Source organism: Blautia sp. TM10-2, from assembly GCF_003480845.1.
GTDB lineage: Bacteria > Bacillota > Clostridia > Lachnospirales > Lachnospiraceae > Fusicatenibacter > Fusicatenibacter saccharivorans.
Genome location: NZ_QUJZ01000004.1, coordinates 1 through 57,671 on the forward strand (window position 1 = coordinate 1; position 57,671 = coordinate 57,671).

Here is a 57,671-nt window from a genome sequence, read left to right on the forward strand (position 1 = left end):
AGTTCTTTATCTCTTCCGATAAAATGACGGCATGGTTTCGGAACCTCACTGTCCATAATATAATCCAGCACAATGGGTGACAGGGCACCTCCGGCAATTAATTTTTGATTTTTAGTATCACGTTTGATAAATTGTCGCTCCATGCCAAAAGAAATCAGCTTTGCAAGAAAAAGCAGACGTGAGCTGGCTGGTTTGTACAGAGAAGCCAGATTTTTCTTTTTGGCATCGGAGATGGTGTCATCTTGTATAAATAATGTGTATATATCCTGCATAGCCATATTGCAGTCAGACATCAATGGAAGCAGATTCTGGTGAATGGTTTCTGCCAGTTTTTTCTGATTACTGGGTTTGGAATAGTAGGCAGATATTTTGGGACTGATCTTTGCTTGACCGGTCAGCCAACGACAAACCAGACCATTATCCATAGAAAAATCCTGATTTGCCGGATCATCCATAAAATCTTCAAATAATTCGTATAAAAAATCAGGCTGACTCATTTGATTACTTTCGCTGATATGATTTTTTAAGCAAGTGCTAATAGAAGAAAAATCGCATCGATTCAATAGAAATTCCCCTTTCGTAGTTAAGATTAAGTATATCTATCATAACACGAACATATATTCGATTCAAGAAAATGCGGATATTTTTAAATTGATTGTGTCAATTTACAATCAATTTCTATTCAATGTGGTTTTCCAGCAGGTTCTGTAAAATAAGCTCAGATCAAAACAATGACGGGAGGAGCTTATGCAACAGAATATTGAATTTGAGCGGTGCATTGATTTTCTGGTACGGATGATTGATAAGTACGGCGAAGAAGTCCTCCGGGAGTTGGAGGAAGAAAAACAGAATAAGGAAGAAAAAGAAACGGCAGTTTCCTGAAATACAAAATGTAAATCAGACTGTCGCTTTTTTCATGTATTTTTAAATCAAATAAATTTTAAAAGCTGATGCAGAGTGTGTGACTCATTATTCTGGGAAGCGGTAATACGAGTATCAAATGGCTTGAAATGATTCTGTGTATAAAAGCTCAGAAGAAATTCATTATCTTCGCATTCAAGAAACTCCATAACGCCGCCTACGGAATATTTGAGACTGGATATGGTTTCCAGTGCAAATCCCAGTAGAATATTTCCAGGGATTCGTTTATTCTTTGGAAGAGAATAGTTCTTTCCCAACTGGGCAATCAGGTAAGCTGCGGTAGTATAGGATTGTGTTTCTTCATCCAAAATACTGACACGGGACAGCTTTTTTGCCATTGTCTTGCTGATATTTGAAGCACGGACAGAGATTGGTTTTACTGTAAGTGAAAAATAACCAACCAGTGAAGCATCTTCAGCATCAAATACCAGATAAGTGATAGATTGATCTTTTTTGGTAAACTCAATCGCATTATGTAATAAAAAGTATTCCACATCGGGATTTTTGGGACAAGAAAAATCGGAGAGTAAGTCGTAAAGACTTTCCTCTCCGATATATGTCGGTTCGTCTTTATCCAAATATGCCCGAATATTAACGGTAAAATATTTATCAGACATGTTTTTTCTTCCTTTTTGACATTAAAGCTAAGATTTCCTGTGGGTTCGTTAACTGACGTCCGGGAAGTGTCTGCTTTGGTGTGCGGTCACGGTCGGCTTCGTCAATTGCTGCGACAAAACGCTTTACGCTATTTGGATTGGATACGACAAAATTATGAGTAATACTTGAAGTAGCCATACTAACACCTCCTCTTTTTTGGCTTTTTTGTGTATTTATAGTATATGCAATGTGTGATAAAAACACAATATCGAAAACAAAAATAATTTCTAAATAATTTTCAAGCCGGACATTTATTAGACGCTTCCGGTAAGCGAACAATATTTTCGAGCCAATCATTTATAAGTCGCCAATGGTGGGCGGGCAATATTTTGATAACAGAAATGCTCTGTATCTAACTTAATTATACGATTGGCGAAGAAATGCGTCAATACGGAGAATAAGTATTGAAAATAGTTGGAACAAGTACTAAAATAAGGTTGGGACAATAAAACAGAGTTATACTGCGAGGAAGATTATGAAGAATAAAAAGATTAAATGCGATATATATACCAGAGTATCCACAACCATGCAGGTAGATGGCTACAGTCTGGATGCTCAGAAAGAAAAACTCAAGAGATATGCGGAATTTCAGAACATGGAAATCGTAAATGAGTATTCCGATGAAGGTAAGTCTGGAAAAAGCGTAGAGGGCAGACCGGAATTTCAGAGAATGTTGGATAATATTGAGAATGGAACAGATGAGGTGCAGTTTGTACTGGTGTTCAAGCTTTCCAGATTTGGTCGTAATGCGGCAGATGTTTTAAATTCTTTGCAGAGGATGCAGGATTTTGGAGTGAATCTGATCTGTGTAGAAGATGGAATTGACAGCTCAAAAGATAGTGGAAAGCTGATGATTTCTGTTCTGTCTGCGGTGGCAGAGATCAAACGAGAGAATATCCTTGTTCAGACAATGGAAGGACGTAAGCAGAAAGCCAGGGAAGGAAAATGGAATGGTGGATTTGCTCCGTATGGTTATGAATTAGTAAATGGAGAATTGCAGATTGCAGAGGACGAAGCAGAGATTATTCGTCTGATCTATGACAAATTTATTCATACCAATATGGGAATCTCTGCGATTGCTGCATGGCTGAACCAGCATGGATACAAAAAGAAAAAACGACAGAATAATACACTGGACGCATTTGCCGCTTCATTTATAAAGGGCGTTCTGGATAATCCGGTATACTGTGGAAAGCTGGCTTATGGACGAAGGAAAAACGAGAAAGTTTCTGGTACAAGAAATGAATACCGCATTGTAAAGCAGGAAAATTATATGCTGCACGATGGTATCCATGAAGGGATTGTTTCAGAAACAGACTGGGAGCTGGCACATCAAAAACGGGAAAAAACAGGTGTGAAATATGAAAAGACACATAGTCTCGATCATGAGCATATTTTATCCGGAATATTGAGATGCCCATTATGTGGAAGTGGTATGTATGGAAACGTGAACCGAAAGAAAAAGAAAGACGGAACTTTATATAAGGATTATTTCTATTATGCCTGCAAACATCGTCGCCTGGTAGATGGTCATAAATGTGGATATCGTAAACAATGGAGTGAGGAGAAGATTAACAATGCAGTGGAAGAAGTTATTCGGAAGCTGGTGAAGAATCCTAAATTTGAAGAAGCAATTCTGAATAAAATCGGTTCAAGAATAGATACAGAAGAAATAGAAAAAGAGATTGAAAGACTGGAAAAACAGCACAGGCAGCTGACCGGAGCAAAAGGAAGACTTGGACAGCAGATGGATAGCCTGGATATCATGGATAAATTTTATGAGAAGAAATATCAGGATATGGAGACAAGGTTATACCATCTGTATGATGAAATTGAAGGCGTGGAGAACAGTATAGAAGAAGTTAAGAATCGCCTGCTGAATATCCGGCAACAGAAAATATCAGAAGAAAACGTCTATCAATTTCTTTTATATTTTGATAAACTATATGATAAGTTCACCGACCTGGAGAAGAAAGAATTTCTTAACAGCTTTGTGGAACAGGTGGACATTTATGAGCAGGAGCAGCCAGATGGCAGATTCCTGAAGCACATAAAGTTCCGTTTTCCGGTGTATTTTGGAGACAGGGAGACACAGGAACTTTGTTGGGACAACGAAAGTACCGTTGAAACTGTGTGCCTCTTGAGCAACCGAAAACCAGATACCACGGTAAAACTCAGCGTGGATATGGACGATTACTACCGTATTAAAGATGGTAAAGAGCCTAAATAAAATCGAATAATACACTGAATTAAAGCAGGATAGAAGCTGTTGATGCGTTAGAAGATAACGTGTCAGCGGCTTTTTCTTTTTATCTGAAAATCTATTAGTCAAATCTGAAAGGAGTCAATTCTATGGCGAAGAAAAATGTAAGGAATATGAAGGTTTGTGGACAGAGCGGTTATAAATATGAGACAGTTCCGGCAATTACATTAAAAGGAAAGTGGCTGGAAGAACTGGGATTTCATCTTGGGGATTATGTGCAGGTGAAATGTGAAAATGGTCAGCTGATTATCACGCCAGATGTGGATAAAGCACAAGAGCAGGAAGCGAAGACCGCATTTATGGATGAGGAGATTAAGAAACTGATAATCAGATACCAGAATGAAAAAGAAGAAATTACTGCAAAATATGTGGCAGAGCAGAGTGCAGGCTGTTATGGAAAGAAAGCATGAGAGGGGGAGAATGTATGGCAAGGATTATAATGTGTGGATCATTTAAAGGGGGAGTTGGCGTATTCACTGGCTGAGATGGGAAAAAGGGTTCTGGCTGTTGATTTTGACAGCCAGGCAAATCTGACAACCTGCTTCGGAGTAGAAGATCCTGCGGCTGTGCCGGTGACGATTGGACATCTGATGATGAATCGGCTGGAAGATGAGGAAATGCCGGATCCGTCAGAGTTTATACAGAGTAGAAATGGCGTGGACTTTATTCCGTCAGCCATGATGCTTTCAGCAGTGGACAGTAAGCTACGGATGGAGATGGTTCAGAGAAGATGCTGACTGGTATTCTGGAGCCGCTGAGAGGGCTGTATGACTATATTATTGTAGACACCTGTCCATCGCTCGGAACATTGACGATTAACGCATTGACGGCGGCTGATGAGGTGATTATTGCCGTCAATCCGCAGCTTTTGGCAATGATGGGATTGCAGGATTTTATCCGGACAGTGAAGAAAGTCAGAAGCAGACTGAATGACCGCCTGCAGATTGCAGGGATCCTGCTGACTATGTGTGATGCCAGAACAAATCTCTGTAAGGTAATCACAGAACAGCTGACGGATACTTTTGATGGACAGATCCGGATTTTTAAGAGTATCATACCAAACACAGTAAAGGTGGGAGAATCAATTTATTACAGTGAGCCGCTTCTGGAGTATGCACCGGAGAATAAGGCTTGTAAAGCATACCGGAATCTGGCAGAGGAGGTGGTTGGGGATGAAAGCTAATGCACCAAAAAGAAAAGTATTTCAGGACGCACTGGATCTTCTTGCTGAGGATCCGGTGAAGAATACGCCAGTGCCTGTGAACGGGATTGTTTCTATTCCGGTTGAGGAAATACATCCGTTTCATGATCATCCGTTCCGGCTGTATGAGGGAGAACGCCTGGAAGATATGGTACAGAGCATCAGGGAGTATGGTGTGCTGAATCCGGTGATTGTGAGGAAAGCTGCAAGGGGCTATGAGATGCTTGCAGGGCATAACAGAACCAATGCGGCAAAGATAGCAGGATTGACAGAGATACCTGCGATTCAGTATTTATCAGGTTTTGCCGAAGCTGATTGAATTGTGGGGGATGAACATCAGGACGGATGTGGAGGCTAAAAAAACTTCATGCAACAGACCGTGAAATGACAACTCCCCTGTTTCTTCTCCGGTGTGTGCAGCTGGGGATTTCCATTCGGGATCTGGATCTGCTGACTATCGGGATGGTGAATGATATGTTTGTGGAAAGCAGGAACGATGAGTATAAGGGATGGAGACAGGTTGCCACGCAGGAGGATTTTGACAGGTTCTGATCTGATGAAATGTGGTGACAGGATGTTTCAGAAAGGGTATAATGGGTTTATCAAAGTCGGGATTTGGAGGAGATTCTTATTTATGAAAAAAGGAATAAATAAATCAATCTTATTTTATATTGCATCAGTTCTGTTTCTCGTAGCCTCAGCTATAGACTTTACGAGTGGAAATGAAAATTCTATGGCTATAGTATGGTTATGTCTTGGTTCTTCGTTTCTTTGCTTGGGTTCGACTCATAAGAAAAAGGAAAACAATACAGATGATAAATAATTTCCTGCTTGTATTGCTGGAAAATCGGGATTCATAGAGTCCTTTTGTGATTTGCAACTGCTGGTTGACAGATTTACAGCCTGAAATGGTGGAATGCAAACAGCAAAACTGTTATATTTAGCTCATAAAATCTGCAAAAGGAGGAAAAAATGATTTTAGCTGATAAGATTACAGAGGAAAGAAAAAAGAATGGATGGTCACAGGAAGAACTAGCCAATCAGTTGGGCGTATCCAGACAGGCAGTATCTAAGTGGGAAAGTGCAGGAGCTGTTCCAGATTTGCAAAGAATTTTACAGATGTCGGAGCTTTTTGGTGTTAGTACAGATTACCTATTAAAAGATGAAATGAAAGCAGAAAATATCACCTATCACGAAAGTACTGAAAGCTATGCAGAACCGTTGAAAAAAGTAACTATGGAGAATGCAAATGAATTTCTTGACATGAAAAGAAATGGATCCAAAGTAGTGGCAAACGCAACAAGTATGTGTATCTTAAGTCCAATATTATTGATTGTTCTTGTGACAATGGCAGAAGATAGCGTATTTCATGTTTCGGAATCTCTGGCAACAGTATTTGGATGTGTTTTTTTGCTTGGAATGGTTGCGGCAGCCGTCTTTTTGTTTATTACATATGGAATGCGTGAATCACATATGGAACATTTTGAAAAAGAATGCTTTGAAACAGAGTATGGTGTATCTGGAATGGTACGAGAAAAAAAAGATTCCTATGAACCAATTTTTATCAGAGGAACAGCTGTTGGGGTAGTGCTTTGTATACTGGCAGTGATTCCGACAATTATTGCCGAATCTATGGAAGCGTCCGACTATTACTGTGGTCTTTCCGTTGGATTACTGCTATTCATACTTGCAATAGGAGTGAATCTGTTGGTTCGTGTTGGGATGGTAAAAAGCAGTTACGATACCCTTCTTCAGGAAGGGGAATATACAAAAGAAGAAAAACTGTTTAAGAAAAAGACTGACACGTTTTCTGGTGTATATTGGTGCTTGACTACAGCGATTTACCTTGCATGGAGCTTCTGGACGATGAGCTGGGATATTACATGGATTGTATGGCCGGTTGCAGGTGTTTTGTTTGCAGCATTGCTTGGTGTGGCGAAAATGGTGTTAAAGAGTGGCAGTGAAACTCAGCACTATATTTAAGATGGAGTTAAGTTTATTTTCCGCATATTATACTCATCCAGAAATTCAAGTTTGGAGAATTGAAAAAAACGGAATTTACCTATTAAGACATATAAACTCTTGACAATAAAGCTCCTATATAGTATGTTTTTAATAAACTACTATATAGGAGCTTTTGTATGGAAATGAATGGAGGATTTCTTGTCACCAAAATAAAACAGCTTGGAGACCGGATTTTTGAGAAGATTCTCAGTGAAAAGAATATTGATGCGTTTAATGGAGCCCAGGGACGTATTCTTTATGTGCTGTGGCAGGAGGATGGTATCTCAATCAGGTCACTCTCGACTAAATGCGGATTAGCGATAACATCTCTTACTACGATGCTGGAAAGAATGGAAAATCAAGGGCTGATAAGCCGTGTTCAGTCTGAAACGGACAAAAGGAAAACACTCCTGTTTCTGACTGAGAAAGCACATGCCTTAAAGGGCGAGTACGATTCTGTATCTGATGAGATGGGCAGTATTTACTACAAAGGTTTTTCAGAGGAAGAAATTATCCGGTTTGAGGAATGTCTCGACCGCATCAGAAAGAATCTTGAGGAGTGGCAGAAGTCATGAGTATTTGTATCAAAGATCAGATTCAGAACATGAATATCGTCATTGGCTGCACAGTGGGGTGTACATATTGCTATGCCCGCAACAACGTGAAACGCTGGCATATGATTGATGACTTCGCTGACCCTGAATTCTTTCCGGGTAAGCTCAAGATGATGGAAAAGAAACGTCCGCAGAACTTTCTTCTTACTGGGATGAGCGATCTCTCCGGATGGAAGCCGGAATGGAGAGACGAGGTATTTGCAAAGATCCGTGAAAATCCACAGCATCAGTTCCTGTTCCTTACCAAGCGACCTGATCTGCTGGATTTTGATACCGATCTGGAAAATGCATGGTTTGGCGTTACGGTGACGAGGAAAGCCGAACTGTGGCGTATCGACGCCCTTCGGAAAAACATCAGAGCAAAGCATTACCATGTTAGCTTTGAACCGTTATTCGACGATCCCGGTACAGTTGACCTTTCCAGAATCAACTGGATCGTTGTCGGCACTATGACCGGGGCTCAGAGCAGGAAGATTCATACGGAGCCGGAATGGGCATGGTCTCTGACGGATCAGGCACACGCACTCGGCATTCCGGTGTTTATGAAGGAAGACCTTGTCCCTATCATAGGGGATGAAAATATGATTCAGGAAATGCCGGAAGAATTTAATAAAGTGTTAGAGGTACAGAAATCATGGAAGAAGTAATAAATGGAATCCTCATTCGTGAGGTGGAAACAAAGAACATCATGACTAAGTCTAGTCTGCCGGTAGGCGGCTACTCGGTCAATCCCTATGTGGGCTGTACACATGCCTGCAAGTATTGCTATGCTTCTTTTATGAAGCGCTTTACCGGGCACAAGGAGGAATGGGGCACTTTCCTTGATGTGAAGCATTGGCCGGAAATTAAAAATCCGAAGAAATATGCCGGACAGCGGGTGGTCATCGGTTCTGTGACAGATGGCTACAATCCACAAGAGGAGCAATTCGGGAATACCAGAAAACTTCTGGAGCAGCTGATCGGCAGTGACGCAGATATTCTGATCTGCACAAAGTCGGATCTTGTGGTACGGGATATTGATCTGCTGAAGAAGCTTGGACATGTAACCGTTTCATGGTCGATCAACACACTAGATGAAAATTTCAAGAACGATATGGATTCTGCTTCGAGCATTGAGCGCCGTATCTCTGCTATGAGGCAGGTATATGAAGCAGGTATCCGTACAGTCTGTTTCGTATCCCCGGTATTCCCCAGTATCACGGATTTTGAAGCAATCTTTGAGCGGGTAAAGGATCAATGCGATCTGTTCTGGCTCGAAAATCTCAATCTTCGAGGCGGTTTCAAAAAGACAATTATGGATTATATCGCCGGAAAATATCCTGATCTTGTACCACTTTACGACGAGATCTATAACAAGCATAACCGCAGCTACTTTGAAGCACTTGAAGTAAAAGCTGAGAAAATGGCTAAGAAGTATGATTGTGCCTTTGTGGATAATGAAATGCCTTATGGCAGAGTCCCGCAGGGACATCCGGTGATCGTAGATTATTTCTATCATGAGGAAATCCGTGGGACAGAGAATACCGGAAAAAGAAATCGCTAACTTCAAGTTTGCAGGGAAGGTGGCTATCATGGAGATGAAGAGAAATGGATGAGAGGAAAGCGTATTGGTTTGAACAGCCATATATGCCGCAGATGAAAAATATTGCGGTGGCTCCTGTTATTCTGGAAGATGGAAGACTGTCCTTCTGTGTTCCAGGGGATGATGGTCCTCCGTGGTCCGGGGTGTGGAACCTGACTGGAAAGGTTGTTTTGGACGGGGATGATTATTTTGAGTTCCAGTGTGATGATGAAGTGATGCACAGACGGGGTGGAACATATAAATTTCATGCTTTGGATGTTGATACATTCCGCAGGGAAACGTGTTAGTGGATATCACAGGGAAAAGAGATTGCAGACTGCTGTAAAACAACAGAAGAACTGCATGAATGGTACCTGAAACATTGGACTTATAACAGATAGAATGATTATATTTACGAAGGCATCGGTCACCTGGTTGGCTGGTGCTTTTTTCGTGGGGAAATGGAGGTGGCGGGATGTATCCGGTATCGGATGGGTTTCTGAGAGCTGTGAAGAGCAATACAAGAAAATATTACTGGACGGGTACGATCGTTACCAGAGGCGGAATGACGTATGAGTTCGGGGCGAAGGAGATTGTGAAGGGTTCCGGGTATATTTCCAGGCAGTGCTGTGGAAGCACGGAAATTGAACTGGGGACGGTGTATGCGGCGGAGATGGGGATCACGCTTCTGAGTGACATTGACAGGTATACGCTGGAGGATGCTCAGGTGACGCTGGTGTTTCATCTGGTGCTGGCGGATGATTCGGTGGAAGATGTGCCGATGGGAGTTTTTGAGGTCAGTGAGGCGAACCGTCTGGCAAAGTGCCTGGAACTGAAAGCCTATGATTTTATGCTGCGGTTTGATAAGAGTTTCAACGGGCTTGAGACTGTGGGGACTGCTTATGATTTTATTGCTTTGTGCTGTAAGCGGTGTAAAGTGGAGTTTGCGAATAAGAGGGCGGAGATTGATGCCATGCCGAATGGCGGGGTGACGCTTTCTGTTTATACTGAAAATGATATTGAGACCTGCCGGGATGTGCTGTTTTATGTGGCACAGGTTCTGGGAGGTTTCTTTATTATTAACAGGGAGGGAAAGCTGGAACTGAGAAAGTACGGGAAGGATCCTGTGATGAAGGTGGAGCAGAGACACCGGTTTTCTTCCAGCTTTTCGGATTTTATTACCAGATACACGGCAGTGAGTTCCACCAACAAGCAGACGCAGATTGCAGAGTATTATGCTCTGGATCCGGGGGATGTGCTGACATTTGCGGGAGGACAGGCGGATGAGGGATGGATCACCTGTATTACTTCTATCAGGCAGAAGATCGGGGGAAAGCAGAGCCTGAAATGTGTGGGAAAGAATCCGAGGCTGGCTCAGGCGAAGTCAAGGAATGACAAGAATATTTCGGGACTGCTGAACCAGATTGAAGACAATGCGAAGACTGGGAAGATCGGGATCCATACGTTTACCAATGTTTGCCGCTGTATTATCCCATTGAGAAGATCGTTGCCAATTATACGAATACATTCAATGTGTATCTCTGGATGGAGTATGGCAGCGGTACGGTTGATGTGGGAGACTGCATTGCTTCTGTCAGCGGACAGGCAATGGCGGCTGGGGAAGCCTGGGACGGAAAGCTTGAGGTGGAGGATTATACCACGAGATTTGCCATTGGCGGAGGACTGGATGTGAATGGTTTCCGGGAATCGCTGTCTATGCAGATGAAGGAGACGGTGAACAGAGGATTTGAAGTGTATTTTGCTGAGAGAGCGGGAATCAGCGGTTTCTGCAGGCCGGTAGAAATGGAGGGTGTGTGATGAAGTTGAAAGGTGAAATGGTCATTGAACTGACCGATACGAATACGGGTGCGGTGGAGACAGTTCAGGAGACGAACATGATCACGGAGGCAGTGAATAATATTCTGGGGCTGAATCCCATGGGGATTTATCTGAAAGCCAGCGGGGAGTATGACAATTCTGTTTTGTGGAACGGGACGCTGCTTCCCATCTGCCCGAACATGATCGGCGGGATCCTGCTGTTTCCGGCAGTGCTGGAAGAAAAGGCGGATCATATTTACGAGCAGGGGAAGAACCTGCTTCCGGCAGTTCTCAGAAATGGGGGCTGCTTTTTTCAGGGGAGGAGGATTCTGGCATGAAGGAATTTTGGAACTTTATTCAGATGGTTTTTATGGCTGTAGGCGGATGGCTGGGCTGGTTTATGGGAGGCTGTGACGGGCTTCTGTATGCCCTGATCGCTTTTGTGGTGATCGATTACCTGACCGGGGTGATGTGTGCTTTTGCGGACCATACGCTTTCCAGTGAGGTGGGATTCCGGGGGATCTGCAGGAAGGTGCTGATCTTTTTGCTGGTGGGAATGGCAAATATTCTGGATGTGGCTGTGATCGGGAACGGATCCGTGCTGAGGACAGCGGTGATCTTTTTCTATATTTCCAATGAGGGTGTGAGTCTGCTGGAGAATGCAGGGCATCTGGGGCTGCCGATTCCGCAGAAGGTGAAAGAGGTGCTGGAACAGCTGCATGACAGAAGTGAAAAGGGGGATGGGGAATGAGCTGGTGAAAAGTAGCAACAAAAAGAGTGTGGAAACTGTAGCAAAGGAAGTCATTACCGGAAAGTGGGGGAACGGCGGGGACAGAAAGAAGAGACTGCAGGCTGCGGGATATGATTATGGGGCAGTGCAGAGAAAAGTGAATGAGTTGATGAGATAGTAGGAAGCCTGCTGTTGTCTGTGGAGAAATCTGCGGATGATGGCAGGCTTATTTTTTTGTTTGAGGTTTCAAACTTTTATGTGACAAACATAACTGTCTGTGCTATTATAAAAACGATATAAGCGAAAATGACTTTTGCGGAAACGAAAGTATCTTTATATTTTTTTATCCGTATACTTCCTATAATGGGAATGAATACTTGCAAAGTTGATTACTAATATTTTTTCATTATTACAGGTACAATAAGAACATGTAATAGCGGAAATGAGGTATAGTTACTTGCAGATAGAGAAGTATATTGCGGATAAAATAACATCTTTGTGTGAAAAGTGTGATATCAGTAAATATAGATTATCGCAGCTGTCGGGAATTTCCCAGTCATCACTGGGAAGAATCATGGCGCAGGAAAACCTGCCGTCGCTGATTACACTTGAAAAAATATGTGCAGCTTTGGGCGTGACATTATCACAGTTTTTTCAGGAAGGTAATTCAGAGAATCTGACAGAAAAACAGAAAGAAGTTTTAAGGATATGGAACAATCTGAGTACAAATGAGCAGGAAACAGTAATGTCAATGCTGCGTGGACTTCGGAAGTAGGAGAACAGTTCGAGTATATGTATCGGCTGTTCTTCTTTTGTTTTTAGGCGTTAAAACGGTAATGTTTTTCTTGTACATAGTCGAGCATTAGAGTATAATAAAACCAGTTTTTTTTCATATGTTTAAAAGCTATAATAAGAAAAACGGCAAAACAGATGAAAGTCTGCGACGCAAAGCTATAGGGCCTGTAAAATGGTAGCCAGTTGCCACGTTAAAGATGCATTGTCTGCAATGACAATGCTTTTTTCATTTTTGGAGATTAAAAAGAAACTAAAACAGGCAATAATTGGTGGCTGCTAAAATATAAAAATGAAGTAGATAAAAACGCAGGTGTAAAGAAAATCGGTTATGTGGAAGAAAATTAAGTCAGCACAGGAACAAAAAAATACATTTAGGATAAAAAAAGAGTTATGGATTCCGGTATTTGTATTGATGATCGGTTTGGTTGTTCTGGTGAATATAGGCATTCGTGCGGATAGCAGTCAAAGGGATTTGATAAGGTCAAGAGCTGAATTAAACGCAGTAACGTATGCAGATCATATGAAGGCTGATATCGTGAGGGGAATTGATATTACAAATACTTTTGAACAGATTGTTATTAGTGAAAACGGAAAAATTTCCATGTTCTCGAAAGTTGCAGAGAATATGATGGCAGATTATATCCAGAGTATTCAGATCGCACCAGACGGCGTAGTGACTGAGATTTATCCGGAAGACGGAAATGAGGCTGGAAAGATAGATCTTATTTATGATAAAGAACGAGGAAAGATATCTTGTTATGCCAGAGACAATGATGTGATAACCATGCAGGGACCATTTTCTTTGAAACAGGGTGGAACGGGGATTGCTGTAAGAAATCCGGTGTATGTGGAGCAGAAAAATGGCGAAAGGACATTTTGGGGATTTACAATTGTAATTATTCGTGTACCGGATATATTCGCTGATTCTATAAAGTCACTTACCGATTTTAGCTATGAATATAAGTTGTCTAAAAGTATTGCACCGTGGGATGAAACATACGAAGAAGTGTATGGCTCAGTTGTGGAAATGATTGATCCTGTCACATATACTTTCGAATTAGGTGACAGTCAATGGGTTCTGGAAGTGATGCCTGAAAACGGATGGAATAGCAATGAAAAGTTATATAGACTATGGGGCTGCGGTTTACTGATTGTTTTGCTTTTAACTGGATTTGTTTTTATGATTATGTTACTGCACAGGACACAGGAATCGGAAAACACAGTAGTGAAATTAAATAAAAAACTGCAGAAAGCATTGGAGCAGGCGAAAACAGCCAGTGTTGAAAAATCTAATTTTCTGTTTAATATGTCACATGATATACGTACTCCTATGAATGCAGTTATTGGTATGACGTCATTAATAAGACATGATGCAGGAAATAAAGATAAAGTAATAGAGTATGCAGATAAAATAGATATTTCATCCCAGCATCTGTTAGGGATTATTAATGATATTCTGGATATGAGCAAAATTGAGGCAGAAAAAACAGTTTTTAAATACGATGATTTCTCTATTCTGAATTTTATACAGAAAATCAATAATTTATTTCATTCACAGATAGATGAAAAGAAACAGACTCTTACAACAAAGAAAAATATCCGACATGAGTGGGTGAACGGGGATCAGCTTCACCTGATGCAGATTTTCAACAACCTGCTTTCTAATGCAGTGAAGTACACGCAGGAAGGTGGAGAAATTCAGTTTCTGGTAGAAGAATGTGAAACAAATTCATCCGTCTATGCAAAGTACCGTTTCTTAGTCAGGGATAATGGAATAGGAATGTCAGCAGATTTCAAAGATAAAATCTTTGATGCTTTTACCCGTGCCGAAAATTCTGTGACGAATAAGATCCAGGGAACCGGTCTTGGAATGGCTATTACCAGAAATCTGGTTGAAGCAATGGGAGGTACCATTGATGTGGAGAGTGAACTGGGACAGGGAAGTTGTTTTGAGGTTCTCATAGAGCTGAGAATTGCAGAGGATAGAACAGTTGCTCTGGCGGCACAAGAAGACACAGATGAGCAGAATGTACCATCTGTGAAAATGGTGAAGAGGTTTTGAAAGCATTTGAACAGTCTGCTCCGGGGGATTATGACATGATCCTGATGGATGTGCAGATGCCTGTTATGAATGGTTATGAGGCAACAAAGGCAATCCGCAAAAGCTCCCATGAACTGGCAAAGACGATTCCGATCATTGCCATGACTGCGAATGCATTTTCCGAGGATATTCAACATTCCCTGGCAGCTAGTATGAATGCACACGTTTCAAAACCAGTTGAGATGAAAGTACTGGAAAAGACAATCAGAAGCATAAAATCCGGCGGGGGGGGCACCGAACCGCAGGGCATTGAACAGTGACAAATGGTTTTGATACAGTAGTGTAATTTTATTAAATCAGAAGGTTGACAAAGAGATGTATAGAGAAATATATTTGACAGACAGACAGACAGACAGACAGACAGACAGACAGACAGACAGACAGACAGACAGACAGGAGATTTAATATGATTTCGAGAGCAAAGAAATATGTGGCAGTATTACTGGCTTTTGTATGCGTGTGTATGATATTTTCTCCCCAGACTGCATATGCAGCCGAGGACAGTTCGCAGCATGAAACTGTCAAAGTCGGTTTCTTTGCCATGGATGGTTATCATGTGATGGATGAAGAAGGCAACCGCAGTGGGTATGGCTATGATTTTCTTCGGCTGATGGCCCGTTATTGGGATGTAGATTACGAATATGTCGGATATGATCAGAGCTGGGATGATATGCAGCAGATGCTTGAAGATGGCGAGATTGACATGGTAACATCTGCCCGCAAAACACCGGACAGAGAAGAAAAGTTTGATTTTTCACGTCCGATCGGAACCAATTATGGGATGCTGACCGTCCGCAGTGACAACAGCACGATTGTGGACGGCGATTACAGCACTTACAACGGTATGCGTGTGGCGCTTTTGAACGGAAACACCCGGAATGAAGAGTTTGCGGATTTTGCAGACAACAAAGAATTTACATATGTTCCATCTTATTTTGATACGACCGCAGAGATGGAGGAAGCCCTTCAGAGCGAAAAAGTTGATGCGATTGTTACCAGTTCTCTGAGAAAAACAAACAATGAGCGAATCGTGGATAAATTTGGCAGCAGCGATTTCTATGTCATTGTTAAAAAGGGCAATACAGAATTGCTGAATGAGATCAATTATGCGATCGATCAGATGAATGCGGTTGAGGGTGACTGGAAAACGACGCTTTACAATAAAAATTATGAAAGCATAGAAACTAAGAATCTGGAATATACGGAGCAAGAAAAAAGTATTATTGCACAATATTCCAAGGACAACCCGCTTCATGTTCTGTGTGATCCGACCCGTTATCCATATTCTTATAATGAAAATGGTGAGATGAAGGGTATTATCCCGGATTACTTCCGGAAAATTGCAGACTATGCCGGGATTTCCTATGAGTTTCTTACACCTGCCACCAGAGATGAGTATATTGCTTATCAGAAAAATACGGAAACCACAGATATGAGTATCGATGCACGCCTGGAAACAGATAACTATGCTGAGACGAAAAAATGGGGGATTACTGCACCTTTCATTACAATGCAGCTGGCAAGGGTGACACGGCGTGACTTTGATGGAGAAATCAATGTTGTTACTACGGTTGACCAGACAGCATCAAATTCAATTGCAGATGCAATGGCACCTGGTGCAGAAAAGCTGATGTGCAGTACCCGGCAGGAAATGATGGAAGCTGTCCGTAAGGGTAAAGCCGATGCTGCCTTCGTCTACTATTACATGGCACAGGCGTTTGTGAATAGTGACACTACGGGCACCATGACATATACGCTGCTGGAACAGCCTACATTCACCTACCGCATGGTAGTTTCGTCAACAGAGAACCATGCGCTGGCTGGTATTCTGACGAAAGCAATGTATGCCATGCCCCAAAATCTTGTCGAAGATCTAGCAGCACGGTATACCACATACAAAGCAGCAGATCTGACATTTGTTGACTGGATCCGTCTGCATCCTGTTGTTACTGTTTGGGTTCTTCTTATTTTCGGATGGCTGCTGACTACTATGGCTGTGATAGCAATGCGTCTCAGTGCAAGAAAAAAAGCTCAGAAGGCAGCCCAGGAGACGGCTGAGGAAATGGCGGAACTGGCAGAGCATGCGCAGGCTGCAAACAAGGCAAAAACAGCATTTCTGTCACATATGTCCCATGATATGAGAACACCGATGAATGCAATCATGGGATTTACCGGTATTGCAATGAAAAATAATCCGTCAGACGAAGTGAAAAATTGTCTGGAAAAGATTGATGAAAGTTCAGAGTATTTACTGTCGCTGATCAATGATGTATTAGATCTGACTCGCGTGGAAAGTGGAAAAGTGAAATACAATCCGGCACCGGCAGATTTGAAAAGTATCACAGATTCTGCACTGGATATTACAAAAGGCTTTCTTACGAACAGGGATATCAGCTTTAAGATCCAGCGTGAAGAAGCAAAGATCCCAAATGTACTTGTGGATCCTGTACGTCTGCGAGATGTGCTGGTTAATATTCTGAGCAATGCCGTGAAGTTCACTCCGGATGGAGGGACGATTACATTTGAAGCCCGGTGTCAGGAAAAGGGCGGGGATGGATATATAAATATGCGTTACCGCATTTCGGATACTGGTATTGGCATGAGTGAGGAATTTACAAAAGAAGTTTTTGAGGAATTTGCACAGGAAGATTCCGATGTGAGAACGCAGTACCATGGAGCTGGACTGGGGATGGCTATCGTAAAGAAGTATGTAGATATGATGGGTGGAACCATTTCCGTGCGGAGTAAAAAGCATGAGGGAACTACTTTTACTGTGGATATTCCTCTGGAAATTACAGATAAGGAATGTAATAAGTCAGACACAGGTTTTTCTGAAAAGGTAAATCTTACAGGTGTGAATGTTCTTATTGCAGAGGATAATGAACTGAATGCAGAGATTGCTGCCGTGCAGTTGGAAGAGTTCGGGATGAATGTAGAAAGAGCTGTGGATGGAAAGAATGCTGTTGAGATTTTCAGAAATCATCCGAAAGGCACATTTGATGTAATCCTGATGGATATCATGATGCCTGAAATGAATGGTTATGAAGCGGCAAAAGCAATCAGGGCGATGAATGACAGACCGGATGGAAAAAACATTCCTATTATAGCAATGACAGCCAATTCATTTGCAGAAGATGTTCAGGCATCACTGGATGCAGGAATGAACGCACATTTGTCAAAGCCGATTGTGATTGAGGAAGTTATAAAAACGATTTTAAGGTATGTTCATAATGATTAGCAGAGGTTCATGAATTAGTGGAATACAATTGACAGGAGGGCTAAAAGATGACAATGCAGGAGTGCTATAAAGCTATCGGAGGAAATTATGAGGCTGTTTTGGGACGCCTTCACAGCGAAGCACTGATTCAGAGATTTACATTAAAGTTCCTTGAAGACCAGAGTTATCTACAGTTAAAACAGGCATTGGAAAATAAAAATTATGAAGATGCTTTCCGCAGTGCGCACACATTGAAAGGGGTGTGTCAGAATCTTTCCTTTGACCGTCTGTTAGTAAATTGACACAAGTTGGCTGTAGAGTATAATTATAGTAAAAGTACAGCAGAAGCTGTCGCAAAGATATTTATAAAAATGTTGTGGGGGTATTGAACATTAATGAATGTAAAATTAAAATCTGGAAGCAAGCAAGCAAGCAAGCAAGCAAGCAAGCAAGCAAGCAAGCAAGCAAGCAACTGTAGCCCGGAGGGTGGGAGAAAGATGAAGAAGTGCAAATTAGTACAGAATATAAGAAATTTCAAATCTTGTTATTTTATATTTTGCACAATGATATGTTTAGTTGTTTTTCCTGTTTCCACATCTGCCCAAGAAAGATCCAGAGCGGATCTTTATCACAGGAAATACAGGAATTGATGCTTTGCACTATACGGTGCGAAGTGATTTTTATCATCCGGAAACAGAATGGGCAAAAGGCAGCAGACTGATTGCTGTAACAGCACACAGAAGGGAGAATCTGGGAGAGCCCATGCGTGATATGTTCCGGGCTATACGCAGGATCGTGGAAGAATTTACAGATGTGAAGGTTATTTATCCTGTACATTTGAATCCGCAGGTCAGGAAGATCGCAGATGAGGAATTTTGTGGATGCGAGAGAATACACCTGATCGAACCACTGGATGTGGTGGAATTCCATAACCTGATGAAAGTCAGTTATCTGATCATGACAGACAGCGGCGGAATTCAGGAAGAAGCTCCTGCACTGGGAAAACCGGTACTGGTCATGCGGGATACAACAGAGCGTCCGGAAGGTGTGGAAGCAGGAACCTTAAAGCTTGTAGGCACGAAGATGGAGGATATTTACAGAGAATGCAGGCGGCTTCTTACAGAGCCGGAGACATACAGAAAAATGAGTGAGGCTAGAAACCCTTATGGTGATGGGACTGCAAGTATCAAAATCAGAAAAATCCTGGAGGATATAGATGCATAAGCATAAGCAGAGCCAATGCAAAAGAAAAGTGAAACATCGAAAGAATGTGATGGGACTTATTATATTTTGCATAACTGTGTGCATTGTGTTTATGTTTGCTTATTATCAGAACCTGAGAAAAGAAATATCTGTCCGGCAGGAATGGCTGGAAACCGTCCTGACCAGAGAAAAAAAGTGGATCCTTGAGAATCAGGGCCCTGAAGGCGAAATCTATATGAATGGAAGTAAAGCCGGAGATGTTAATCCATACTTTGCATGTATGGCTGCACTGGGGCTTCTGGCAGAAACAAAGAATTGCCCCATGACTGAAACAGAGCAAAAAGCTGTTGGCAGGTATCTGGACTGGCATACTGGGGTTTTGCTGGAAACAGATGGAAAAATGGGAATCTACAGGAAAGAGGGTGGGGAACTTATTTATAAAGAAAAGGCTGATTCCGAAGACGGATATCTTGGTATGTACCTTTTTCTTATGGGAAAATATCTGGAAAAGACAGAAAGTACAGACCTGCCGGAATCCTGGAAAAATGGAATCAGCCTTGCATTAAAAAAGATTCAAAGCCTGATGCAGGATGGAATTACACAGGTTTCAGAAGAAAACACAACAGTTTATCTGATGGATAATCTGGAAGTGTGGAAAGGCCTGTACGAATTGGAACTTGCAGGACTGGAAGATACGCAGGCGATCAGTGAAATTCGTAAAAAGATACAGAAACAGATAGAAAAGATATTCTGGGATGATGCGAATCAAAGATGGAGAATTATCGGAAACAGTGATCGGTATCATCAGACAGAATTTTATCCGGATGGTGTTGCTCAGATTTATCCGCTGATTTATGAATTTCCGGTAAAAGAGAAGAAAAAGCAAAAGGTATTATATGATCAGTTTACGGAAAGGTTTCAGTGGCAGAAACTGAATAAAAAAAGAACTGGCTTTTTGTGGGCAATGACAGGAATGGCTGCTGCGCAGATGAGGGATATCAATAACCTTGTGGAATTAGTAGGAAATTATGAAACAGAATATTGTAAGAAACGAAAATATCCGCTATATACAGGCGAAGCAGGATGGATATGCATGGAATGCGAGAAATTGTATGGATTATATGAAAGAAAAATAAAAACAGCATATTTGCAATATGCAGTTTGCGGATGTTGATGAAGCCCAAAGAACCCGAATCTGATTGCAATCAAGTAAAACGCCGGTTGTGTGAATTTCTGAAAAAACGTGAGGAAGAATTAAGCTCCACGCATGAAAACCTCCAGTTTATTGCCGTGAACCAGGAAGGATACTATTATTCCGATGAGGGTCTGCAGGGCGTGTGGTACGGATCTAAAGATCTGCAGGATGCGGATATCAAAAGCTTTCTGACATCGGACTGGATCACCAATGAAAACCAGATGGTATTTGCCAGAAAACTGCAGAGCCAGCTGGTGGTCGACGGCAGTATCATCACACACTTTATTCTGATCCGTTCGATGGAGGAGATGGCACCGTATTTCAGAAGCAGTGCATTCAGCAACCAGAGCACGACGTATGTGGTGGACAGCAACGGAACGAAGATGTTCGAGGATACCGCTGTCGAGGAGCTGAGGATTCTGGCAGTAATTCTGCTTCTGATCCTGGCATCGGTTCTCTTTGTGACGAAATTCCGGAACAGCAGCCACCCGCTGGCAAAGAAAATCCCGATTCTTGCGATGACAGCCAACGCATTTTCAGAAGATGTGCAGAATGCCTTCAATGCGGGCATGAACGCACACATAGTAAAACCGGTGGATATGAAGGTACTGATAAAAACAGTGTGGAATCTTCAGACGGGCGCCGGAGCGGCAGGAACTTTAAATTGAAAAAATCCGGCAGAGTGTTTATAATGGATGGGAAAAACAAAACAGAAAGGCAATGCCGTTATGCGTAAAATTACAGAATTAAAAGAAAAACAGGAGATTGCGCTTGGAATATTACTGTATCTGGATGAAGTCTGCCGGAAACATCACCTGATCTATTTTGCAGCAGATGGAACTCTGCTCGGGCTGATCCGGCATCAGGGGTTCATTCCGTGGGATGATGATGTGGATGTCTGGATGCCGAGAGCGGATTATGAAAAACTGGAACAGATTGTAAACAGCGAAACGGATACACCGTACCGCGTCATGAATTTTCATAATACAAAGGGTTTCACACTGGCATACGGAAAGCTGGTACACACCGGAACGAGTCTTGTGGAGCACGTGGCAGGAGCTGTGGATACCGGTCTTTTCGTCGACATTTTCCCGTTTGACGGACTGCCGGAAAAAGATACACCGGAGTACGACCGTCACTGGAAAAAGCTGCTGTTTCTGGAAAGCCAGCGGATGAATGCATTCCGCACCTACCGCCAGACCTTAAAAGGAAACAAAGGAAGCTTCGCAAAATGGTGCAAATGGGCGATCCGGAAATGCTATGGAAAAGAGCGGATTCTGCGCGAGATGGAAAAAGAGTGCAGAAAGTACCGCGCGGAGGACTCAAAGTGGGTGGCCTGCCAGTGCGGCGGTTACCGCAAGTCGGACGCGATTCCCAAAACAGCGATCGAAGAGATCGTGCGCCTTCCGTTTGAAGGCCATCTGATCAATGCCCCGGCGGGATATGAGACGTATCTTCACACCCTGTACGGCGATTACCATCAGCTTCCGCCGGAGGATCAGCGTCATCCTGCGCATGTGGGAGATGCCTACTGGCGTTAGAACAGAGAAAAAAGCAGATGAGAGGTAAGCAATGAGTAAAATACTGGTGCTGGGACGTACCATGGACATGGGCGGAACGGAAGTTGCCATGGCAGCGCTGCTGCAGAAACTGGTGGAGAAAAAAGAAGATGTAACGCTTCTTCTGGTCGAAAAAAGAGGCGTTCTGCTGGAGCGGATTCCGAAGGAAGTGGAAGTGCGCCAGATGATCTGGAACAAAAAACCGCATCCGGCTTTGGAACGGATTGTGGGAAAACGGGAGACACCGGCAGAACGGTCTTTCTATGCCAGAGGAATGGGCGTATTTCTGATGCGCGTCGTGTATGGAAAGAAACGGTATGGAAAACTGTATGAACGGATTCTGGAGTGTGTGGAGCCGGAAACAAAACAATACGATCTTGTTTTCGACTTTTTCGGATTCGGTGCGTTCACAACCGCATTCGGAGCCAGAAAGACGAATGCGCGGAAAAAAGCGGTCTGGTTCCACGGAGAAAATCTCTGGTGGCTGTTCCGGACCAGGGACTTTATTCCGGAGTATGATAAAATTTACTGTGTTTCCGAGCCTGTCCGAAAACAGGTCATTGCCCGTTTTCCGGAACTCGCGGACCGGACAGAGGTTCTGCTGAATTTCATTGACATCAAACAGGTGCAGAGACGGAGTGAGGAGCCGCTTAGCGATCCGCAGTACACAGGAGAGCTGAAATTTCTGACGGTGGGAAGAGCTTCGGAAGAAAAAGGATATGATATTGCGGTGCAGATTACGGCGGAGCTGAAAAAACGGGGACTTCGCTTCAAATGGTTCATCATCGGTGATGGAAGAGATCTGAACAAGCTGCGGACCATGGCAAAGGAATATCAGGTGGAGCAGGAAATTATTTTTCTCGGAATGCGCGAAAATCCTGCGCCGTACGTAAAATCCTGCGACCTGTATCTCCAGCCGTCCCGTCACGAAGGCTATCCGATTACGATTGTAGAGGCGAGAAGCCTGCAGAAGGTCATCATCGCTTCCGATATTCCGTCCATGCGCGAGCAGATCCGAGATGGGGAAAACGGATATCTCTGTCCGCTGGATGTGATGCAGTTTGCCGATAAAATCCAGAAAGTGCTGGCAGATCAGGAAGGACGCGATGCGGTCAGAAAGAAGCTGCGGGAGGAACCCATTGATTTTTCAGCGGGATATGCGCAGATAGAAGCGTTTGCAAAAAAATAAAAGAGAAACAGCAAGAAAAAACGCCAGAACCGGCGATAAGATATTTCCGGTTCCGGCGTTTCTTTAGTCCTGGCGTCCCTGCTTGTTTTCATACATATACTTATCTGCTTTGTCAAACAGCATGCGGAGCGTACATTCGTTGTAATCGGTGGAAAGTGCCAAGCGGTGGGAATAGCTGATGCGGAACTGGGTTCCGTAGCTGTTGAACTGTTCGACTTCGTTCTGAAGCTCTGTGAGGATTTCTGTGATGCTTTCGCGGGTTGCATCATAGATGACCGCCATAATTCATCGCCGCCGTATCTTCCTACGAAATGCTTCGCGGGAATCGAGTTTCGCAGCAGCCGGGCAAAGTTCAGAATCAGCTGGTCGCCAATGGAGTGGCCGAGGCTGTCGTTGACGCGTTTCAGGTTGTTCATGTCAAAGACGATACAGGCGGTAGGAGTTTTGATGAATTCCACATTGTGGAACAGCTCTTCGCACTTGCTCTTGTTCGGCAGTCCCGTGTGAAGGTCGATGTAGGCTTTCTGTTCCAGCTGGCGGTTGGCACGGGAAACTTTGACTGCGGCAACCGTTTCATCTGCCATCTGGAAATACGTCTCTCTCATGTCTACCAGACCCGCCGTTCCGTTTTCTCCGGATCCGACCTTCTGAATTTCATTTTTCAGTTTATCCCAGCAGGCAATCTGGACATCCAGTTTTTTCTGATAATCCTTGTCGGAAAGACTCACGAGATCGTAGTGGCCATCCTCGTATTTCAGTCCGCTTAAGATATCGTCCAGGTCTATCTCAAATCCGGAAAGATCCCAGACTTCAATACTCTTTTTTTCCTTCCTGAAGCTCCTTTTTCTCCCCTCGTCCCGCTGAAACATGCTTTCCGCATCCTGAAACAGAAGCCTTCTTTCATCTTTCAGACGGATTACCGTTTCTAAACCGCATTCTTTCAAAGTATTGATAAACGGGGCATTCAGGTACAGCGCATCCGCCACAATCACATCTGCGAAATGACCATGCCTTTTCTTTAAATGCCGGATGAGCCTTTTCGCTCCTGTCAGTTCCCCTTCATCTTTTTCTGAACCATCTCTGGGTTTCAGCATTTCCTGCCCAAAGATCACATGCGGCGATTTTCCTACCGTCATACATACCACACTTCGATGAAAGTATTTTGTCTTCCCCGTCCCGTTCTTCCGGCTCAGGCAGTCTGTACAGGACTTTTTTGTACTGCTGAATAATTCCATCCCATCAATACCTGCCGCAACATATCCGCCTATGGTTCCTTCCCGAAATACGCGGTTGCGTTTCAGAACATCAATCGTCTGCGCGTGAATTTCCTCGATTTCTTTTGGATCAATCCGGGAAAGAAGATCCCTGACTGCATCAACTTTTGGGATTTTTCCACGGATACAGTTTTTCAGTTGTTTCTCCATGCTTTCCGGCGCTGAAAAAATGGTGTGAAAACTTTCATACTGAAGCATCAGGAAAATCAGCACTGGCATAACGATATTAAACAACGGGATGGATTTTCTTTTTCTTTCATCGGATAAACCCTTGATTTTTTGTGGAATTTTGTATACACTTTTCATATAAGTTAGCAGTTTCTTCAATGCTAATTTTTCATTAAGGACACCTTCTTTCGTATGTTTGTGGGGTAACATAATTATACAATAAAAGGTGTCCTTTTTGAGTGTTTATCCGGACTGCGGCACAGATGGCCCGGGCATTTGGTGCTAATTTTACAGCACTGTATGTGCAGACCGCGGAACCGGCAGAGAAAACGCCGGAGGATCAGGCAAGGCTGCAGAAGCATATCCGCCTGGCAGAACAGAGCGGGGCGGAGATTGTAACGACGCACAGCGAGGACATTGCCCTGCAGATTGCAGAATATGCGAGAATTTCCGAAGTAACGCGGATTGTCATTGGAAAAAGCATGATGGATCAGGGATTTTTTCGAAAGAGAAGGGGATGGACCGAACGGCTGACCGATCTGGTGCCGGATTTGGAAATCCATATCATTCCGGATTCCAATATCATTACCATATATCTGGTCGGCGTTATGATGACATCCATTCTGACCAGCGGTTATACCTGCAGCGTAATCAGTTCTGTGATCAGTGTAGTGCTGTTTAACTACTTCCTGACAGAACCTTCTTTTCAATACCAGCCAGCTTCTGCAGAAGGCAGAGGATGCGTCGGAGATTTTTGATATTACAGCGACAAAGCTTGTAAAACTGCTGGGAAGGGATCTGACGGCCGCACCGGCAGGGGCACAGGAGAGCAGAATTGTCCGCGGAACACTTTACAGCGCGCAGACAGGAGGAAAGACGGAAAAAATCTTTGACCCAAGGGAACAGGAAATCATTCAGTGGGTTCTCGACAGCCAGAAAAGAGGAGAAAAATATCTGGATCGCGGTGGAGGACAACGGCCCCGGGATTCCAAAAGAGTCCAGAGAGCATGTGTTTGAGATGTTCTATTCCGGGAAAAATAAAGTAAGCGACAGCCGCAGAAGCCTTGGCCTTGGACGGGCACTCTGCCGTTCGATTGTAAATGCGCACGGCGGGGAGATAGCACTTTATGACTGCGATCCACAGGGCTGCTGCTTTTGATTTAACCTGCCGCTCAGCGAGGTGAATTTGAATGAATAAGACATTAATTCTGGTTGTGGAAGATGATACGCCGGTTCACAACCTGATTACTACGACGTTAAAAACACACGATTATAAGTATATTTCTGCAAAGAACGGTGCGGGTGCCATTATGGAGGCATCCACACATAATCCCGACATTGTTCTGCTCGACCTTGGCCTGCCGGATATTGATGGCGTAGAGGTGATTGAAAAGATTCGAAGCTGGTCGAATATGCCGATTATCGTAATCAGTGCAAGAAGTGAGGACAGCGATAAAATCGAGGCATTGGACGCAGGAGCGGATGATTATCTGACGAAACCGTTTTCTGTGGAGGAACTGCTGGCCCGCCTTCGAGTCACACAGCGCCGTCTGTCCCAGATGCAGGCAGAAAATGGAGTCCAGTCGGCTGTCTTTGAAAATGGCGCACTGCGGATCGAGTACGCAGCGGGGTGCGCATATCTTGACGGAGAGGAACTTCATCTGACCCCAATCGAATACAAGCTGCTCTGCCTGCTGTCGCAGAATGCAGGGAAGGTGCTGACGCATACGTTTATCACACAGAAAATCTGGGGAAGCAGCTGGGAGAATGATATCGCTTCCCTCCGTGTTTTCATGGCGACGCTTCGGAAAAAGCTGGAAAAGAACGGAGAGCAGACGCAGTATATTCAGACGCATATCGGGGTTGGCTACCGGATGCTGAAGGTAGAGTAAAAGAAGAAAAAATTTGACTTTACAGGCCTAAAATGATAGCATAAAGGACAGAGAACGCAGTTTTGGGAGGACGAAAAAACGGATGATGAAAAACCTCGAAGTACTGGAGGAAATAAAAAAACAGGGAAAAAACCTGATTGGGACAAAACGGGATGAATTTGTAAAGCAGAATCTTTTATCGGATGAGTTTATTGAGATGATGCAGAAGAACAAAAAGCCGTTCGATCTTCTGATGTCGTATTATCAGTGCGCCATTATGGAAATCGAGACAAAGTTCCGGGTGCTGAATCAGGAATACTCGCTTTCCTATGACCAGAACCCGATCGAAGGAATCAAAACAAGGGTCAAATCGTATGAGAGCATTATGCGGAAAATCCGCGTGAAAGACATCCCGGTCACACTGGAGTCTATCGAGGAAAATATCCGCGATATCGCCGGTGTGCGCGTGATCTGTTCTTTTCCAAGCGATATTTATAAGCTGGCAGACAGTTTTCTGAAACAGGATGACATTACGCTGATTGAGCGGAAGGACTATATTCAGCATCCGAAGGAGAGCGGCTACCGCAGTCTTCATCTGATCGTTCAGGTGCCGATCTTTTTACAGGATACAAAGAAACTGGTTTACGTGGAAGTACAGTTCCGTACGATCGCGATGGATTTCTGGGCGAGTCTGGAGCACAAGATGCGCTACAAGAAAAATATTCCCGAAAATCATGTCAAATATCTGCAGGATGAACTCTACGACTGCGCAAGACAGAGCGCGGAGCTGGATAACCGTATGCAGAATATCCGGAATCTGATTGCAGAGGAAGCAGAAGAGGAAGAGTGCGATACGCTTGCAATGCTGCCGATGAAATAGAGAACGGATTTGGGAGTTGGAGAAAAAGAGCATAAAAATACGCCGCAGGTCTAGTGATCAGATCTGCGGCGTATTTTTGCTCATGCTTCTTTCGAATAATGAATATGCTGCAATTTCCATTTCTCGTCCTCTTTGACGGCGACCTGTGTCTCGAGTCCGCGGATGCCGTACGAAGTGCCATCCTCACGGCGGATGCATTCGGTGTGGTAAGAGAAAAGGATGAGAGCTGTGTTTTCGTTGATCAGACGCGGTTCAATTTTATCTGTGCGGAACAGGATGGAAAAATCAAGCGAAGGTTCATAAGCGGCTTGCGCGGCTCGATTCGGTTAAAAAATCAGCTCCTGTTCCCGAAAGAGCGAATCAACGGCCTCTTCATACTCGGCAAGGCGATTTGCTTTTTTGATCTTTTTCAGATACTTCTGGGGATTCGTAAACGATGTTCCGAGGTAAATCCACAGTGCCTTTAATTTAAACAGCACATTTTTATCCCCGGAAATAACGCGCGCATAGCCGGCACAGAGATCTTCGCAGAATGCGCGCAGCAGCTCCTTATCTGCCGGAGCTAAATTTTCACTGCTGGCAGGATCTGTACTGCGCAGCATCCCGATCAACCAGGGGTTCTGCAGCACCCCGCGGCCGAGCATGACCTTTTCCGTCAAGGGAAAATCATGGCAGAGCTTCTGAAAATCAGCGGTTGAGAAAAGATCCCCATTGTAGCACAGCGAGTGGCGGCTCGTCTCATATGTTGTCCGATAACACTCCATGCGCGGCGTATATTTGTAGAAATCTTTCTGAATCCGCGGATGAATAATCAGCTCTTCCAGCGGATATTTGTCATAAATCGCAAGCAGCGTCTCCCACTCATCGGTGTCGGTTGTGCCAAGTCTTGTCTTGATGGAAATCCGGCAGTCGCAGGACGAAAAGATTTCATCGAGAAATGCATCGAGTGTATGCGGCCACGCAAGCAATCCGGAGCCGCGCCGCTTGGCGACAACCGTGCCGGACGGACAGCCAAGGTTCAGATTGACGGTATCGTAGCCGTACTCCTTCAGTTCTTTTGTCAGAGAAAGAAAGTCCTCCGCCTGGTTTGTGAGAATCTGCGGGATCACCGTCATCCCTTCGTTATGCTCCGGGAGAATGTCATTGCGCTCGCGGGAGCTCATCTTTTTATTTGTAATAAATGGCGTGAAATAACGGTCAGCCGCCGGAAAATATTTGTGGTAGGCGCTCCGGTACACATATCCGGTCAGCCCTTCCATCGGGGCGAGATAAAATTGCATGATGATAAAATCCTTTCAAAAAAATCGGTTTTCCAATACGAAAAGTGTATCATAAAACTGCCGGAAGGGACAGAAAAAAATGAAAGTAAAATAATATCTACTAAACAAGTAAGAGGTTAAAAGAAGAAGCCGGTGCGACGTCTGTTTTACAATGTGTGATGAGATGTAGAAAAAATCCGATACAGAATCTTTTTTTGAGGGGTCCTCAAAGATTTCTGTACCGGATTTTTCTAATTCTGCATATGAATCTGCTCGCCCGTCACCGGCGCAAAGCAGCGAAGCGTTTCGCCATCGAGATTCTCGCGGTGCATATCAACCGCAGAAATCTGATGATTGTCATACGTCGTATAATAGTAAATTCCCTGCGTCGCATTGCAGCAGGAAGTATAGAGCGTGATCTCATACTTTCCGTCCGCCACCTCGCAGCATCCTCTCTGCTGGTCGACAGAATTTAAAATATGGAAAAACTGGCTGACACTCTCCGTTTCGCTGTTTCCCGAGATCGAGTTCTGCTTTACAAACGCCACGCGTGCAAAGCGGGAAGCAGACGAGAGGTCGCCCGGCAGTCCAAGACCGCCCATGCCACGGCTGTACGTAGAAAGATCGAGCTGGTTGGAAAACGTGTTGGCCGGCTGTTTTGGTGACAGATGCAGGTAATTGTTCAGTGAGAACATCTGCATTGGAAACGGCGGATTGTTTGTCAGAACGCCGACCGGATTGTCGTAGACATGCAGACCGTCCGCCGTGGATTCCACGGTGATGGCACCCGATGCATCTGCGATGATCCAGTGAAGCTGTGCGAGCGGAAGATTCTTTTTAAAAGGTGTGCTGATGAGATTGATACGGGAGAGGGATTCTTTTGCTTCCGCAAGCGAAGCACATGTACCGAGAATCCACGGGATCAGCTCGAACTGCGCGATATTGTCTTTCTCCGGTTTCGGATCGAAATAAACGGCATTTCCTACAAAATTAAGGCCGGCGATACCAAGCCCTTTTTCATTGAACGCCTCATAATAGAGCGGGTAATCATCCATCACACACGCCATGCCGATCATTGCATAGTGATGGGAAAGGGACGGCATATGAAGAAAGGAAAACGGGTAATTGCGAGGTGTGACGGTGATCTGGTCGCCATAGGAAAATTCATAATCGAGTGTGCGGCCCATATAAAAGTCGCGTGTTTGATAGGTTGCTGCTGTACACATAGAAAAACTCCTTTCGATGGATGATTTGTCATTGCTGTAAGGTATCATAGCACAGAAGCGGAGGAACGAACAGGAGAAAAATATGAAAAAAGTATAAAAAAGAATCCTGCCAGGCAGGATTCTTCAGATCAGTCATAGATTTTGTGATTTGAAACATTCACCGGGCAGGAAGAGGTGGATTTAAGCATGATATTTCCGGAAGTGTTCTATGACAGCAACGGATTCTGCACTGACAGGTTTCGGAACAGCGGACGGTTTTGCAAGAAAATAGCCCTGCAGGAGATCAACATCCAGTTCCAGTACCTTCAAAAGTTCAGCTGGAGTTTCCAGACCCTCGGCAATGATTTTCATGCCTCTTTGATGTGCATAGGAAACAATATTTTCTACGATCTGCTGCTTGTCCGGATCGGAGTCGATATCGCGGATGATGGAAAGATCCAGCTTGATATACGCCGGTGCAAGCTCCAGAAGCGTTTTTTCATTGCTGTAGCCGCTGCCGTAGTCATCCAGGGCAAATACACCGGAAAATCCCGGCATCTCACGTTTTTTCAACAGAGCTGTAAGATCCGGTGAATCCTCCTCTGTGATCTCGATGACAATCCGATCCTGAAGAAAGCTGTATTGTTCGACGTAAGCCACTGACTCATCGTGATTCATGTATTGGCTTGCAATCGAATTGACAAAGAGAAGCTCATCACCGCGTATCTGATGGGTGGAGAGGAATGTGGCATAGGATTTTGCAGAGAGAAACATAGTCAGACGTTCTATTTCATGCAGGCACTCTTCCTCGTGAGCCAGCTGCAGGATCTGATCCGGACGAGTAAGTGCCGGGAGATTTCCGCGCATCAGCGCCTCGTAGGCGTAGATACTGCCGTCCGCAGCGGAAACAATTGGCTGGAAGTAATACGTAAACAGCTCTTCATTCAACATTTTATGGAACAGGCGGCGCATCTCGGTTTCCTTTGCGTTTTTTGTAAAAAGCTCCGGATCGAATTCGGTAATGTACCCTTTTTCTGCTTTCTTTACCTGGTACATTGCGAAATCCGCATATTTTTTCAGCGTAGACAGATCTGTACTGTTTTCCGGATACCAGGAAACTCCGCCGGAAAGGCGAAGGGGCAGTTTACGACCACTTGGCAGCTCCAGGGCTGTATTTGAAACCGCAAGGGAAAGATTCTGCAGAAGTGCTCGAATTTCTTCCTGCGATTGGTAGCCGTAGAACAGAAGATTAAATTCATCGCCGGAAATACGGGCACAGAGCGTTTTAGCCGGCACAGAGGAGATAAAACACTGTCCTGCCTGCCGGATATAGGCATCGCCCCAGTCGTGGCCGAAGGTGTCGTTGGTGCGTTTTAGATTGTCAAGGTCGATCATCAGAAGGGCAGCGTGACCGAGAACTTCCGAATGCTCAAAAAGAGCTTCACTTTCCCGTTGAAACGCGCGTCGATTGTAGAGACCGGTCAATGCATCGTAATCACGCTCGTGCTCTATGCGCTGCCGTTCCAGCATAACGGAGGTAAAATCTTCGACAAGTCCGATCTGCGCATAGCCCTCGCGGGAGGTCTCCATACGGATGTAGCGGATTGTTCCGTCAGAAAATGAAATTTCATACACCTTAGAATGCCCGACCCATACGGTATGAGAATGTGTCTGGTCAAATTCACGCAGCATCTGCTGGAAATACCGGGTGGAAAGCCCGGAGACATCTTCAGATGGAAGGTTGAGCATGGGAAAAAAGTTCTTTGTGACATAGACCGTGTTGAGATCAAAACGCATCTCATAGCCACCCAGTTCAATACTTGCCATTTCCATGATACGCAGGAATTTTGTGGAGGTTGTCAGAATAATGTGGATACTGCCGTCATCGGAAAAGTCATCTTCTTCCAGGTAATTGGGAAGATAGGCAGCCTTTTCTTTCTCTGTAAGATAAGGGGAAAGATCAACGACCTGTCCCATCTGCTCAAGCGTATAGGCGGTATCGGCGTAGGCGGAAAAAATATTTGGCATGGCAAGGGCACCAATCCTTCCTTTGGCGGCATCGAGAACATTTTTTCCCAGGTCATTGATGCTGCCCTGACTGGAGGCTTCGACCGTAATATGCTCTTTTTTTCCGATCGTTGTATTGAATTCCTCAACAAGACGTTCAAAGGAAGCTAACTGATCTCCGTTGTAATACGTCCATACGGTCAGCGTAACGGGTTTGTCGGAGGCGCGGCATCCGCCAAGAAGCGATACAGCGAGAACAGAACTCAAAAGAAAGGTTGTGACTTGATTTGAAAGAATTATAACATAAAGGAACAGGAGCCGCAATCGAAATTAAGCCGTGGAACAGAAAAGTTGTTACAGTTCACTGGTTCCCAGCGAACTGTAACATTCGCAGCCCTCATTTAAAGTTTTGCTTCGCAAAAGGAGGGCTGCTCACGCCTGAATCACTTTCTTACGCAGCGAAACAGCAAGTGTTTCACTGCTGAGTGAACAGTAACGAAAAGTTACCTGTTGTTTGCCGGGTACCGGTGAAGTGTAATGCAGCAGGAAAGAATCCGGTAAAGGAAAAAAGCTCCGCCGGAAAAAAAGGTGGTATTTCCGGTGGAGCTCTGTGAAAAAAGTGATCAGAATTTTACTGATGATAATAAGAGAGGAAGTCGGTGATCTTTTCAACCGCATCCTTTAAAACTTCAATTCGCGGCAGGTAAACAACGCGGAAGTGATCCGGCTGTCCCCAGTTGAAGCCGCCGCCGTGGACGATCAGAAGTTTTTTGTCGCGCAGCAGATCGAGAGCAAATTTTTCGTCGTTTGTGATATTGAACTTTTTCGTGTCAATTTTCGGGAACATGTAGAACGCAGCTTTTGGTTTGACTGCGGTGATACCCGGAATATCGCAGAATGCCTTGTAAACGTATTCGCGCTGCTCGTAAATCCGTCCGCCCGGAATGATGTAGTCGTTGACACTCTGGTGGCCGCCAAGAGCGGTCTGGACAACGGACTGTGCCGGAACATTGGAGCAGAGACGCATGTTGGAGAGCATTTTGAGCCCTTCAATATAGTCCTTTGCGATAGCTTTATTTCCACTTAAGATCATCCAGCCGATACGGAAGCCTGCGATCATGTGCGATTTGGAAAGACCACTGAAGGTGACACAGAACAGATCCGGTGCGAGGGATGCAATAGAAACATGCTCGAGACCGTCCATGACGAGCCGGTCATAAATTTCATCGGAAAAGATGATCAGCTGATGTTCTCTGGCAAGCTCGACAATCTGCTGCAGTACCTCTTTCGGATAGAGTGCACCGGTCGGGTTATTCGGATTGATGATAACAATCGCTTTTGTGCGGTCGGTGATCTTCTTTCGCATATCATCGATGTCCGGATACCATTCGGACTGTTCGTCGCAGATGTAGTGGACGGCTTTTCCGCCGGCCAGCGTTGCGCAGGCAGTCCAGAGAGGGTAATCCGGGGATGGGATGAGGATTTCATCCCCGTCATCCAGAAGAGCGGACATACAGAGGTTGATCAGCTCACTGACGCCGTTTCCTGTATAAATATCATCAATAGAAACATTTGGCAGTTTCTTTAACTGTGCGTATTGCATGATTGCTTTTCTTGCGGAGAAAAGTCCCTGGGAAGGAGAGTAGCCCTCACAGTCGGTAAGCTGATGACTCATGTCGTAGATGACCTCATCCGGGGTACGGAAACCAAAAGGAGCCGGATTTCCAATGTTCAGCTTCAGAACCTGCGTGCCGCACGCTTCCATGCGGTTGGCTTCTTCTACGACAGGTCCGCGGACATCATATAAGACATTGTCGAGTTTTGATGATTTTTTAAATTCTCGCATAGGGGAACCTCCTGTTTTTTTCTGGGAAAGAGAAGCAGCAGATGGATCAGAACAAGATTCTGTCGAATCAGAAACCGTATCTGCCGTATAGTTTACTGTGGAATCTTTTGCAAGCAGCCAGTCGGGATCGACCTGGAGCACATCGGCCAGAAAGTGAAGAATGTCGGAGCGCGGAACCGTTTTTCCGCTGACATACTGGCTGACATGGCTTTTTCCAAGCTTCACACCGCGCCGCTGGGCCGCTCGGATCAAATCGACCTGCTTGAACTGTTTCGCCTGCATGGCCAGTTTCAGACGGTCGGAAAAGGTTTCATTTGTCATAGAAAATCTCCTTAAGATAGAATACAAAATAAAAAAAAGTTCAAAACTGTGCTTATTGTAGCATGGACAAGAAAAAAGTTCAATAGAAAAACTGAAAATTGTAAAAATGTTGAAAAGTTCAAAATTAAAGCGAAACAAGTTCAATTATAATATTGTCTATTCTGTACAGGTAAAGCGTTAAACCTTGCGCATTTTGCAAATTGACAAACGATGAGATTTCGGTAGAATAAAAAAATAGGATGTTATGCGTTTCTGTTGGGATCCGCCAACAGAAACGAGAGTACATTGGGAGAAAAAGGGAGGAAAATGTATGGGGGAAGGTCATAAAAAATTGAATATTTCCGACTGTATGGGACTTGCGATCGGACAGATCATCGGTTCAGGCATCATGGTATTGACAGGAATCGTCATCGGTCTGACAGGACACGGCATTGCCGCAGCGTTTATTTTAGGTGCCGTGCTTGCCATTATCACCTGTGTACCGTTCATCATCCTGACGTCCGCAATCCCGTCATCAGGCGCCGGCTTTACTTACATCCGACGATTGATGGGTGAAAAAGCCGGCTTTATGTACATTGCGATGTTTGTCTTAAGCCAGGTTCTGATCGCAACGTACGCGAAAGGCTTTGCAAGCTATTTCTGCTCGATTTTTCCGCAGTTTGGCGAGTCGGCTGTCGCAATGGCAGCACTTGTAATCTGTACCGCTGTCAATCTCATCGGACTGAAATCGAGCGCACTGGTGCAAAAGGGCATGGTTGTGCTGCTGCTTTTAAGCCTGTTCTTATTTATTGTATTCGGGTTGCCCAAAGTAAGCTGGGATGCCCTGACACCGACGGTATCCAACCTGATGCCGAACGGTCCGAAGAACTTTTTCACAGGCGTGGCACTTTTGAGTTTTGCGTGCGGAGGCGCAAAATTCGTTGCGGAGAACGGAGACGATATTGTGGAGCCGTCCCGCACGATTCCAAAGGTTATCGTGCTTTCCACGAGTATCGTTGCTGTATTCTATGTGCTGATCGGTATCGTGGCAGGCGGCGTGCTTCCGGTCGAAACGGTTGCATTTCAGAATCTGACGCTTGTCGCACAGGAGATTTTTCCAACCTGGATGTACCTGTTTTTCGTGTTCGGTGGTGCCGTATTTGCGCTGCTTACCACCCTGAACGGAACCTTGAGCTGGGTGACAAGAGGACTGCAGGCTGCCGCAAAACAGGGCTGGCTGCCGGAAAAAACCGCGGAGGAGAATAAAAACGGTGTTCCGGTGATCCTTCTGATGGTCTTTTTCCTGATGGGCGCTATTCCGATTCTTACGGGAATGGATCTGACATTGATTTCAAACATGGGTGTCGGAACCGATATGGTGACGGAATTTATGGTACTCCTGGCCTGCTGGCGTCTGCCGGATATCTTCCCGGAAGAGTATCAGAAATCTGCGTTTTGTATGAAAAAGCGGACACTTCACATTCTGCTGTTTTTCATCGGCATTCTGATGATCGGAACCTCGTATGTCAATCTGTCGGATCTTACGGTTCCCGCGGCGATCGCATGCGGCATCTATATTCTGGTGATGTTTGTTTACACGCAGGTCCGATACCCGTATGTGAAGGCAAAACAGGAAAAGAAAGAAGACAAATAAAGAAGAGAAATGGAGAAGAAACATGAGGGCAACAACAAAAGAGCAGGGCTTTTACAGCCAGATTTTTAAGCTGGTTCTGCCGATTGTGATTCAGAATCTTTTAAGCGCGGCAGTCAACTCTGCCGATGTCGTGATGCTGAACTACGTGGGACAGTCCGCTATTTCCGCGGTATCCCTGGCATCCAACTATGCAAATGTATTATTTATGGTTTATTACGGACTGGGAACAGGAGCAACACTTCTGTGTGCCCAGTACTTTGGAAAAGGCAATATGCGAGCAATTCAGACTGTCGAGGGAATCGCACTTCGATTCTCCGTCATCATCTCCGTCGTTGTGGCAGGAATTGCTTTTACCATGCCACAGATGATGATGCGTCTGTTTACAGATAATGCGGAACTGATCCGGATCGGTGCTTCGTATCTGCGCGTCATGGGTGTGACCTACCTGTGCTGGGGCATTACGGAGATCTATCTTGCGGTGCTTCGAAGCCTCGGCCGTGTGACGATCAGCATGGCGATGAATATGATGGCATTCGCACTGAACGTATTTTTCAACGCATGCTTCATTTTTGGTCTCTTCGGATTTCCGAAGCTTGGAGCAACCGGCGTTGCAATCGCAACGGCGATGTCGCGTGTCATTGAACTGATCGGCTGCGTGATTGTATCAATTATGAGTAAGGATATCAAGCTCGATCTGCGGTACATGTTCATCCGCAACAAGCTGCTGTTTTCCGATTTTGTGAAGCTGTCACTTCCGGCGCTTGGAAATGATCTTTCCTGGGGCGTTGCATTTTCGATGTATTCTGTGATCCTGGGCCATCTGGGAAGCGATGCGGTAGCGGCAAACTCGCTCGTTGTCGTTGTAAGAAATATCGGAACCGTGCTGTGCTTTGGTGTGGCAAGTGCAGGCGGTATTCTGCTTGGAAATGTTATGGGAGAAGGAAATCTGGAAAAGGCGAAGGAATATGCATCGAAACTGCTGAAGCTGACGGTTGTTACCGGAGCTGTGGGCGGACTGGTTGTACTGGGTATCACGCCGTTTGTACTGAAGTTTGCTTCTTTAAATGAGACCGCGATGCATTATCTGAAATATATGCTGCTGATTAACACCTATTATATTATGGGGACTGCCGTCAACACAACGCTGATTGCCGGAGTATTCCGTGCCGGAGGTGACACAAAGTTCGGACTGGTCTGCGATACGATTGATATGTGGTGCTACGCGGTGCCGCTTGGATTTATTGCAGCGTTTGTCTTCAAGCTTCCTGTCCTTGTGGTTTATTTCCTGCTGTGTACAGACGAGTTTGTAAAATGGCCGTGGGTTCTGAAACGGTATAAGAGCGGACTGTGGGCAAAAAACATTACGCGGGATCACCTGTTTGAGGATGAAGAAAAAGAATAGATGATATAGAAAAAAGACATCTGCAGGGATGAAAAATCACTTCGCCAGATGTCTTTTTCAAACACGCTCTAACTGTGCTGCAAGAGTCAAAGAAACAACAGCGGAAAGTCAGAATGGTTATAGCATAACGGATCGGAAACTGGTATGATCAGACCGTAAAAGGATAGTGCAAAAGTTTTAAAGAACGGTATATCCTTTGCTCTTTAAGCTTGCTTCTGTCTCGTACACATCCGGTACATGGAACACCATGATCGGGCAGCCGGACTCACGGTTGAAGGAGAGATAGATATAGTCGATGCTGATATTTGTCTCAAGCAGTGTTTTCAGAAGGGAATTTAAGTTGCCCGGCTGATCGACGACTTCAACACCGAGTACATCCGTCTGGCGTGTCATGTAACCGGCAGCCTGAAGCGCCTGCTCTGCTTTATCCGGATCGGAAACGACCATGCGGACAATGCCGTACTCTGCGCTGTCGTTGTTGACAGAACCTAAAATATTGACGTCGTTTTCAAACAGAATCTGTGTGATCTGCTGCATCGTGCCTTTTTTATTTTCTGCGAAAATAGAAAGTTGTTTTAACATAATGGGGGCCTCCTAAAATTGATCTCTGATTCCATTATACTGCCAAAATCAAACGCGTCAACGAATTTTGTAAAAGAAGACGAAAAAAAGGTAAAAAAGCGTATCGTTTACAGAAAATCAATAGAATAAAAGCATCAATATAAAGAAATAAAAAAAGAAATCAATGAGCGAAAAAAAGACAGAAAAGTCGGATAATAAGAGAAAATGCACAAAATACAAATAAAATATGAGAAAACGGGTGAAAAAACTTTTGCATAATGACGAAAAATGCGCTACAATATAAGCGCTATATGTGAATTTATTATTGGGAGGTATTAGAATTATGGCAACATTTTATGCATCAAAAACAGGAGAAGTATCTGCTAGAGAAAAAGAACATTCCGCGCTGGTACGTGAACTGGCCGGTGAGTGCATGACACTTCTTGAAAACGACGGAACCCTGCCGCTTGCCGGTGCAGGAAAAGTCGCAGTTTATGGTAACGGCGTCCGCCACACGGTAAAAGGGGGTACCGGTTCCGGAGACGTTAACACAAGAACGGTTGTTACGATCGAACAGGGCTTAAAAGAGGCCGGCTTTGAAATTCTGACTGGTAAATGGCTCGATGAATATGACAAAGTGCTTGCAGATGCGCAGGCTGCATATCAGGCAGAGCTGGCAAAAAAAGCAGAGGAGCTTCACGTTCCGATTTTTGCTGTTATGTTCTCGGAAGTATTTGCACAGCCTGATGTGCCGGTAATTACCGAAAAAGAGGACACCGATACCGCTATCTATGTTCTGTCAAGAAACTCCGGTGAAGGTGCAGACCGCTATAACAGAGCATGCGATTATCTGCTCGGCGAAAACGAGCTCGCTGACATTGCCTATCTGGCAGAGCATTATGAGAAAACAGTTTTAATTTTGAATATTGCGAACCTTGTAGACACCACAGAGTTAAAGAAAATCAAAGGACTGAATGCAATTCTTCTTGCAGGACAGGCCGGAAATGCAACCGGAAACATCGTTGCAGACGTTGTTCTCGGAAAGAGCATCCCATCCGGAAAGCTGACTGATACATGGGCTGCTTCCTATGAAGACTATCCGTCCTCAAAAAATTTCAGCCACAACAACGGTGACACCAACGATGAGTATTACAGCGACGGCATTTATGTCGGCTACCGTTATTTTGACACCTTCAACGTAACCCCGAACTACTGCTTCGGCTATGGCAAAGGTTATACTGATTTTGAGACGGAAGTAAGGGACGTGGAGGCAGATGCCAAGAACGTTACCGTTACCGCATCCGTAAAGAATATTGGTGATACATTCGCCGGAAAAGAAGTCGTACAGGTTTACTATTCCGCACCGGATGGCACGATTGAGAAACCGTATCAGGAGCTTGGCGGCTTCGGAAAATCCGATCTGCTCTCGCCGGGTGAGTCCCAGACGATTACCATTTCCTTCCCGACAAAATCTATGGCTTCCTACGATGAGAAAAAAGCAGCATGGGTACTCGAGGCAGGAACGTATTACATCCGTGTCGGCAACAGCTCCAGAACAACGAAAGTAGCAGCAGCCCTGAATCTCAAAGAGACCGTTGTTACGGTTCAGGGAAAGAATCTTTTCCCGGCAGATGACGCTCCACAGGAACTCTCCAAAGCAGGCGTAACACCATACAGCTATGAAGGTGAGGCAGAAGAAAAAGCAGCTGCAAAACAGATTGAGATTTGTAGTAAATGCATCAAGACAGAGACCGTTATCTACAGTGGAACACCGGAAGCATTCCCGGTTTATGAGGGAGAAAAGCTGACTGCGGCAGATGTAAAGAGCGGAAAAGCGACGTTAAAAGATCTCGTATCGCAGCTGACCGTAGAAGAGATGGCTGCCGTTTGCAATGGTACGGCAGACGGCCTCGGACAGGAAGGCTTTATCGGATCTTCTTCCGATATGGCGCCTGGAGCAGCGGGAGATACAACTTCCATTCTTCTGGAGGACAGAGGTATTTACAATACGATTCTTGCAGACGGTCCGGCCGGTCTTCGTCTGATTCCGCACTTTGTCGTTGATGCAGACGGAAAGATGGTATCCTCCGGAAATCCTCTGGAAGATGCGTTTAACAAAAATGAAATCGAAGTTCCGGAAGGCGGCACGGAGTATTTCCAGTACTGCACCGCAATCCCGGTAGCAGCGCTTCTTGCGCAATCGTGGAACATGGATCTGATCCGGAAATGTGGTGATATCGTCGGAAAAGAGATGGAAGAATTCCACATTTCTGTATGGCTGGCACCTGGCATGAACATTCACAGAAATCCGCTTTGCGGAAGAAATTTCGAGTACTACTCGGAAGATCCGCTGGTGGCAGGTATGTGCGCCGCAGCCGATACCAGAGGAATCCAGTCCCATGCCGGAATCGGAACCAGTATCAAGCACTTTGCAGCCAACAACCAGGAAGACAACCGTATGTACGTCAATGAGCACATCAGCGAGCGCGCAATGCGTGAAATCTATCTGAAGGGCTTTGAAATCGCAGTCAAGACAGCACAGCCGATGACGATCATGTCTTCCTACAACCTGGTAAACGGTGTACATACTGCCAACAGCCACGACCTTCTGACCGCAGCAGCAAGAGATGAGTGGGGCTTCGCAGGTTATGTCATGACCGACTGGGGAACCTCAGAGGACATGAGCGGATTGTTCGCTTACAAATATAACCTGAAATACGGACATTCCACTTCAAGAGAGTGTGTTCTTGCAGGAAACGATCTGCAGATGCCTGGCCAGCAAGGAAACCGTCAGGAAATTGTAGCATCTGTTGCAGACGGAACTCTGCCGCTTGGACAGCTTCAGACCTGTGCGTACCGTATTCTGAATGTTGTTCTGCAGTCCCTCGCCTATGATGACTGCAAACCATATGGTGATCAGTTCGATCTCGAAGAGGCAGTTACCGTTACAAAAGCATAAAAAATCAAAAAAACATAGAAGCAGCCCCGCAGACCTTTACCATAAGGCTTTGCGGGGCTGCTTTTTGTACGGTCAAAGGAGCAAGGCTGTGACTGCAAGAGATAAGCGATTTCCGCAATCTGCAAGCCCAGCTTGGTGGCATAAAATGTAAAAAGCTCACGAAAGAACTGTAAAACTGGAGAAAAATACAGAATAAAATCGGTAAAAAAATAAAAAATAGTGAAAAATGCACAAAAAGATTGTCCATAGAGCAAATAGTGTGTTATAATGAATGCATCTATTAAAACAGGGGGATAGATTATGGCAAAAGAAATGATAGCAATGCTTCTTGCCGGAGGTCAGGGATCTCGCCTTTATGCGCTGACCGAGAAGCTTGCAAAACCGGCAGTTCCATTTGGCGGAAAATATAGAATCATCGATTTCCCACTTTCTAACTGCGTAAATTCCGGAATTGATACCGTAGGTATTCTGACACAGTATCAGCCAATGGTGTTAAATGAGTACATAGGAAACGGCCAGCCGTGGGATCTGGACCGCCTCCATGGAGGTGTTCACGTGCTGCCTCCTTATCAGAAAGCCTCAGGTTCTGACTGGTATAAAGGAACTGCAAATGCCATCTACCAGAACATTCCATTCATCGAGAGCTACGATCCGGAGTACGTCATCATCCTTTCCGGAGACCAGATCTGCAAACAGGACTACAGCGATTTCCTCCGCTTCCATAAGGAAAAGGGCGCAGAATTCAGCGTTGCGGTTATGGAAGTGCCGTGGGAGGAGGCATCCCGTTTCGGACTTATGGTAGCAGATGAAAATGACAAAATCACCGAGTTCCAGGAAAAACCAAAACAGCCGAAATCCAATCTGGCATCCATGGGTATCTACATTTTCAACTGGGATATCCTGAAAAAATATCTGATTGAGGACGAGGCAGACCCGAATTCTTCGAACGATTTCGGAAACAACATCATCCCGAATCTTTTAAAAGACGGACGCAATATGTACGCTTATCATTTCAGCGGATACTGGAAAGATGTAGGAACCATCTCCTCTTTGTGGGAGGCAAATATGGAAATCCTCGATCCGGAACACAGCGGAATCAACCTGTTTGACAATAACTGGAAGATTTACAGCCGAAACAGCGGAAAAACAGGCCATAAGATCACCGAAACCGCTGTTGTGGAAAACTGTATGATCACCGATGGCTGCCGTATTGCAGGTCATGTCAAACATTCGATTCTGTTCTCCGGTGTAAAGGTTGCAGAGGGCGCAGAAGTAGAAGATGCCGTTATCATGGGAGGAACCGTGATCGAATCCGGAGCAGTCGTGAAACACTGTATCGTTGCGGAAAACGTTGTGATTGGCCAGAATGCCGTGGTAGGAGAAATGCCGCATGACGGTGAAAAAGGTGTTGCCACCATCGGATCCGGAATCCATATCGGTGAGCGTGCCAAAGTAGGACCAAATGCAATGGTAAATGCAAATGTAAAGGATGGTGAAGAAGAATGGTAAACGCAAATGCAGATGCACTGGGCATCATTTTCCCAAACAGTTATGATGAGCAGGTACCGGATCTGGTAAACGAGCGTCTGATGGCCTCCATTCCTTTTGCCAGCCGTTACCGCATGGTGGACTTTATTTTATCCAGCATGGTAAACTGCGGAATCGGAAATGTATCCATTATCGTCCGCAAAAATTACCATTCGCTGATGGATCATCTCGGCTCCGGACGTGAGTGGGATCTCGCCAGAAAAAAAGGCGGCTTAAACATTGTTCCGCCTTATTCCGAGAAGAAAATTCAGGTGTATTCCGGAAGAGTGGAAGCACTGGCAAATGTTCTCGATTTCCTGAAATGGCAGAAAGAAAAATATGTTGTTATGGCGGACACCAACATTGCCTGCAATTTTGATTTCAAAGAGATGCTGAATCAGCATATCGAAAGCGGCGCAGATGTTACTGCAGCTTATACCAAGCAGCCGATTCCGGAAGGCGTCAGAAGCTCTTACGAGAAAACCAATTATCTGCACTACACCTTCTCCATGGCAGGACAGAAGATCAGCAAGATCTTTGTAAACTCGGAGGAAAACGGAGTACAGAATGTATCGATGAATATCTACGTGATGGAGCGTCAGCTTCTGATCGACGAAATCAAAAAAGGCTTTGTCCTTGGAAATAAATTCTTTGAGCGTGATGTCCTGGCACCCCAAACTGAGAAGCTGAACATTCAGGGATATGAGTTTACCGGCTATCAGGCAAGAATTGATGATATGAAGAGCTATTTCGATGAGAACATGAAGCTTTTAAAAGATGAAAATCTGGATAGCCTCTTCTTGGGAAACCCGATCTATACTAAAGTCCGCGATGACAATCCGACCCGTTATATCAACGGATCAAAAGCGAAAAACGTGATGGTAGCAGACGGCTGTGTGATCGAAGGCGAAATCGAAAACAGCATTTTGTTCCGTGGTGTCAAGGTAGCCAAGGGAGCAAAAGTAAAGAACTGCATCCTGATGCAGGATACCGTGATTGAAGCAGGCGCTGAGATTGAGTACGTTGTTTCTGATAAATACGTTACGGTATCTGAGGGAAAACAGCTCAAAGGAACCGATTCCTTCCCGGTATTTATTGCGAAGGATCAGGTGGTATAAAGAAAAGAATAGAATGAAATAGAAATACCGACTGCCAATGTAGAATATATCAATATTGATGGGCAGTCGGTATTTTTTGGAAAAATTCAGAGAAAAATAGTAGATTGAGTAATGCATCTGTGATATGGTAATAAAACAAAACAGTGACAGCCTAAGGAAGGGAAGATTCTTACCATAAAAATTCCCGGTTGTACAGCTTATGGTTACAGTACAGTCTGTTTTTAGGCTTTCAGCGTTGGCAGCTGATACTGTTTTTTCAGTTCTTTGTACTCTGACTCAAACTCTTCTTCTTTCTTCAGCGCATGCAGATATTCGTGTGTATCAAACGATCCGCTGTGGATCTGGCTGACGCAGACGGCAATGTTGGAGCAGTGGTCGGAAATCCGTTCGAAGTCGGTCATCACATCGGAAAGGATAAAACCAAGCTCGATCGTGCATTTTCCACTCTGGAGCCGTTCGATGTGGTGATTCTTCAGTCTGGAATTCAGGCTGTCAATCACCTGCTCGAGCGGTTCCACTTCATTTGCTTTTTTCACATCTTCATTATTGAAAACGGAGAAGGTCAGGCTGACAATATCTTTGACTGCTTTTCCATAAACAGCAAGCTCTGCGGCTCCGTCAGCGGAGAACTGCAGGTTCTTGTCATGCATTTCTCTTGCAGCTTTCATGATGTTGACGGTGTGATCGGAAATTCGTTCGAAATCGCCGATGCAGTGCAGGATCATGGAAAGTGTCTGGCTGTCCTTCGGGGAAAGCTTTTCACTGGAAAGCTTCACCAGATATGTGCCGAGGGCATCTTCAAAATGATCCACCTTTTTCTCAAGAATATCTACATTTTCCGCATCCGCCTCGTTGTAGGAGGCCATCAGGTCAACAGAAGTAACAAGACCGGTTTCGGTCAGTTCTGCCATTTTTGCGGCTGCAACTTTACACTGCTGCAGAGCAAAAGCCGGGCTGTCGAGGAAACGGGTATCGAGCATCTGAACAGCTTCGTCTGCTTTTTCTTCCGGTCCGTCCGGAATGGTCAGTTTCGCAAGTTTGACCAGTCCGTCTGCAAACGGGAACAGGATCAGTGTTGCGAAAATATTGAAGCCGGAGTGAACGATTGCGATGCCGGCTGCATTTGCCGAGGTTTCCAGGAATGGAAAATGTACAAAGGCATTGATTCCATAGAAGAGAACCAGGAAAAGAACAGTACCGATGATATTAAAATAAAGGTGAACCATTGCGGTACGGCGTGCATTGCGGCTTGTACCGATGGAGGAGAGCAATGCGGTGATACATGTACCGATATTCTGTCCCATGATGATCGGGATCGCTACGGCGTAGCTGACGGAACCGGTTGCGCAGAGTGCCTGAAGAATACCGACAGAAGCAGAGGAACTCTGGATCGCGGCGGTCAGAATGGTTCCGGCAAGAACACCGAGCACCGGAATTGAGAATTTTACGAGAAGTCCCGTGAATTCCGGTACATCTGCGAGCGGTGATACAGCGCTGCTCATGGTGTGCATACCAAACATCAGAATGGAAAAACCGGTTAACAGAGTACCGACATTTTTCTTTTTATCGCTCTTTGCCAGCATCAGCATAAAAACGCCGATGATTGCAAGAATGGGGGAAAAGGACGACGGGTTCAGCATTTTAATGAATACATTGTCGCCCTGAATGCCGGTAAGACTTAAGATCCAGGAAGTGATGGTGGTACCGATGTTGGCGCCCATGATGATGCCGACTGCCTGGTTCAGCTTCATGATGCCGGAGTTTACGAATCCGACAACCATAACAGTAGTTGCAGAAGAGGACTGGATAACTGCGGTAACACCGGCACCTAAAAGAACTGCCATAATCCGCTTTGAGGTCAGCTTTTCCAGCAGGTATTCCAGTTTACCGCCGGAAAGTTTGGTCAGGCCATCGCCCATGGCACTCATGCCGTATAAGAACATGGCAAGGCCACCGACAAAGGATAACACTCCAAAAATGTCCATAATTTCTCCCTTTACGTAATTTTCTTTTTCTTTTCGTGGTTTTAACAATAGATACACGTTTTGCAGGTCTTACTCGAGAAAAAACCTACATTTAGAAGATAACACATCTAAAAACAGTTTTGTGTTAAATGTATGTAAAGTTTGTAAAACGGTCAAAACAACTCAAAATCCGGTGCGGCACTGTTTTGTGCCGGTACCGGATCGTTTCTCGATTCCTTTGCATCTAAAAGAAGCTGCTACTAGAGCGTGTCTGCAGATGCGGGTAGTTTGGCTGAATATGATTTTCATAAGAAATCTTTTAACTTTTCCATGTTGTATTCTTCAAATTTTCGCAGCTTATCCATCAGATCCCGGATTTTGGGATCCGCGTCCTCATACTGGCGGTACTTCTGGATTGCCTCGACGATGCCCATGCTGCTTCCGGTAATCAGCATGCTGGCAATGTGTGAGACGGACGGATCCGTCATAGTCTGCAGGTTTATCATAAAATACGTGCGTGCTTTTTCCATTATGCCAAGGCCTTTTTCATCGTAGCCGTGTTCATTCAGCAGCTCCTTTGCCGCTTGATGAAATTCCTCATAGCCCTGAAACTGGGTTTTCAGATGTTCTTTTAAGTCTTTGTCCTCAACGACTCCAATGAGCTGCCGGATCGTGTCGACACCCATCTGGGAGTTCTGGTAAATAAAGTTTAAAAGCTCTGCATCTCCACTCATCGTGCATCTTCCTTTCTTACTTTCTTTGGTGGTTTCATGAAAAAGTATTGCCGGAAATCGGGGCAAATATACCTGATTTGAATTGTAATTTTACCTGGAATCCATATTTCGGCAGCGACAGGAAAGGAGGCTGGCATTTGCTGACCACAAAAGATATGGTGCATTACGGGCCGGAGTCGGCGATTGGGATTCTGGGAGAAACGGGATCTGTCATCTGGGCAGATGGTCTCTTTTGAGAGAGTTATTCATTTGGGAACTTTTGCTTGCAGTTTTGCCGGAGTGTGGTAAAGTAGTAGAGGAGTTATATGAATTTCAGCGGGAGACAGAAAATCGGATCTGTCGTTCCGCGTTCAGAAAGAGGATAGAACATTATGCTGAAAAAAATTGGAAGAAATGATCCCTGCTGGTGCGGCAGCGGGAAGAAGTACAAAGACTGCCATCTGGCGCTGGATGAGAAAATCAATTCTTATAAATTAAAGGGATGGAAAATTCCGCCGAAGAAAATTATCAAAAGACCTGATCAGATCGATGGAATTCGTGAAAGCGGTCTTGTCAATATTGCAGTTCTGGATTATGTGGCCGAAAACATTCATGCAGGCATGAGTACGGAAGACATCGACCGTCTGGTCGCAGAAAAGACAAAAGAACTCGGCGGAATTGCAGCACCGCTGAATTATGAAGGATTTCCGAAGAGTGTGTGTACTTCCATCAACGATGCGGTATGCCATGGAATTCCGAATGAGGAGGAAATTCTGCAGGACGGAGACATCATCAACGTCGATGTTTCTACTATTTATAAGGGATATTTTTCCGACTCTTCCCGTATGTTTTGCATCGGTGAGGTAGACGATGTTTCAAAGAAGCTGGTGGAAGATACGTTAAAAGCCGTACAGCTTGGACTCTCCGAAGTACGTCCGTTTAACCGGCTTGGCAATGTCGGCGCGGTGATCAATGAATTTGCCCAGAGTCAGGGCTATAAAGTTGTCCGTGACATCGGTGGCCATGGCGTCGGTCTGGAGTTCCACGAGGATCCGTTCGTCAGCTATGTCACAAGACGAGATACCGGAATGCTGCTCGTACCGGGCATGGTATTCACCATTGAGCCTATGATCAATCTCGGAACCGATGAAATCTTCATCGACTCCGACAACGACTGGACTGTCTACACTGAGGACGGCGCACCGTCAGCCCAGTGGGAGGTTACGGTTGCGGTAACAGAAGATGGATATGAAATTCTGGCATATTAATTGACGCATAGAAATATGAAAGCTGTGTCTGTGGAAGAACTATTTTCCGGAGACACGGCTTTTTTCTAAAGAGAAAAGGGAGAAATACGATGCAGGATTTGGAATAGGAGATGAGCCGGTGCCGGGTCTGTCCGCGGAAGTGCGGAGCGGACCGGGAGCATGGAAAGACGGGATATTGTAAGGCGCCCTCCGGGGTTGCGGCGGCGCGGGCGGCGCTGCATTTCTGGGAGGAGCCGTGTATTTCCGGGACGACGGGGTCAGGGACGGTTTTCTTTTCCGGGTGTAATCTGCGGTGTGTTTACTGTCAGAACCATCATATTGCGGAGATGGAGAGCGGAAAAGTGATTTCGATCGGGCGGCTTTCGGATATTTTTCTGGAGCTGCAGGCACAGAATGCGAATAACATCAATCTCGTGACGCCGAGCCACTACGTGCTGCAGATCCGGGAAGCACTTCTTCTGGCGAAAGAGAAGGGACTTACCGTACCGATTGTCTATAACTGCGGTGGGTATGAGAGCGTGGAAGCCCTGCAGGCCCTTGATGGGCTGATCGATATTTACCTGACGGATTTTAAATATATGGTTCCCTCGCTTGCAAAAGCGTACTCGCGGGCAGAAGATTACCCGGAAACAGCAAAACGGGCGCTGGCGGAAATGGTGCGTCAGACGGGCAGGGCTGTATTCGATGAGAATGGTCTGATGAAAAAAGGTGTGATTGTGCGCCATTTATTGCTGCCCGGTGCTGTAAAAAATGCAAAAGCTGTGGTAAAATACGTCTATGAGACGTACGGCGATACCGTCTGGCTGAGCCTCATGAGCCAGTACACGCCGCTTCCGCAGGTGGAAAACATAAGTCCGCTGAACCGGAAAACGACAAAGCGGGAGTATGAGCGTCTGCTGGACTATACGTTTTCCCTCGGCGTCACCAACGCCTTTTTACAGGAAGGCCCGGTGGCTGAGGAGAGTTTCATTCCGGAGTTTGATGGAAGAGGAATCTGACGTTATAGTTCACTCGTGCAAAAAGGAGCTACGCAGCAGCAAAAAGCGCTGGAAGCGCGGTTTTGTGAATGCAAGCAAAACACATTTGTCTATGATTAGATATGACTAACTATATTGTTTTAAGGAGGAAAAACTTTTGAGCAACGCAGTTGTAACACTGAAAAAAGGAGAGGGCCGCGCCTTAAAGCAGGGCGGAGCCTGGATTTTTGATAATGAGATCGCTTCGATTTTAGGAGCATATGAAAACGGAGATATCGTACTGGTGCGTGACTTCGACGGATACCCGATGGGACGAGGTTTCATCAACGAGCATTCCAAAATCCGCATCCGTATGATGACAAGAAATATCGACCAGGAAATCGATGAAGCATTTTTGAGAAAAAGAGTGCAGGATGCCTGGGAATACCGCAAAAAAGTGACAGACACATCAAGCTGCCGCCTGATCTTTGGCGAGGCGGACTTCCTGCCGGGACTCGTAGTGGATAAATTCTCCGATGTGCTGGTCGTTCAGTCGCTGGCACTTGGTATCGACAAAATGAAAATGACGATCATCCGCCTGTTGGAGGAGGTTCTGGCAGCTGACGGGGTTAAGATCCGCGGCGTGTTTGAGCGAAGCGATGCAAAAGTGCGTGAGCAGGAGGGCATGGAGCGTGTGAAAGGATTTCTCTCCGAGCCGTTTGACACCAGCGTGGAAATCATCGAGAATGGTGTCCACTATCTCGTCGATGTCAAGGACGGCCAGAAAACTGGTTTCTTCCTGGATCAGAAATACAACCGTCTGGCTGTGCAGAAGCTCTGCAAGGACGCGAGAGTGCTCGACTGCTTTACCCATACCGGGTCGTTTGCACTGAATGCGGCATATGCAGGAGCAAAGGAAGTTATCGGCGTTGATGCATCAGAGCTCGGTGTAGAGCAGGCACGGAAAAACGCAGCCTTAAATGGTCTGGAAAACGTAGCATCTTTCGTGTGCGAGGATGTCTTTGAACTGTTGCCGCGTCTTGAAAAAGAGGGAGAAAAATTCGACGTCGTTATCCTTGACCCGCCGGCCTTCACAAAATCAAGAAACTCTATCAAAAACGCAATCAAGGGATATCGTGAAATCAATCTGCGCGGCATGAAACTGGTCAAAGACGGCGGCTATCTGTGCACCTGTTCGTGTTCCCACTTTATGGACTACGAACTCTTCACGAAAACCATCAACCAGGCGGCTCACAACGTCCACAAACGCCTTCGTCAGGTAGAATACCGCACTCAGGCCCCGGATCACCCAATTCTGTGGGCGGCGGATGAGTCCTATTACCTGAAGTTTTATAGCTTCCAGGTTGTGGATGAAAAATAGAAATTCTTCCTCTGCCGGAAGCGCCGAAACGGAAAAGCAAAGTGTAAGAAATGGGAGGAATTGCCATATGATAGAACCAACACCCCATGCACAAAAGAAAAAGCACTCCCGCCAGATGGCCACAAGCTGTGAGTCGTGCGGTAATTTTGTGTATGATGAGGATTATGAGTGCTACACCTGCGAGGTGGATCTCGATGAGGATGAGATGGCACGTTTTCTGCAGGATAAATTTTACAACTGTCCGTACTACCAGCTCGGCGACGAGTATCGGATTGTGCGGAAACAGATGTAGGCAGGCAATGCGTCCGGTATACAAAGCTGCGGCGTTTGCGATAAAATACATATATAAAAGAACAGGAGGATTTTTACCATGAACAACGAAGTATTAAATGCAATCAAAACAAGAAGAAGCATCCGCAAATACAAAGCGGAGCAGATTACCGATGAGCAGCTCGATGCAATTCTGGAGGCCGGAACGTATGCGGCAACCGGCATGGGAAAACAGTCGCCGGTGATTGTTGTGGTACAGAAACCGGAGCTGATTGCAAAGCTTTCGAGAATGAATGCGGCTGTTATGGGTACAACATCCGATCCGTTCTACGGCGCACCGACCGTTCTGATCGTGCTTGCTGACCCGGAGCGCGGAACTTATGTGGAGGACGGCTCTCTTGTCATGGGAAATCTGATGCTGGCAGCACATGCCGTTGGTGTGGATTCCTGCTGGATCCATCGTGCAAAAGAAGAGTTCGCGAGCCCGGAGGGAAAAGCCCTCTTAAAAGAGTGGGGACTTTCCGAAAATTATGTTGGAATCGGCCACTGCATCCTCGGCTATCGCGACTGTGAGTACCCAGAGGCAAAAGAAAGAAAATCAGATTATATTGTAAGAGTATAATCATCTGCGAAAACGGCTCCGGGAGCGGCTGTGCGTTGAAAACACCCGCCCGGAGTCCATATTTTTAACCGAATCAAGCAAGTAGCGAAGCGGATTGCGAATATCCGCTTTGCTAGAGACAACAGAGGAACAGCCATGTATCGAATTATGATTGTAGAAGATGATGAAGTCATCGCCCGCGCCGTGCAGCAGAGCCTGGTTTCCTGGGGCATGGATGCGTTCTGCGTACAGGATTTTTCCGGCGTTCTCGCCGAATTTGCCGTGAAAAATCCGCAATTAGTGCTGATGGACATTCATCTTCCCTTTTTTAACGGATTTCACTGGTGCAAGGAGATTCGAAAAGTCTCGAAAGTGCCGGTAATTTTTCTTTCTTCTGCATCGGACAACATGAACATCATTATGGCCGTTAATATGGGTGGCGATGACTTTATCGCGAAGCCGTTTGATTTAAGTGTCCTGACCGCCAAAGTCCAGGCGATGCTCCGCCGTACCTACGAATTTGCCGGAGAAACGAATTTCCTCGAGCACCGTGGTGCCATGCTCGATACGGGAAGTGGTGTGCTGAATTACCGGGGAAAGCGGATTGAGCTGACAAAAAATGAGTGGCGCATTCTGCAGTCCCTTCTCGAAAATAAAGGAAAAGCCGTCAGCCGCGATATGCTGATGATGCATCTGTGGGAGTCGGACAGCTTTATAGATGACAACACGCTGACCGTCAACGTCACGCGCCTGCGGAAAAAACTGGAGGAGGCAGGACTTACAGACTTTATCCAGACGAAAAAGGGTGTTGGCTACCTGATCGCATGACGGAAGCAGAACAGGAGAAAAAGGATGGAACAACAGAAGGAGGGAATCCGGCAGGAGTTTATGCTTCTTAACTGGTATTTGAAAGAGCATCTTGCATCGGCCGTGCGGATTGCCGCTTTTATAGGAGTATTTTCACTCCTCTGTTTTCTGCGCAATGTGCCGCAGGATGTCACCGTTTATATGATCGTGCTGATGGCTGCTGTCGGAGCCGCAGGTTTTTGCTTTCATTATGGGAAGTACCGGAAACATCATCTGGTCTTAGCACTCCTTGCCGCCGAACCGCAGGGCAAAACAGAAGCGCTTCCGGAGGCGGACGGGCTTCTGGCGCGGGATTACCAGCAGATCATCGCATCCTACGAGCGGCAGTTTCAGGAAGAACAGATTAAGATGGAGCAGAAATACCGCGATATGATGGAGTATTACACGATGTGGACCCATCAGATCAAAACGCCGATTGCGGCAATGCGGCTGCTTCTGCAGGAGGAGGATACGCCGCTTTCGCGTGAAATGCAGAGCGAACTTTTCCAGACGGAGCAGTATGTGCAGATGGCGCTGCAGTACCTGCGCATGGAAAAAATGACATCGGATCTTGTCTTTGCAAGGTGCGATTTGGATGCGCTGATCCGCCAGGCTGTGCGGAAATATGCTCCGCTTTTTATCCGCCGGAAAATTATCCTTTCCTACGAGCCGGTGCACTGCGAGGTGCTGACAGATGAAAAATGGCTCGTTTTTGTGCTGGAGCAGATTCTGTCAAATGCGCTGAAATACACGAAAAGTGGCAGCATTCACATCTATCTGTTACCGGATGCACCAAAAACGCTGGTGATTGAGGACACCGGCATCGGCATTGCGCCGGAGGATCTGCCGCGGATTTTCGAAAAAGGCTACACGGGCTGCAACGGCCGCGCAGACAAGCGGTCAACGGGCATCGGACTGTATCTGTGCCGCCAGATCATGGAGAAACTTTCGCATACCATCCGCATCGAGTCGGAGATGGGAGCGGGAACAAAGGTGTATCTTGGGCTGGATACCGTATCCCTGTAGTACATAGAGAGCTTCGCCGGGAATCTTACAGAAATGTAAGGTTGCCGGTCTTTTTGTAAGATGATCCTAAGGCAGAAGAGAGCGCGGACGGGTATAATAAGCCTTGTCAATTAAAAAAACAGTTCAGACAGAAAGGAAAATGTGACATGGCAATTCTGGAAGTAGAACATCTGAAAAAAACATATACCACGCGCCTTGGCAGCAACCGGGTGGAAGCGTTGAAAGACGTTAATTTTACAGTGGAACGGGGCGAATTTGTTGCAATCATGGGCGAATCGGGAAGCGGAAAAACGACGCTTCTGAACCTGCTCGCGGCACTCGACAAGCCAACCGGCGGACAGGTGCGGTTAAATGGAAAAAATCTCGGCGAATTAAAAGAGAAGGAGATTGCCGGATTCCGCCGCGAAAACTTAGGTTTCGTGTTCCAGGACTTCAACCTGCTCGATACCTTTTCCCTGCGTGACAACATTTATCTGCCGCTCGTGCTGGAAGGAAAAAAATACGAGGAGATGAGTCTTCGGGCAGAGCCGATTGCGAAAAAACTCGGCATCACCCAGATCCTCAATAAATACCCATATGAGGTGTCCGGCGGACAGAAGCAGCGTGCAGCCGTTGCGCGTGCGCTGATTACCAATCCGGAGCTGGTTCTTGCGGATGAGCCTTCCGGCGCGCTCGATTCCCATGCAGCGGATGGCCTCATGAAACTGTTCGGGGAGATCAACGAGGAGGGCCAGACGATTGTTATGGTAACGCACAGTGTGAAGGCGGCCTGCTCGGCGAAGCGTGTGCTGTTCATCAAGGATGGCGAGGTCTTCCACCAGCTGTATCGCGGTTCTTTAGGGCGCGATGAAATGTATCAGAAGATCTCCGATACGCTGACAATTCTTGCGACGGGTGGTGAACGGGATGAATAATCTGCTGTATGCCAGACTGGCAAAAACAAATTTGAGCAAAAACCGTCAGAATATTCTTCCGTATCTGCTGTCATGCATCGGCACGGTGGTGATGTTTTTTATCATGGATACACTGGCGCAGGGAAGTGGCTTTGAACCCATGATCGGAAAAGATACGATCCTGACAGTGATGGGGATGGGAACCTATATCATTGGCCTGTTCGCGGTGATTTTTCTGATCTACAGCAACAGTTTTCTGGCAAAAAGAAGAAAAAAAGAGTTCGGTCTGTTCCAGATTCTCGGCATGGAGAAAAAGCATCTGGCGAAGATCCTCTTTTTTGAGAGTCTGTATCTGTGGGCGGCATCGCTTGGAATCGGTATTCTGCTCGGTGTGTTGCTGTACCGCCTGCTGTTTCTGGTGCTGATGAAGCTGACCGGACTGAACGGAACAATTGGTTTTGCGTTCAGTGCAAAAGCCGTGGGAAGTACGATGCTGCTGTTCGGCCTGACTTTTGTGATCAATTTTCTCTTAAGCCTTCGCCAGATCCACGTCTCACAGCCGGTCGAACTGCTGCACGGCGGCGCGCAGGGTGAGCGGGAACCGAAAACGAAGCTTTTGACGGCGGTTCTTGGATTCATGCTGCTTGGTGTTGGTTATTATCTGGCTCTGACCTGCCAGTCCTCGATGGACGCACTTGATAAGTTTTTTAATGCAATCGCTTTGGTTATGGTGGGAACGTACTGCCTGTTTTCTGCTGGAAGTATTGCATTTTTGAAAATTCTGAAGAAAAATAAGAATTACTATTACCAGACACGCCATTTTACAAGCATTTCAGGTATGCTGTACCGCATGAAGCAAAATGCGGTCGGTCTTGCGAATATCTGTATTCTGTCAACGGGTGTGCTTCTGGTTATCTCCATCAGCACATGTCTGTGGACGGGAATTGAGGAGGTTACCTATACGCGGTTTCCACATCAGATTTCGATCGAAGCAAATACTGGCGTGAGCGGCATTATGAAGACGGTGGAACCGGTCAGTCAGAAGATGATAGAGGAAGTGAAAACTGGGATTGATCAGCATCTGGAAGAAAAGCAGCTCAGAAAAAAGTATGAAAGTGATCAGAGATACTATGTTATGCTTGCTGCTGTAGATAGAAACAAAGTAGAAAAAACACAGTCAGATGATGCTGCGGCGAGCACACTGATAAAAATCATGGAAGAGTCGGAGTACAATCAGATAACCGGCGAACAGGTAGAGCTGGAACCAGGGCAGGCTCTGGTTTTTCAGGAAAAACAGAAAAATTATGGATATGACACGATTGAACTGGGAAATCAGACGTATGAAGTAAAAAAATGGAATACCGATAAGAAATCGTACATTCTGGATGAGAAGACGCAGGTGTATGAGACAATGACGGTGGTGACGCGGAACAAGGAAGCAAAGGAAGCGTATGCAGCTGTGCAGGGAGAGGAGCCAGAAGGATACAGTTGGGAATATGCTCTGGATCTTATCGGGGATGCCGGCGAACAGATCACAGTTGGAGATGAGATTGAGACGATACTGACGGAGTCATCTTTTAACGGATGGGTGGAAGTGCGCGAAAAAGAGCGCAATACGGTTTACAGTCTGTATGGTTCACTTCTGTTTTTAGGTGTTTTCGTTGGTGCGCTGTTTTTGATGGGTGCCGTTATGATTATCTATTACAAGCAGGTTTCAGAAGGCTTCGATGACCGAAAAAGGTTCCAGCTTATGCAGAAGGTCGGCATGAGCCGCAAAGAAATCCGTCAGACGATTCAGTCACAGGTGGTAACGGTCTTTTTCATGCCGCTCGCGGTGGCCGTGGTGCATACAATGATAGCGTTTCCATTGACCAGGCGTATCATGGCAATGCTGAATTTCCCGGACAGCAATCTGTTTCTGGCTGCAACAGCAATTACGATTGCGGCGTTTGCCGTGGTTTACCTGATCGTCTATGTGCTGACGGCGCGGGCGTATTACAAAATTGTGGAATAAGAAGATGTACTTTTTTTAATACATCGAAGCGTCTTTGAAAAAAACTTAACAAAAAAATAATAAGAAAAAGACATCCGGCGCAGACGGAAAATCTGCGGGGGATGTCTTTTTTGTTTGTTCTATTTATAAATGCCGTTGACGGTAACTTTGAAAAGAGCTTCCTTTCCGTTGAGTTCGTCTTTTCCATAGTCTTCCGGGAAAGTGACGGTTACATCTACGCTGTCGCCCGGGTGATGGCCGATGAGCTGTTCTTCAAAGTCATCGATGTAAGTGTGGGAGCCGATCACAAGATCAGCGCCGTTTCCTTTTGTGTTTCCTCCCTGGAATTCCACGCCGTCAATGGAGCCGACATAGTCGATATTGACGGTATCACCGTCCTCGATGGTAAGGGAAGTGTCGGTCTGCAAAGAGGCAGAAGCCGAAGTGGAGGCTGATGAGGCGGATGCGGCCGATGAGGCTGTGGAGGTATCCTCCGAGGCACTTTTGACAGAGAGTCGTTTGGAATCGAGTACGCTGGCGATAATAAGGCCGACGATCACAACGATAATCAGAGCCGGTCCGGCCCAGTTCCAGATCTTTTTGTAATGCGCTACTTTCGCTTCGTGCTCCCGCTCTTTGGCACGCCGTTCCTTGGCAGCTTTTCTGTTTTCTTTGTTCATAAAAAGGATCTCCTTTGCGCTTTTACGACTGCAATCGTATTTTATAATATCAAGTATATCATAAAAATATGGTAAAAGTGTGAAAAAAATAACACGATCCAACATTGTCAATGCTCAAAAATGACGATATAATGAGTGCAAGTGAGTCAAATGAAAATTTATTTTCATTTGACGAACGACGAATGTCGCTTACGCGGCAGCGTAAGATTGAGTGCAAGTGAGTCAAACGAAAATTTATTTTCAGTTGGCGAACGACGAATGTCGCTTACGCGGCAGCGTAAGATTGAGTGCAAGTGAGAAAACGCGGCGAGTAAGGGAGTGAATAAAATGGATGACTGGAGTAGTTTCAGAACGACGACATCCGAACAGCAGCGCCTCCGGGCTGCACTTTCCGGCTTTTGTGAATCGCAGGATCTTCCGGAAGAACAGCGAGCCGCATATACCGCATACCTGCGGAAACGCATCCGTTCCGCTGTCGAAATGCTGATTCGTGAGGATGATTTTTCAAAGCTGGAACGTATTCTGCAGACCGGATGGCTGTCCGATGCAGACCGAAAACGTTTTCTCGACCTTGCTGCCGACCAGCAGAAATGGCAGGCCTTCCGCATTCTCCTGAACCGGAGCTCACAGGATCCGATGCAGGAGAATACGGAAAGCAGAAAAACAGAAGCTGCGATTCAAAAAGAAAAGCCCACAAAAGAAAAAGAAGCGCTGGCGCTCCGGCTTTTCGAAGAAGCCCGCAAAAACCTCTGCTGGCTGTACCCGGAACTTGGTGAAGCGATTCTTTTCTTTCAGCATCAGCCATCCGACAGGACAAAAGCCATCACATCCGACGGTCATACGATATATTTTAACTCCGATTTTGTACTCCGCATGTGTGCCGAAAATTCATCGTTCCTCAAGGAAGGCTATCAGCACCTGCTGCTGGAATGCATCCGCCGGTTTGGGAAAGAAATACCGGAGCCGGAAAAAAAAGAACAGCCCCCGGTTTCATGGCTGATGCCGGAAAAAGAAAAACAGTCTCCGGTTTCATGGCTGGTGCCGGGAAAAGAGCCGGAACTTATCGAGTCTTTTCAATCAGTCTGGAAACGTGCTTCCCGCAAGTTGGCGGAAAACTACGGCACCGGCGGCCTGCGGCGAGGCCAGAACCGTGGTGGAAAAAAAGAAACCCTGTCCGGGATCGAAAAAAGAGCGTACGATTACCGCCGCTTCCTGAAACGCTTTACCGTCACCCGCGAGGAGATGGAACTGGATCTCGACAGCTTCGATCCAGTCGCTTACCATTATGGGCTTATGTATTACGGAAATTTCCCTTTCATCGAGCCGCCGGAGACGCGCGAGGGAAACCGTCTCGAAGAGCTGGTTATCGCGATCGACACATCCGGTTCGTGCAAAAAAGAAATTGTAGCAAAGTTCCTTGGTGAGACGCGCAGCATTCTTGAAGAAAAAGAAAACTTCTTTTCCAGCTGGAACGTCTGCCTGATCCAGTGCGACAGCTTTGTGCAGGATGTCACGATGATTCATTCCCCGAAAGAATGGGAAGCATACCGCGAAGCAGTCACGATCAAGGGCCGAGGCGGAACCGATTTCCGTCCTGTCTTTCAGAAAGTGGAAGAGTTGCGGGAACAGCACGTATTCCGAAACTTAAAAGCGTTGATCTATTTTACCGACGGAGACGGAATTTATCCCGAACAAAAGCCCGATTACGAGACGGCATTCGTCTTTGTCAGACAGACCGAAAAAATGAATCTTGTCCCCAAATGGGCAAAAAAACTGCTGACAGAAGAATGTACTCTTTGAACAAAACTGACAAAAAAGCATCTCGCAAAATCAAACACAGAAAGATTTCGAGAGTACATAAAGAGCGCATAAGATAAGAGAGAAGATATGAACATACAAGAAGCAAAAGAGACAATTGAAACAGCCCTGCGCGCATACTTTGCAAGAGATGAAATTGGTTTTCCACTGGTTCCGCTCCGGCAGCAGCGTCCCATTCTCCTGATCGGCCCGCCGGGCATCGG

The 57,671-nt window shown here is 45.6% G+C and carries 54 protein-coding genes, 4 pseudogenes and 1 riboswitch (1 of these 59 running past the window's edge); of the genes and pseudogenes, 46 read left to right on the top strand and 12 right to left on the bottom strand.

The window, feature by feature from the left end; translation table 11 throughout:
* Positions 1-497: pseudogene (locus tag DXD92_RS04650) on the bottom strand (Archaeal ATPase); the annotation flags it as partial.
* Between the two features lie 250 nt (positions 498-747).
* On the opposite strand from DXD92_RS04650, the gene DXD92_RS19170 reads away from it, so the two are divergent.
* A complete protein-coding gene (locus DXD92_RS19170; RefSeq protein ID WP_279220642.1) occupies positions 748-882 on the top strand; it encodes a hypothetical protein in 135 nt (44 codons plus the stop codon).
* A gap of 47 nt (positions 883-929) precedes the next feature.
* On the opposite strand, the gene DXD92_RS04655 is transcribed toward DXD92_RS19170, so the two are convergent.
* Positions 930-1,538, bottom strand: coding sequence for a hypothetical protein (locus tag DXD92_RS04655; RefSeq protein WP_055195104.1), 609 nt, complete (start codon positions 1,536-1,538; stop codon positions 930-932).
* Complete coding sequence (locus DXD92_RS18910; protein ID WP_014080774.1) at positions 1,531-1,716, bottom strand: hypothetical protein; 186 nt, start codon at positions 1,714-1,716, stop codon at positions 1,531-1,533. The genes DXD92_RS04655 and DXD92_RS18910 overlap by 8 nt, the downstream gene beginning before the upstream one ends.
* Before the next feature lie 337 nt (positions 1,717-2,053).
* Here DXD92_RS18910 and DXD92_RS04665 point away from each other — a divergent pair, with 337 nt between their 5' ends.
* The 25 genes and pseudogenes from DXD92_RS04665 to DXD92_RS04785 all read left to right on the top strand — a co-directional run bounded on the left by DXD92_RS04665 (position 2,054) and on the right by DXD92_RS04785 (position 23,028).
* The gene (locus DXD92_RS04665) at positions 2,054-3,808 is read left to right on the top strand and encodes a recombinase family protein (RefSeq protein ID WP_243104837.1); all 1,755 of its coding nucleotides are present in this window, start codon (positions 2,054-2,056) and stop codon (positions 3,806-3,808) included.
* A 122-nt stretch (positions 3,809-3,930) separates the two neighbouring features.
* On the top strand, positions 3,931-4,251 hold the full coding sequence (locus DXD92_RS04670) for a SymE family type I addiction module toxin (RefSeq protein WP_117509302.1): 321 nt from the start codon (positions 3,931-3,933) through the stop codon (positions 4,249-4,251).
* Positions 4,252-4,326: 75 nt separating this feature from the next.
* Positions 4,327-5,024: pseudogene (locus tag DXD92_RS19270) on the top strand (ParA family protein).
* Entirely contained in the window at positions 5,014-5,361 is a 348-nt protein-coding gene (locus DXD92_RS04680) for a ParB N-terminal domain-containing protein (RefSeq protein WP_242991115.1), read from the top strand. Before DXD92_RS19270 ends, DXD92_RS04680 begins: the two are co-directional and overlap by 11 nt.
* 26 nt (positions 5,362-5,387) lie before the next feature.
* A complete protein-coding gene (locus tag DXD92_RS18355) occupies positions 5,388-5,594 on the top strand; it encodes a hypothetical protein (protein WP_147398862.1) in 207 nt (68 codons plus the stop codon).
* Positions 5,595-5,676: 82 nt separating this feature from the next.
* Entirely contained in the window at positions 5,677-5,865 is a 189-nt protein-coding gene (locus DXD92_RS04685) for a hypothetical protein (protein ID WP_117509428.1), read from the top strand.
* A 149-nt stretch (positions 5,866-6,014) separates the two neighbouring features.
* Entirely contained in the window at positions 6,015-7,025 is a 1,011-nt protein-coding gene (locus DXD92_RS04690; protein ID WP_118640196.1) for a helix-turn-helix domain-containing protein, read from the top strand.
* Positions 7,026-7,183: 158 nt separating this feature from the next.
* Entirely contained in the window at positions 7,184-7,621 is a 438-nt protein-coding gene (locus DXD92_RS04695; protein WP_007884694.1) for a radical SAM mobile pair system MarR family transcriptional regulator, read from the top strand.
* Positions 7,618-8,307 carry a radical SAM mobile pair protein A gene (locus tag DXD92_RS04700; protein WP_117509300.1) on the top strand — a complete coding sequence of 230 codons (690 nt, stop codon included), beginning with the start codon at positions 7,618-7,620 and terminating at the stop codon, positions 8,305-8,307. The genes DXD92_RS04695 and DXD92_RS04700 overlap by 4 nt, the downstream gene beginning before the upstream one ends.
* On the top strand, positions 8,295-9,203 hold the full coding sequence (locus tag DXD92_RS04705) for a radical SAM mobile pair protein B (RefSeq protein WP_118640197.1): 909 nt from the start codon (positions 8,295-8,297) through the stop codon (positions 9,201-9,203). The genes DXD92_RS04700 and DXD92_RS04705 overlap by 13 nt, the downstream gene beginning before the upstream one ends.
* 44 nt (positions 9,204-9,247) lie before the next feature.
* Positions 9,248-9,529 (top strand): hypothetical protein, encoded by a 282-nt coding sequence (locus DXD92_RS04710; RefSeq protein ID WP_243104838.1) that lies wholly within the window; start codon positions 9,248-9,250, stop codon positions 9,527-9,529.
* A 167-nt stretch (positions 9,530-9,696) separates the two neighbouring features.
* A pseudogene (locus DXD92_RS04715) lies at positions 9,697-11,039 on the top strand (hypothetical protein).
* On the top strand, positions 11,039-11,377 hold the full coding sequence (locus DXD92_RS04720; protein ID WP_330427153.1) for a hypothetical protein: 339 nt from the start codon (positions 11,039-11,041) through the stop codon (positions 11,375-11,377). Before DXD92_RS04715 ends, DXD92_RS04720 begins: the two are co-directional and overlap by 1 nt.
* The gene (locus DXD92_RS04725; RefSeq protein WP_118640198.1) at positions 11,374-11,790 is read left to right on the top strand and encodes a phage holin family protein; all 417 of its coding nucleotides are present in this window, start codon (positions 11,374-11,376) and stop codon (positions 11,788-11,790) included. Before DXD92_RS04720 ends, DXD92_RS04725 begins: the two co-directional genes overlap by 4 nt.
* Positions 11,791-11,794: 4 nt before the next feature.
* Complete coding sequence (locus tag DXD92_RS04730; protein WP_330427154.1) at positions 11,795-11,947, top strand: hypothetical protein; 153 nt, start codon at positions 11,795-11,797, stop codon at positions 11,945-11,947.
* Between the two features lie 279 nt (positions 11,948-12,226).
* Positions 12,227-12,544 (top strand): helix-turn-helix domain-containing protein, encoded by a 318-nt coding sequence (locus tag DXD92_RS04735; RefSeq protein ID WP_117760753.1) that lies wholly within the window; start codon positions 12,227-12,229, stop codon positions 12,542-12,544.
* Between the two features lie 135 nt (positions 12,545-12,679).
* A riboswitch (cyclic di-GMP riboswitch) is annotated at positions 12,680-12,755 on the top strand.
* A gap of 137 nt (positions 12,756-12,892) precedes the next feature.
* A complete protein-coding gene (locus tag DXD92_RS18915; RefSeq protein WP_243104839.1) occupies positions 12,893-14,626 on the top strand; it encodes a sensor histidine kinase in 1,734 nt (577 codons plus the stop codon).
* A complete protein-coding gene (locus DXD92_RS18920) occupies positions 14,623-14,925 on the top strand; it encodes a response regulator (protein WP_243104840.1) in 303 nt (100 codons plus the stop codon). The genes DXD92_RS18915 and DXD92_RS18920 overlap by 4 nt, the downstream gene beginning before the upstream one ends.
* A gap of 146 nt (positions 14,926-15,071) precedes the next feature.
* The gene (locus tag DXD92_RS04755) at positions 15,072-17,903 is read left to right on the top strand and encodes a transporter substrate-binding domain-containing protein (protein WP_118640200.1); all 2,832 of its coding nucleotides are present in this window, start codon (positions 15,072-15,074) and stop codon (positions 17,901-17,903) included.
* A 47-nt stretch (positions 17,904-17,950) separates the two neighbouring features.
* Positions 17,951-18,184: an Hpt domain-containing protein gene (locus DXD92_RS04760; protein WP_238061014.1), complete on the top strand. Its 234-nt coding sequence runs from the start codon at positions 17,951-17,953 to the stop codon at positions 18,182-18,184.
* Positions 18,185-18,488: 304 nt separating this feature from the next.
* A pseudogene (wecB, locus tag DXD92_RS04765) lies at positions 18,489-19,106 on the top strand (non-hydrolyzing UDP-N-acetylglucosamine 2-epimerase); the annotation flags it as partial.
* Between the two features lie 214 nt (positions 19,107-19,320).
* Positions 19,321-20,259, top strand: coding sequence for a hypothetical protein (locus DXD92_RS04770; RefSeq protein ID WP_147326095.1), 939 nt, complete (start codon positions 19,321-19,323; stop codon positions 20,257-20,259).
* Positions 20,259-20,948 (top strand): response regulator, encoded by a 690-nt coding sequence (locus DXD92_RS19630; RefSeq protein ID WP_158581767.1) that lies wholly within the window; start codon positions 20,259-20,261, stop codon positions 20,946-20,948. The genes DXD92_RS04770 and DXD92_RS19630 overlap by 1 nt, the downstream gene beginning before the upstream one ends.
* A 27-nt stretch (positions 20,949-20,975) precedes the next feature.
* Positions 20,976-21,821 carry a LicD family protein gene (locus DXD92_RS04780; protein ID WP_022461471.1) on the top strand — a complete coding sequence of 282 codons (846 nt, stop codon included), beginning with the start codon at positions 20,976-20,978 and terminating at the stop codon, positions 21,819-21,821.
* Between the two features lie 31 nt (positions 21,822-21,852).
* Positions 21,853-23,028: a glycosyltransferase gene (locus DXD92_RS04785; protein WP_117760761.1), complete on the top strand. Its 1,176-nt coding sequence runs from the start codon at positions 21,853-21,855 to the stop codon at positions 23,026-23,028.
* Here DXD92_RS04785 and DXD92_RS04790 read toward each other — a convergent pair.
* Positions 22,932-24,608, bottom strand: coding sequence for a diguanylate cyclase (locus DXD92_RS04790; RefSeq protein WP_118640202.1), 1,677 nt, complete (start codon positions 24,606-24,608; stop codon positions 22,932-22,934). The two genes, DXD92_RS04785 and DXD92_RS04790, sit on opposite strands and share 97 nt — an antisense overlap.
* A gap of 101 nt (positions 24,609-24,709) precedes the next feature.
* Here DXD92_RS04790 and DXD92_RS04795 point away from each other — a divergent pair, with 101 nt between their 5' ends.
* From DXD92_RS04795 to DXD92_RS04810, 4 genes are all read left to right on the top strand, one after another.
* Positions 24,710-25,228: a DUF4118 domain-containing protein gene (locus DXD92_RS04795; protein WP_118640203.1), complete on the top strand. Its 519-nt coding sequence runs from the start codon at positions 24,710-24,712 to the stop codon at positions 25,226-25,228.
* A 131-nt stretch (positions 25,229-25,359) separates the two neighbouring features.
* Positions 25,360-25,629 carry a sensor histidine kinase gene (locus DXD92_RS04800; protein ID WP_243104841.1) on the top strand — a complete coding sequence of 90 codons (270 nt, stop codon included), beginning with the start codon at positions 25,360-25,362 and terminating at the stop codon, positions 25,627-25,629.
* 31 nt (positions 25,630-25,660) lie between these two features.
* On the top strand, positions 25,661-26,362 hold the full coding sequence (locus DXD92_RS04805; RefSeq protein ID WP_022461465.1) for a response regulator: 702 nt from the start codon (positions 25,661-25,663) through the stop codon (positions 26,360-26,362).
* Between the two features lie 82 nt (positions 26,363-26,444).
* A complete protein-coding gene (locus DXD92_RS04810) occupies positions 26,445-27,221 on the top strand; it encodes a GTP pyrophosphokinase (RefSeq protein WP_055227650.1) in 777 nt (258 codons plus the stop codon).
* Positions 27,222-27,547: 326 nt separating this feature from the next.
* Here DXD92_RS04810 and DXD92_RS04815 read toward each other — a convergent pair whose 3' ends face one another.
* The 4 genes from DXD92_RS04815 to DXD92_RS04830 all read right to left on the bottom strand — a co-directional run bounded on the left by DXD92_RS04815 (position 27,548) and on the right by DXD92_RS04830 (position 33,859).
* Positions 27,548-28,501 (bottom strand): tRNA dihydrouridine synthase, encoded by a 954-nt coding sequence (locus DXD92_RS04815; protein ID WP_118640205.1) that lies wholly within the window; start codon positions 28,499-28,501, stop codon positions 27,548-27,550.
* Between the two features lie 230 nt (positions 28,502-28,731).
* Entirely contained in the window at positions 28,732-29,706 is a 975-nt protein-coding gene (gene bsh, locus DXD92_RS04820) for a choloylglycine hydrolase (RefSeq protein ID WP_055219508.1), read from the bottom strand.
* Positions 29,707-29,886: 180 nt separating this feature from the next.
* The gene (locus DXD92_RS04825) at positions 29,887-31,959 is read right to left on the bottom strand and encodes an EAL domain-containing protein (RefSeq protein WP_118640206.1); all 2,073 of its coding nucleotides are present in this window, start codon (positions 31,957-31,959) and stop codon (positions 29,887-29,889) included.
* A gap of 364 nt (positions 31,960-32,323) precedes the next feature.
* Complete coding sequence (locus tag DXD92_RS04830; protein WP_118600571.1) at positions 32,324-33,859, bottom strand: aminotransferase class I/II-fold pyridoxal phosphate-dependent enzyme; 1,536 nt, start codon at positions 33,857-33,859, stop codon at positions 32,324-32,326.
* A 310-nt stretch (positions 33,860-34,169) separates the two neighbouring features.
* Here DXD92_RS04830 and DXD92_RS04835 point away from each other — a divergent pair, with 310 nt between their 5' ends.
* The gene (locus DXD92_RS04835) at positions 34,170-35,492 is read left to right on the top strand and encodes an APC family permease (protein ID WP_158581768.1); all 1,323 of its coding nucleotides are present in this window, start codon (positions 34,170-34,172) and stop codon (positions 35,490-35,492) included.
* Between the two features lie 22 nt (positions 35,493-35,514).
* Entirely contained in the window at positions 35,515-36,894 is a 1,380-nt protein-coding gene (locus tag DXD92_RS04840) for an MATE family efflux transporter (RefSeq protein WP_117814479.1), read from the top strand.
* 177 nt (positions 36,895-37,071) lie between these two features.
* Here the strand turns inward: DXD92_RS04840 and DXD92_RS04845 are convergent, their stop codons facing one another.
* Entirely contained in the window at positions 37,072-37,476 is a 405-nt protein-coding gene (locus DXD92_RS04845; RefSeq protein WP_117801750.1) for an amino acid-binding protein, read from the bottom strand.
* 322 nt (positions 37,477-37,798) lie between these two features.
* Between DXD92_RS04845 and DXD92_RS04850 the strand changes: the two genes are divergently transcribed.
* The 3 genes from DXD92_RS04850 (at position 37,799) to glgD (ending at position 43,059) form a co-directional block, all read left to right on the top strand.
* The gene (locus DXD92_RS04850; RefSeq protein WP_118640208.1) at positions 37,799-40,414 is read left to right on the top strand and encodes a glycoside hydrolase family 3 protein; all 2,616 of its coding nucleotides are present in this window, start codon (positions 37,799-37,801) and stop codon (positions 40,412-40,414) included.
* A gap of 300 nt (positions 40,415-40,714) precedes the next feature.
* Positions 40,715-41,923: a glucose-1-phosphate adenylyltransferase gene (locus tag DXD92_RS04855; protein ID WP_117509275.1), complete on the top strand. Its 1,209-nt coding sequence runs from the start codon at positions 40,715-40,717 to the stop codon at positions 41,921-41,923.
* Positions 41,917-43,059, top strand: a complete 1,143-nt coding sequence (glgD, locus tag DXD92_RS04860) for a glucose-1-phosphate adenylyltransferase subunit GlgD (protein ID WP_055227642.1) — start codon at positions 41,917-41,919, stop codon at positions 43,057-43,059. Before DXD92_RS04855 ends, glgD begins: the two co-directional genes overlap by 7 nt.
* 221 nt (positions 43,060-43,280) lie before the next feature.
* Here glgD and DXD92_RS04865 read toward each other — a convergent pair whose 3' ends face one another.
* Together DXD92_RS04865 and DXD92_RS04870 are read right to left on the bottom strand one after the other, a co-directional pair.
* The gene (locus DXD92_RS04865) at positions 43,281-45,044 is read right to left on the bottom strand and encodes a Na/Pi cotransporter family protein (protein ID WP_118640209.1); all 1,764 of its coding nucleotides are present in this window, start codon (positions 45,042-45,044) and stop codon (positions 43,281-43,283) included.
* 284 nt (positions 45,045-45,328) lie between these two features.
* Positions 45,329-45,757 carry a hypothetical protein gene (locus tag DXD92_RS04870; protein WP_022461386.1) on the bottom strand — a complete coding sequence of 143 codons (429 nt, stop codon included), beginning with the start codon at positions 45,755-45,757 and terminating at the stop codon, positions 45,329-45,331.
* 371 nt (positions 45,758-46,128) lie between these two features.
* Here DXD92_RS04870 and DXD92_RS04875 point away from each other — a divergent pair, with 371 nt between their 5' ends.
* The 9 genes from DXD92_RS04875 (at position 46,129) to DXD92_RS04915 (ending at position 54,991) form a co-directional block, all read left to right on the top strand.
* Positions 46,129-47,004: a methionyl aminopeptidase gene (locus DXD92_RS04875; RefSeq protein WP_022461385.1), complete on the top strand. Its 876-nt coding sequence runs from the start codon at positions 46,129-46,131 to the stop codon at positions 47,002-47,004.
* A 110-nt stretch (positions 47,005-47,114) separates the two neighbouring features.
* Positions 47,115-48,002, top strand: coding sequence for a radical SAM protein (locus DXD92_RS04880; protein ID WP_118600587.1), 888 nt, complete (start codon positions 47,115-47,117; stop codon positions 48,000-48,002).
* Between the two features lie 136 nt (positions 48,003-48,138).
* Positions 48,139-49,341, top strand: coding sequence for a class I SAM-dependent rRNA methyltransferase (locus DXD92_RS04885; protein ID WP_118640210.1), 1,203 nt, complete (start codon positions 48,139-48,141; stop codon positions 49,339-49,341).
* A gap of 115 nt (positions 49,342-49,456) precedes the next feature.
* A complete protein-coding gene (locus DXD92_RS04890; RefSeq protein WP_226906373.1) occupies positions 49,457-49,633 on the top strand; it encodes a DUF6472 family protein in 177 nt (58 codons plus the stop codon).
* A 78-nt stretch (positions 49,634-49,711) separates the two neighbouring features.
* The gene (locus DXD92_RS04895; protein WP_117804356.1) at positions 49,712-50,233 is read left to right on the top strand and encodes a nitroreductase family protein; all 522 of its coding nucleotides are present in this window, start codon (positions 49,712-49,714) and stop codon (positions 50,231-50,233) included.
* Between the two features lie 135 nt (positions 50,234-50,368).
* Entirely contained in the window at positions 50,369-51,040 is a 672-nt protein-coding gene (locus DXD92_RS04900; RefSeq protein WP_118640211.1) for a response regulator transcription factor, read from the top strand.
* 24 nt (positions 51,041-51,064) lie between these two features.
* The gene (locus DXD92_RS04905) at positions 51,065-52,084 is read left to right on the top strand and encodes a sensor histidine kinase (RefSeq protein ID WP_243104842.1); all 1,020 of its coding nucleotides are present in this window, start codon (positions 51,065-51,067) and stop codon (positions 52,082-52,084) included.
* A gap of 146 nt (positions 52,085-52,230) precedes the next feature.
* Complete coding sequence (locus tag DXD92_RS04910; protein WP_055219485.1) at positions 52,231-52,998, top strand: ABC transporter ATP-binding protein; 768 nt, start codon at positions 52,231-52,233, stop codon at positions 52,996-52,998.
* Positions 52,991-54,991 (top strand): ABC transporter permease, encoded by a 2,001-nt coding sequence (locus DXD92_RS04915; protein ID WP_118640212.1) that lies wholly within the window; start codon positions 52,991-52,993, stop codon positions 54,989-54,991. The genes DXD92_RS04910 and DXD92_RS04915 overlap by 8 nt, the downstream gene beginning before the upstream one ends.
* Positions 54,992-55,110: 119 nt before the next feature.
* Here DXD92_RS04915 and DXD92_RS19285 read toward each other — a convergent pair whose 3' ends face one another.
* A complete protein-coding gene (locus DXD92_RS19285; RefSeq protein ID WP_330427570.1) occupies positions 55,111-55,650 on the bottom strand; it encodes an FKBP-type peptidyl-prolyl cis-trans isomerase in 540 nt (179 codons plus the stop codon).
* 327 nt (positions 55,651-55,977) lie between these two features.
* Between DXD92_RS19285 and DXD92_RS04925 the strand changes: the two genes are divergently transcribed.
* Complete coding sequence (locus DXD92_RS04925) at positions 55,978-57,450, top strand: vWA domain-containing protein (protein ID WP_118640214.1); 1,473 nt, start codon at positions 55,978-55,980, stop codon at positions 57,448-57,450.
* Between the two features lie 87 nt (positions 57,451-57,537).
* Positions 57,538-57,671: the 5' end (the start) of an ATP-binding protein gene (locus DXD92_RS04930; protein ID WP_118640215.1), read on the top strand. Its footprint extends 1,306 nt past the window's final position; the window shows 134 of its 1,440 coding nt (coding positions 1-134); the start codon lies at positions 57,538-57,540; its stop codon lies beyond the right edge, outside the window.

Coding starts and splice junctions, on each gene's coding strand:
- DXD92_RS04700 (WP_117509300.1), top strand. CDS start 7,618: ATGAGTATTTGTATCAAAGATCAGATTCAGAACATGAATATCGTCATT.
- DXD92_RS04690 (WP_118640196.1), top strand. CDS start 6,015: ATGATTTTAGCTGATAAGATTACAGAGGAAAGAAAAAAGAATGGATGG.
- DXD92_RS19285 (WP_330427570.1), bottom strand. CDS start 55,650: ATGAACAAAGAAAACAGAAAAGCTGCCAAGGAACGGCGTGCCAAAGAG.
- DXD92_RS04805 (WP_022461465.1), top strand. CDS start 25,661: ATGAATAAGACATTAATTCTGGTTGTGGAAGATGATACGCCGGTTCAC.
- DXD92_RS04900 (WP_118640211.1), top strand. CDS start 50,369: ATGTATCGAATTATGATTGTAGAAGATGATGAAGTCATCGCCCGCGCC.
- DXD92_RS19170 (WP_279220642.1), top strand. CDS start 748: ATGCAACAGAATATTGAATTTGAGCGGTGCATTGATTTTCTGGTACGG.
- DXD92_RS04840 (WP_117814479.1), top strand. CDS start 35,515: ATGAGGGCAACAACAAAAGAGCAGGGCTTTTACAGCCAGATTTTTAAG.
- DXD92_RS04720 (WP_330427153.1), top strand. CDS start 11,039: ATGAAGTTGAAAGGTGAAATGGTCATTGAACTGACCGATACGAATACG.
- DXD92_RS04925 (WP_118640214.1), top strand. CDS start 55,978: ATGGATGACTGGAGTAGTTTCAGAACGACGACATCCGAACAGCAGCGC.
- DXD92_RS04725 (WP_118640198.1), top strand. CDS start 11,374: ATGAAGGAATTTTGGAACTTTATTCAGATGGTTTTTATGGCTGTAGGC.
- DXD92_RS04875 (WP_022461385.1), top strand. CDS start 46,129: ATGCTGAAAAAAATTGGAAGAAATGATCCCTGCTGGTGCGGCAGCGGG.
- DXD92_RS04760 (WP_238061014.1), top strand. CDS start 17,951: ATGACAATGCAGGAGTGCTATAAAGCTATCGGAGGAAATTATGAGGCT.
- DXD92_RS04915 (WP_118640212.1), top strand. CDS start 52,991: ATGAATAATCTGCTGTATGCCAGACTGGCAAAAACAAATTTGAGCAAA.
- DXD92_RS04695 (WP_007884694.1), top strand. CDS start 7,184: ATGGAAATGAATGGAGGATTTCTTGTCACCAAAATAAAACAGCTTGGA.
- DXD92_RS04855 (WP_117509275.1), top strand. CDS start 40,715: ATGGCAAAAGAAATGATAGCAATGCTTCTTGCCGGAGGTCAGGGATCT.
- DXD92_RS19630 (WP_158581767.1), top strand. CDS start 20,259: ATGAAGCCCAAAGAACCCGAATCTGATTGCAATCAAGTAAAACGCCGG.
- DXD92_RS04910 (WP_055219485.1), top strand. CDS start 52,231: ATGGCAATTCTGGAAGTAGAACATCTGAAAAAAACATATACCACGCGC.
- DXD92_RS04770 (WP_147326095.1), top strand. CDS start 19,321: ATGAATGGAAGTAAAGCCGGAGATGTTAATCCATACTTTGCATGTATG.
- DXD92_RS18910 (WP_014080774.1), bottom strand. CDS start 1,716: ATGGCTACTTCAAGTATTACTCATAATTTTGTCGTATCCAATCCAAAT.
- DXD92_RS04685 (WP_117509428.1), top strand. CDS start 5,677: ATGAAAAAAGGAATAAATAAATCAATCTTATTTTATATTGCATCAGTT.
- DXD92_RS04705 (WP_118640197.1), top strand. CDS start 8,295: ATGGAAGAAGTAATAAATGGAATCCTCATTCGTGAGGTGGAAACAAAG.
- DXD92_RS18915 (WP_243104839.1), top strand. CDS start 12,893: ATGTGGAAGAAAATTAAGTCAGCACAGGAACAAAAAAATACATTTAGG.
- DXD92_RS04815 (WP_118640205.1), bottom strand. CDS start 28,501: ATGCAATTTTATCTCGCCCCGATGGAAGGGCTGACCGGATATGTGTAC.
- DXD92_RS04785 (WP_117760761.1), top strand. CDS start 21,853: ATGAGTAAAATACTGGTGCTGGGACGTACCATGGACATGGGCGGAACG.
- DXD92_RS04895 (WP_117804356.1), top strand. CDS start 49,712: ATGAACAACGAAGTATTAAATGCAATCAAAACAAGAAGAAGCATCCGC.
- DXD92_RS04710 (WP_243104838.1), top strand. CDS start 9,248: ATGGATGAGAGGAAAGCGTATTGGTTTGAACAGCCATATATGCCGCAG.
- DXD92_RS04905 (WP_243104842.1), top strand. CDS start 51,065: ATGGAACAACAGAAGGAGGGAATCCGGCAGGAGTTTATGCTTCTTAAC.
- DXD92_RS04890 (WP_226906373.1), top strand. CDS start 49,457: ATGGCCACAAGCTGTGAGTCGTGCGGTAATTTTGTGTATGATGAGGAT.
- DXD92_RS04810 (WP_055227650.1), top strand. CDS start 26,445: ATGATGAAAAACCTCGAAGTACTGGAGGAAATAAAAAAACAGGGAAAA.
- DXD92_RS04835 (WP_158581768.1), top strand. CDS start 34,170: ATGGGGGAAGGTCATAAAAAATTGAATATTTCCGACTGTATGGGACTT.
- DXD92_RS04870 (WP_022461386.1), bottom strand. CDS start 45,757: ATGAGTGGAGATGCAGAGCTTTTAAACTTTATTTACCAGAACTCCCAG.
- DXD92_RS04780 (WP_022461471.1), top strand. CDS start 20,976: ATGGGAAAAACAAAACAGAAAGGCAATGCCGTTATGCGTAAAATTACA.
- DXD92_RS04670 (WP_117509302.1), top strand. CDS start 3,931: ATGGCGAAGAAAAATGTAAGGAATATGAAGGTTTGTGGACAGAGCGGT.
- DXD92_RS04665 (WP_243104837.1), top strand. CDS start 2,054: ATGAAGAATAAAAAGATTAAATGCGATATATATACCAGAGTATCCACA.
- DXD92_RS04830 (WP_118600571.1), bottom strand. CDS start 33,859: ATGACAAATGAAACCTTTTCCGACCGTCTGAAACTGGCCATGCAGGCG.
- DXD92_RS18355 (WP_147398862.1), top strand. CDS start 5,388: ATGTGGAGGCTAAAAAAACTTCATGCAACAGACCGTGAAATGACAACT.
- DXD92_RS04845 (WP_117801750.1), bottom strand. CDS start 37,476: ATGTTAAAACAACTTTCTATTTTCGCAGAAAATAAAAAAGGCACGATG.
- bsh (WP_055219508.1), bottom strand. CDS start 29,706: ATGTGTACAGCAGCAACCTATCAAACACGCGACTTTTATATGGGCCGC.
- DXD92_RS04655 (WP_055195104.1), bottom strand. CDS start 1,538: ATGTCTGATAAATATTTTACCGTTAATATTCGGGCATATTTGGATAAA.
- DXD92_RS04755 (WP_118640200.1), top strand. CDS start 15,072: ATGATTTCGAGAGCAAAGAAATATGTGGCAGTATTACTGGCTTTTGTA.
- DXD92_RS04790 (WP_118640202.1), bottom strand. CDS start 24,608: ATGAAAAGTGTATACAAAATTCCACAAAAAATCAAGGGTTTATCCGAT.
- DXD92_RS04865 (WP_118640209.1), bottom strand. CDS start 45,044: ATGGACATTTTTGGAGTGTTATCCTTTGTCGGTGGCCTTGCCATGTTC.
- glgD (WP_055227642.1), top strand. CDS start 41,917: ATGGTAAACGCAAATGCAGATGCACTGGGCATCATTTTCCCAAACAGT.
- DXD92_RS04680 (WP_242991115.1), top strand. CDS start 5,014: ATGAAAGCTAATGCACCAAAAAGAAAAGTATTTCAGGACGCACTGGAT.
- DXD92_RS04880 (WP_118600587.1), top strand. CDS start 47,115: ATGAGCCGGTGCCGGGTCTGTCCGCGGAAGTGCGGAGCGGACCGGGAG.
- DXD92_RS04850 (WP_118640208.1), top strand. CDS start 37,799: ATGGCAACATTTTATGCATCAAAAACAGGAGAAGTATCTGCTAGAGAA.